The 56,898-nt window shown below is 53.7% G+C and carries 52 protein-coding genes, 7 pseudogenes and 1 other annotated feature (1 of these 60 only partly in view); of the genes and pseudogenes, 27 read left to right on the top strand and 32 right to left on the bottom strand.

Annotation, left to right across the window (positions count from 1 at the left end; translation table 11 throughout):
* Positions 1-786, top strand: a pseudogene (locus tag ABM428_RS14710) (IS30 family transposase) (it extends 232 nt beyond the left edge of the window).
* A gap of 56 nt (positions 787-842) precedes the next feature.
* Here the strand turns inward: ABM428_RS14710 and ABM428_RS14705 are convergent.
* On the bottom strand, positions 843-1,079 hold the full coding sequence (locus ABM428_RS14705) for a hypothetical protein (protein WP_353628501.1): 237 nt from the start codon (positions 1,077-1,079) through the stop codon (positions 843-845).
* Between the two features lie 404 nt (positions 1,080-1,483).
* Between ABM428_RS14705 and ABM428_RS14700 the strand changes: the two genes are divergently transcribed.
* Complete coding sequence (locus tag ABM428_RS14700) at positions 1,484-3,232, top strand: hypothetical protein (RefSeq protein ID WP_353628500.1); 1,749 nt, start codon at positions 1,484-1,486, stop codon at positions 3,230-3,232.
* A gap of 139 nt (positions 3,233-3,371) precedes the next feature.
* Here ABM428_RS14700 and ABM428_RS14695 read toward each other — a convergent pair whose 3' ends face one another.
* From ABM428_RS14695 to ABM428_RS14680, 4 genes are all read right to left on the bottom strand, one after another.
* On the bottom strand, positions 3,372-4,079 hold the full coding sequence (locus ABM428_RS14695; RefSeq protein ID WP_353628499.1) for a hypothetical protein: 708 nt from the start codon (positions 4,077-4,079) through the stop codon (positions 3,372-3,374).
* Between the two features lie 80 nt (positions 4,080-4,159).
* Positions 4,160-5,248 carry a hypothetical protein gene (locus ABM428_RS14690; RefSeq protein WP_353628498.1) on the bottom strand — a complete coding sequence of 363 codons (1,089 nt, stop codon included), beginning with the start codon at positions 5,246-5,248 and terminating at the stop codon, positions 4,160-4,162.
* Positions 5,230-5,670 (bottom strand): hypothetical protein, encoded by a 441-nt coding sequence (locus tag ABM428_RS14685; RefSeq protein ID WP_353628497.1) that lies wholly within the window; start codon positions 5,668-5,670, stop codon positions 5,230-5,232. Before ABM428_RS14685 ends, ABM428_RS14690 begins: the two co-directional genes overlap by 19 nt.
* 113 nt (positions 5,671-5,783) lie before the next feature.
* Positions 5,784-6,482 (bottom strand): hypothetical protein, encoded by a 699-nt coding sequence (locus ABM428_RS14680; protein WP_353628496.1) that lies wholly within the window; start codon positions 6,480-6,482, stop codon positions 5,784-5,786.
* A 23-nt stretch (positions 6,483-6,505) separates the two neighbouring features.
* Here ABM428_RS14680 and ABM428_RS14675 point away from each other — a divergent pair, with 23 nt between their 5' ends.
* Positions 6,506-7,447, top strand: a complete 942-nt coding sequence (locus tag ABM428_RS14675) for a hypothetical protein (RefSeq protein WP_353628495.1) — start codon at positions 6,506-6,508, stop codon at positions 7,445-7,447.
* A 229-nt stretch (positions 7,448-7,676) separates the two neighbouring features.
* Here the strand turns inward: ABM428_RS14675 and ABM428_RS14670 are convergent, their stop codons facing one another.
* Together ABM428_RS14670 and ABM428_RS14665 are read right to left on the bottom strand one after the other, a co-directional pair.
* Positions 7,677-8,267, bottom strand: a complete 591-nt coding sequence (locus ABM428_RS14670; protein WP_353628494.1) for a transposase — start codon at positions 8,265-8,267, stop codon at positions 7,677-7,679.
* A 1-nt stretch (position 8,268) separates the two neighbouring features.
* On the bottom strand, positions 8,269-8,472 hold the full coding sequence (locus tag ABM428_RS14665; RefSeq protein ID WP_348199392.1) for a transposase: 204 nt from the start codon (positions 8,470-8,472) through the stop codon (positions 8,269-8,271).
* A 17-nt stretch (positions 8,473-8,489) separates the two neighbouring features.
* Here ABM428_RS14665 and ABM428_RS14660 point away from each other — a divergent pair.
* Positions 8,490-9,190, top strand: a pseudogene (locus ABM428_RS14660) (IS6 family transposase).
* 54 nt (positions 9,191-9,244) lie between these two features.
* Positions 9,245-9,586 (top strand): annotated as a pseudogene (locus ABM428_RS14655) (transposase); the annotation flags it as partial.
* Between the two features lie 441 nt (positions 9,587-10,027).
* Here ABM428_RS14655 and ABM428_RS14650 read toward each other — a convergent pair.
* The 4 genes from ABM428_RS14650 to ABM428_RS14635 form a co-directional block, all read right to left on the bottom strand.
* Positions 10,028-10,558 carry a hypothetical protein gene (locus tag ABM428_RS14650; RefSeq protein ID WP_353628493.1) on the bottom strand — a complete coding sequence of 177 codons (531 nt, stop codon included), beginning with the start codon at positions 10,556-10,558 and terminating at the stop codon, positions 10,028-10,030.
* Position 10,559: 1 nt separating this feature from the next.
* Complete coding sequence (locus tag ABM428_RS14645) at positions 10,560-11,000, bottom strand: SMI1/KNR4 family protein (RefSeq protein WP_353628492.1); 441 nt, start codon at positions 10,998-11,000, stop codon at positions 10,560-10,562.
* Positions 10,997-11,368 (bottom strand): hypothetical protein, encoded by a 372-nt coding sequence (locus tag ABM428_RS14640; protein ID WP_353628491.1) that lies wholly within the window; start codon positions 11,366-11,368, stop codon positions 10,997-10,999. The genes ABM428_RS14645 and ABM428_RS14640 overlap by 4 nt, the downstream gene beginning before the upstream one ends.
* A gap of 525 nt (positions 11,369-11,893) precedes the next feature.
* A complete protein-coding gene (locus tag ABM428_RS14635; protein ID WP_353628490.1) occupies positions 11,894-12,610 on the bottom strand; it encodes an IclR family transcriptional regulator in 717 nt (238 codons plus the stop codon).
* Between the two features lie 144 nt (positions 12,611-12,754).
* Here ABM428_RS14635 and ABM428_RS14630 point away from each other — a divergent pair, with 144 nt between their 5' ends.
* Positions 12,755-13,576, top strand: coding sequence for an antibiotic biosynthesis monooxygenase (locus ABM428_RS14630; protein ID WP_353628489.1), 822 nt, complete (start codon positions 12,755-12,757; stop codon positions 13,574-13,576).
* Between the two features lie 12 nt (positions 13,577-13,588).
* A complete protein-coding gene (locus ABM428_RS14625; RefSeq protein WP_353628488.1) occupies positions 13,589-13,939 on the top strand; it encodes an EthD domain-containing protein in 351 nt (116 codons plus the stop codon).
* 396 nt (positions 13,940-14,335) lie between these two features.
* Here the strand turns inward: ABM428_RS14625 and ABM428_RS14620 are convergent, their stop codons facing one another.
* A complete protein-coding gene (locus tag ABM428_RS14620; protein WP_353628487.1) occupies positions 14,336-15,178 on the bottom strand; it encodes a hypothetical protein in 843 nt (280 codons plus the stop codon).
* A gap of 156 nt (positions 15,179-15,334) precedes the next feature.
* On the opposite strand from ABM428_RS14620, the pseudogene ABM428_RS14615 reads away from it, so the two are divergent.
* The 3 pseudogenes from ABM428_RS14615 to ABM428_RS14605 all read left to right on the top strand — a co-directional run.
* Positions 15,335-15,664: pseudogene (locus ABM428_RS14615) on the top strand (transposase); the annotation flags it as partial.
* Positions 15,665-15,904: 240 nt separating this feature from the next.
* Positions 15,905-17,313, top strand: a pseudogene (locus tag ABM428_RS14610) (IS110 family transposase).
* A gap of 5 nt (positions 17,314-17,318) precedes the next feature.
* Positions 17,319-17,744: pseudogene (locus tag ABM428_RS14605) on the top strand (IS5 family transposase); the annotation flags it as partial.
* Positions 17,745-18,139: 395 nt separating this feature from the next.
* On the opposite strand, the gene ABM428_RS14600 reads toward ABM428_RS14605, so the two are convergent.
* Positions 18,140-19,063 (bottom strand): alpha/beta hydrolase-fold protein, encoded by a 924-nt coding sequence (locus ABM428_RS14600; RefSeq protein ID WP_353628486.1) that lies wholly within the window; start codon positions 19,061-19,063, stop codon positions 18,140-18,142.
* A 428-nt stretch (positions 19,064-19,491) separates the two neighbouring features.
* On the opposite strand from ABM428_RS14600, the gene ABM428_RS14595 reads away from it, so the two are divergent.
* Positions 19,492-21,036 carry a hypothetical protein gene (locus tag ABM428_RS14595; RefSeq protein ID WP_353628485.1) on the top strand — a complete coding sequence of 515 codons (1,545 nt, stop codon included), beginning with the start codon at positions 19,492-19,494 and terminating at the stop codon, positions 21,034-21,036.
* A gap of 25 nt (positions 21,037-21,061) precedes the next feature.
* On the opposite strand, the gene ABM428_RS14590 is transcribed toward ABM428_RS14595, so the two are convergent.
* Complete coding sequence (locus ABM428_RS14590) at positions 21,062-22,798, bottom strand: ATP-binding protein (RefSeq protein ID WP_353628484.1); 1,737 nt, start codon at positions 22,796-22,798, stop codon at positions 21,062-21,064.
* Between the two features lie 31 nt (positions 22,799-22,829).
* A complete protein-coding gene (locus ABM428_RS14585) occupies positions 22,830-23,372 on the bottom strand; it encodes a heme NO-binding domain-containing protein (RefSeq protein WP_353628483.1) in 543 nt (180 codons plus the stop codon).
* Positions 23,373-23,666: 294 nt separating this feature from the next.
* Here ABM428_RS14585 and ABM428_RS14580 point away from each other — a divergent pair, with 294 nt between their 5' ends.
* The 10 genes from ABM428_RS14580 (at position 23,667) to galU (ending at position 34,129) form a co-directional block, all read left to right on the top strand.
* Positions 23,667-24,842: a SpoIIE family protein phosphatase gene (locus ABM428_RS14580; RefSeq protein ID WP_353628482.1), complete on the top strand. Its 1,176-nt coding sequence runs from the start codon at positions 23,667-23,669 to the stop codon at positions 24,840-24,842.
* Between the two features lie 2 nt (positions 24,843-24,844).
* Entirely contained in the window at positions 24,845-25,189 is a 345-nt protein-coding gene (locus ABM428_RS14575; protein WP_353628481.1) for an STAS domain-containing protein, read from the top strand.
* A gap of 17 nt (positions 25,190-25,206) precedes the next feature.
* Positions 25,207-25,641: an ATP-binding protein gene (locus tag ABM428_RS14570; RefSeq protein ID WP_353628480.1), complete on the top strand. Its 435-nt coding sequence runs from the start codon at positions 25,207-25,209 to the stop codon at positions 25,639-25,641.
* An 8-nt stretch (positions 25,642-25,649) separates the two neighbouring features.
* Positions 25,650-27,410: a DUF3131 domain-containing protein gene (locus ABM428_RS14565; protein ID WP_353628479.1), complete on the top strand. Its 1,761-nt coding sequence runs from the start codon at positions 25,650-25,652 to the stop codon at positions 27,408-27,410.
* Positions 27,407-28,558: an acyltransferase gene (locus ABM428_RS14560; RefSeq protein ID WP_353628478.1), complete on the top strand. Its 1,152-nt coding sequence runs from the start codon at positions 27,407-27,409 to the stop codon at positions 28,556-28,558. Before ABM428_RS14565 ends, ABM428_RS14560 begins: the two co-directional genes overlap by 4 nt.
* Before the next feature lies 1 nt (position 28,559).
* Positions 28,560-30,386, top strand: a complete 1,827-nt coding sequence (locus tag ABM428_RS14555) for a cellulose synthase catalytic subunit (RefSeq protein ID WP_353628477.1) — start codon at positions 28,560-28,562, stop codon at positions 30,384-30,386.
* A complete protein-coding gene (locus ABM428_RS14550; protein ID WP_353628476.1) occupies positions 30,383-31,735 on the top strand; it encodes a DUF3131 domain-containing protein in 1,353 nt (450 codons plus the stop codon). The genes ABM428_RS14555 and ABM428_RS14550 overlap by 4 nt, the downstream gene beginning before the upstream one ends.
* Positions 31,736-31,989: 254 nt before the next feature.
* A complete protein-coding gene (locus tag ABM428_RS14545) occupies positions 31,990-32,412 on the top strand; it encodes a peptidoglycan-binding domain-containing protein (protein ID WP_353628475.1) in 423 nt (140 codons plus the stop codon).
* A 140-nt stretch (positions 32,413-32,552) separates the two neighbouring features.
* Positions 32,553-32,822, top strand: coding sequence for a hypothetical protein (locus tag ABM428_RS14540; RefSeq protein WP_353628474.1), 270 nt, complete (start codon positions 32,553-32,555; stop codon positions 32,820-32,822).
* Positions 32,823-33,184: 362 nt separating this feature from the next.
* A complete protein-coding gene (gene galU / locus ABM428_RS14535) occupies positions 33,185-34,129 on the top strand; it encodes a UTP--glucose-1-phosphate uridylyltransferase GalU (RefSeq protein ID WP_353628473.1) in 945 nt (314 codons plus the stop codon).
* Between the two features lie 72 nt (positions 34,130-34,201).
* Here the strand turns inward: galU and ABM428_RS14530 are convergent, their stop codons facing one another.
* From ABM428_RS14530 to ABM428_RS14515, 4 genes are all read right to left on the bottom strand, one after another.
* Positions 34,202-34,837: a response regulator transcription factor gene (locus tag ABM428_RS14530; protein ID WP_353628472.1), complete on the bottom strand. Its 636-nt coding sequence runs from the start codon at positions 34,835-34,837 to the stop codon at positions 34,202-34,204.
* Positions 34,838-35,528: 691 nt separating this feature from the next.
* The gene (locus tag ABM428_RS14525) at positions 35,529-37,115 is read right to left on the bottom strand and encodes a choice-of-anchor L domain-containing protein (RefSeq protein ID WP_353628471.1); all 1,587 of its coding nucleotides are present in this window, start codon (positions 37,113-37,115) and stop codon (positions 35,529-35,531) included.
* 265 nt (positions 37,116-37,380) lie between these two features.
* Positions 37,381-38,745 carry an ATP-binding protein gene (locus ABM428_RS14520; protein WP_353628470.1) on the bottom strand — a complete coding sequence of 455 codons (1,365 nt, stop codon included), beginning with the start codon at positions 38,743-38,745 and terminating at the stop codon, positions 37,381-37,383.
* Entirely contained in the window at positions 38,742-39,215 is a 474-nt protein-coding gene (locus ABM428_RS14515) for a hypothetical protein (protein ID WP_353628469.1), read from the bottom strand. The genes ABM428_RS14520 and ABM428_RS14515 overlap by 4 nt, the downstream gene beginning before the upstream one ends.
* Positions 39,216-39,549: 334 nt before the next feature.
* On the opposite strand from ABM428_RS14515, the pseudogene ABM428_RS14510 reads away from it, so the two are divergent.
* Positions 39,550-39,837 (top strand): annotated as a pseudogene (locus tag ABM428_RS14510) (IS3 family transposase); the annotation flags it as partial.
* Positions 39,838-40,342: 505 nt separating this feature from the next.
* On the opposite strand, the gene ABM428_RS14505 reads toward ABM428_RS14510, so the two are convergent.
* On the bottom strand, positions 40,343-40,696 hold the full coding sequence (locus ABM428_RS14505; protein ID WP_353628468.1) for a response regulator: 354 nt from the start codon (positions 40,694-40,696) through the stop codon (positions 40,343-40,345).
* 326 nt (positions 40,697-41,022) lie between these two features.
* Here ABM428_RS14505 and ABM428_RS14500 point away from each other — a divergent pair, with 326 nt between their 5' ends.
* Positions 41,023-41,502, top strand: coding sequence for a CIA30 family protein (locus tag ABM428_RS14500; protein WP_353628467.1), 480 nt, complete (start codon positions 41,023-41,025; stop codon positions 41,500-41,502).
* A 209-nt stretch (positions 41,503-41,711) separates the two neighbouring features.
* On the opposite strand, the gene ABM428_RS14495 is transcribed toward ABM428_RS14500, so the two are convergent.
* From ABM428_RS14495 to ABM428_RS14485, 3 genes are all read right to left on the bottom strand, one after another.
* Positions 41,712-42,983: a Y-family DNA polymerase gene (locus ABM428_RS14495; protein WP_353628466.1), complete on the bottom strand. Its 1,272-nt coding sequence runs from the start codon at positions 42,981-42,983 to the stop codon at positions 41,712-41,714.
* Positions 42,980-43,414, bottom strand: a complete 435-nt coding sequence (locus ABM428_RS14490; protein WP_353628465.1) for a S24 family peptidase — start codon at positions 43,412-43,414, stop codon at positions 42,980-42,982. The genes ABM428_RS14495 and ABM428_RS14490 overlap by 4 nt, the downstream gene beginning before the upstream one ends.
* A gap of 176 nt (positions 43,415-43,590) precedes the next feature.
* Positions 43,591-44,313, bottom strand: a complete 723-nt coding sequence (locus tag ABM428_RS14485; protein ID WP_353628464.1) for a hypothetical protein — start codon at positions 44,311-44,313, stop codon at positions 43,591-43,593.
* A 381-nt stretch (positions 44,314-44,694) separates the two neighbouring features.
* Between ABM428_RS14485 and ABM428_RS14480 the strand changes: the two genes are divergently transcribed.
* Entirely contained in the window at positions 44,695-45,018 is a 324-nt protein-coding gene (locus tag ABM428_RS14480) for a DUF2813 domain-containing protein (RefSeq protein WP_353628463.1), read from the top strand.
* 7 nt (positions 45,019-45,025) lie between these two features.
* Here ABM428_RS14480 and ABM428_RS14475 read toward each other — a convergent pair.
* Positions 45,026-46,260, bottom strand: a protein-coding gene (locus ABM428_RS14475; protein ID WP_353628253.1) for an IS3 family transposase whose coding sequence is annotated in 2 segments (ribosomal slippage) — positions 45,026-45,966 and positions 45,966-46,260 — 1,236 coding nt in all. Because the reading frame shifts where the segments join, the coding sequence is not laid out codon by codon here.
* Positions 45,857-45,973 (bottom strand) — a sequence feature (AL1L pseudoknot). (Overlaps the previous gene by 117 nt.)
* Positions 46,261-46,579: 319 nt before the next feature.
* Positions 46,580-46,966, bottom strand: coding sequence for a hypothetical protein (locus ABM428_RS14470; RefSeq protein WP_353628462.1), 387 nt, complete (start codon positions 46,964-46,966; stop codon positions 46,580-46,582).
* 451 nt (positions 46,967-47,417) lie between these two features.
* Here ABM428_RS14470 and ABM428_RS14465 point away from each other — a divergent pair, with 451 nt between their 5' ends.
* The gene (locus ABM428_RS14465; protein ID WP_353628557.1) at positions 47,418-47,762 is read left to right on the top strand and encodes a cytochrome c; all 345 of its coding nucleotides are present in this window, start codon (positions 47,418-47,420) and stop codon (positions 47,760-47,762) included.
* A 387-nt stretch (positions 47,763-48,149) separates the two neighbouring features.
* Positions 48,150-48,710, top strand: coding sequence for a hypothetical protein (locus ABM428_RS14460; protein ID WP_353628461.1), 561 nt, complete (start codon positions 48,150-48,152; stop codon positions 48,708-48,710).
* Between the two features lie 234 nt (positions 48,711-48,944).
* Here the strand turns inward: ABM428_RS14460 and ABM428_RS14455 are convergent, their stop codons facing one another.
* From ABM428_RS14455 to ABM428_RS14445, 3 genes are all read right to left on the bottom strand, one after another.
* On the bottom strand, positions 48,945-49,769 hold the full coding sequence (locus ABM428_RS14455; protein ID WP_353628460.1) for an aldo/keto reductase: 825 nt from the start codon (positions 49,767-49,769) through the stop codon (positions 48,945-48,947).
* Positions 49,766-50,737 (bottom strand): TIGR03571 family LLM class oxidoreductase, encoded by a 972-nt coding sequence (locus ABM428_RS14450; protein ID WP_353628459.1) that lies wholly within the window; start codon positions 50,735-50,737, stop codon positions 49,766-49,768. Before ABM428_RS14450 ends, ABM428_RS14455 begins: the two co-directional genes overlap by 4 nt.
* A gap of 63 nt (positions 50,738-50,800) precedes the next feature.
* Positions 50,801-51,982: an MFS transporter gene (locus tag ABM428_RS14445; protein WP_353628458.1), complete on the bottom strand. Its 1,182-nt coding sequence runs from the start codon at positions 51,980-51,982 to the stop codon at positions 50,801-50,803.
* A gap of 84 nt (positions 51,983-52,066) precedes the next feature.
* On the opposite strand from ABM428_RS14445, the gene ABM428_RS14440 reads away from it, so the two are divergent.
* Positions 52,067-52,963 (top strand): LysR substrate-binding domain-containing protein, encoded by an 897-nt coding sequence (locus ABM428_RS14440; RefSeq protein ID WP_353628457.1) that lies wholly within the window; start codon positions 52,067-52,069, stop codon positions 52,961-52,963.
* 181 nt (positions 52,964-53,144) lie between these two features.
* On the opposite strand, the gene ABM428_RS14435 is transcribed toward ABM428_RS14440, so the two are convergent.
* From ABM428_RS14435 to ABM428_RS14420, 4 genes are all read right to left on the bottom strand, one after another.
* Complete coding sequence (locus ABM428_RS14435; protein ID WP_353628455.1) at positions 53,145-53,777, bottom strand: tyrosine-type recombinase/integrase; 633 nt, start codon at positions 53,775-53,777, stop codon at positions 53,145-53,147.
* Between the two features lie 304 nt (positions 53,778-54,081).
* Positions 54,082-55,158, bottom strand: coding sequence for a ribosome small subunit-dependent GTPase A (gene rsgA / locus ABM428_RS14430; protein WP_353628454.1), 1,077 nt, complete (start codon positions 55,156-55,158; stop codon positions 54,082-54,084).
* Positions 55,159-55,162: 4 nt separating this feature from the next.
* The gene (locus ABM428_RS14425) at positions 55,163-55,702 is read right to left on the bottom strand and encodes an N-acetyltransferase (RefSeq protein ID WP_353628453.1); all 540 of its coding nucleotides are present in this window, start codon (positions 55,700-55,702) and stop codon (positions 55,163-55,165) included.
* 29 nt (positions 55,703-55,731) lie between these two features.
* The gene (locus tag ABM428_RS14420) at positions 55,732-56,898 is read right to left on the bottom strand and encodes a MerR family transcriptional regulator (RefSeq protein WP_353628452.1); all 1,167 of its coding nucleotides are present in this window, start codon (positions 56,896-56,898) and stop codon (positions 55,732-55,734) included.

Here is a 56,898-nt window from a genome sequence, read left to right as displayed (position 1 = left end):
ATCGTAAGTTGATCAGACACCCCGAGGTGAAGGCTGCTGTTGAAAGCCGATTGAAGGCTGGCTGGTCAGCAGAACAGATTGCGGGCCGCATGCGGTTGGAGCGCCATCTGATCCGCGTGATTCACGAAACGATCTATCGTTTCGCCTATTCCAAATATGGCCTCGACGCGCAGTTCTATCTACACCTGCACGAACAGCGAAGACGTCGTCGGCCACGTGGTTCCCGCAGGCACAACCGGGCCCATATCTTCAACATACAAAGCTTGGCTAACAGGCCTGAACGCATTTCTGAACGCGTCGAGTTCGGTCACCGGGAATGCGATTTGATGACGTTCCGCAAAGAGCATGGGAAGGTCAACGTGACGTCACTGGTGGAGCGGGTCAGCCGCTATGCCGTCTTGATGCGCAACGAAGACCGCCAGTCCAAGCCGATCATGGAACCCCTGATAAACGGGTTGGTTCCCCTGCCCGCCGACGCGCGCCAGTCTATCACTTTTGATCGCGGCACCGAGTTATCGGCCTGGAAGCATCTCAAAGCCGGTCTGGGCGCGGTTCCGTGGTTCTGTGACCCGCAAGCGCCCTATCAGAAAGGCACTGTTGAGAACACGAACAACAGGCTGCTTCGATACCTGCCCAGATCAACCGCACCGGCGGCGCTGACAAAATCAATATTTGAGGTCGATTTGCCACCGCCTCGACGCAACGCCGTGCAAGTGCCTAGACTATCGGACGCCTGCTGAGGTCTTTAAAAGCAAGCTGATAGAAATCCGGAACCGCTTGGAATAAAACGGCACATCAGAAATTGCGCTTCAATGTGAGCTCACAACAACTGTTCAAGGGTTTTACGACTTCAACGCGGAGGCCACGGCGATCGCCAGCGCGCCTGCAAGGAAACCACCGGCCAAAAGAACTGGTAGCCCCTCGTCCAAGAAATGCTCCACCAGCAGCACAACACCAAACAGTAGCACGAATATCACAGCAGCGACTGTGCCATCGAAGGTGTCTTCTTCGGACTCGTCGCCTTCTGATTTCGGCTTCGTTGGACTTTCCCACGGTGGTTCGCCGCCTGGTACGTACATGCGTTAGCCTCCTGTCTGCCGGTATGACCGTGGCGATTAGAACTGTTAAAATTAGATAAACTGTAGTGACGAGGATGGGTGCTTGCAAGAATTTGCTCAATTCTGTGGAGGAAGTTCTCGGCGCGCCAGTTTAACATGTCTGGAAGAGGGCGGTTTGGGTTGGCTCGGTGCTCAATATTAGCCCGTTTTGCAAACGCGACGACAGTCACGCAACTGCGTAGAGACCGGCTTGTAAAAGTGGACGATGATTACATGAAAATTGTTCCACTATGGGGCAGCGGGCTACTATAATTAGGACGACAATGGAGACGCGTCACCTAGCACAATTTTTTTGAACGTTTGAATTTGTACGGCAGGCTTTACGGCCAGGATAACAGATAACCGATAACAGAGGATATTGCTCAATGAGCGACATAAACGAAGATATTCTTCGCGCTGCCGTTGCCGCCACTTCCCAGCTTAAAGATCCCAAAGAGCGGCGGCGAGCTATTCGTTTCGATCTTTCTAACCGTGGTTTCTCGAAACCGGATATTGTCGCCGCAGATTCTGCTATTCGAGACGCAATTTCAAATGGGTCTTTCGTGCAGGGGAAATCGTCAAACGAACCAAGTGAGCCGAAAGGGAATGATTCAGGGAGCGCCTTAAAGAATTCTTCGCTCCCCGCTAGGGATGTTCCCGCAGATGTTCTGGAGAGAATTGCGGCCTCGGCGCAGGGTAACACTCCGATGCGTCGCCGCCGACAGATCAAGACCGCGCTTAAAAGTGAAGGCTATAGCGACGCTGCAATAGAAAATGTTGACGCAAGCATAATGGAATTCGCGGGTCTGAAGCTTACCTTTCAGGACGCGCAAAGTGAAAGCGACAGCGAAACTTCCCCGGGCAGAGCGGGGGGTGAAAAGGCAACTAGGAAAACAACGAACAATCCCGACGTGCGCCCCGTCGACCAACCCGATGACACTGTTAGGTTGCGCACCGAAGCTGAAATTAAAAACGAATCTCGGGTAGCTCATAAGCCTGAATTTTGGGATAGTGGTCAGGCCATTATAACTAGCACAGAGCGCAAAACGACGCGTGTTGGATCGTTTGCCACCTTTGTTTTCCCCCTTGCTCTTGCAGCTTGTGCTTTCGCAGTATTCGGGATGGACACTTCACTGCACGACATATCCAAGATCGTCACAGGCGACACACCAGATCGTGCGTCTGCGGCTGTCGAGCCCGAGGCGGCGGCTTCGAAAAGCTCCCGGCCAAGTCCTGAATTTTTGGCCGATGGTGCCGAATTCGAGCGTATTTATGACTCGCTCAATGCGCTAAAAATCACAACGGCAAATTGCGCTAGAGTTGAGGAGATCCCCTTGGGCGGCAGCCGAGCGGATTTTGAATATTTTGACGCGGGCCTCAAATCCTGGAGGAGTTGCCTGAATTCTGCCCTTGCCGAGGTCGAACATGAGCGGGCCCGGATTGAGCTTCTTGTTGTGAAGATGACCGCATTGTTTGAACGACATCACCACAAACTTGATACCGAACTTGCTAGCGATATCCGTATCGGAATCTCGGAGGTCACAAAGCGCTTACAAAGTAACATATCCAAAGCACGTCAAATTCACGTCCAAGACAAAGGGAAATGGGCTGAGGTTCTCGACCGACGCAATGCGGAAATAGAGCGGATATCAAATGAGAATAGAGCGCGGGCCGAACAAGCGCGCGCGCAGCGCAAGCGGGAGAAAATCGAACAATACAACCGCAACTTAATTGCGAGCGGAAGGGTACCAGAACGATCTAACGCCCATGATAGCTTCGCCAGCACCCAGTCGGATTTTTCAACGCCGCCGACCTCGTTTGAGCAATCCTCAGCAAATCAGCCAATCTACGTTCCAGGTATTGGTGCCCAAACAAATGATACAGGTTTTAGGTTAACTATGACCGCTGCATGCCCCATAGGACATGTGAGACTTTCGGGGGGCGAATGCCAGAACAGGGCTGTTTCCCGGGCAGAAAGACTCGCTTTTGAAGCCGAACAGCGCGCCCGTGCCGCGCGCGATCAAGCTATTTTTGACCGTATGGAAGCAGAGCGAGCTGCCAAAATCTCGGGTATGCCCAACTATCGAGCAAGTCCGAACACAAGTTGTGGGAACAGTTGCGTTAGCGTCAAGTAGCACGAACGTTTCGGCGTCGGCCTGTTTTCGTTGTCCCAGTAAGTCTAGAGTGATTGAGGGCTGGACATACCCAGCCGGCTGGCTGCGCACCGTTTTTAATAGTGCCAATGGCGGCGCAAAGCGAAACAGGGCCGCTACATCAGCCCGGCCATTGCGCGGCCGGCTCCAGCACTGTGACAATGCCTTCTGTGATCGCTGTGAGGTGCCCATGATCCAGTGCCATAACAAAGTCTTGGGGCGAAAGTGGCACGACGACGGAGAGTTCCTGGCCCAGTCCATAATCCTTTACAGCGTAGTCAAGGTTTTCCAGAAGCTCGGCCTGTTCGGCAACAGTCCCGGTGACCAGTAAAGAGTGATCTGTCAGGTTATGAATGTGAAATGTCGCCTCGTGGAGATGTCCGCGAAACCGACAGGGCTTAATCACGTCAGCTAATCGACTTAAGGACCGGCGTATCGGTTCGGGGAAGTCCTGCAAGTCGGCGTTTTCCGATCTGTCGAGTGGAAATACGACCTCGCTTTGCGCCTGTTCGCGATGAAGAGTGACCAGCATCCGCGGCGCCTTGGCGTCCGTCAGCGCGTGACGGAGATCGGATCGTGTCATCAGGCCCGGAAATTTGTGCTGGTACGTTCCTGAATGACGGACGTGGATAAGGCTTGCATCATCAGCAGGGGTTTCGACGACGCTGTCTTCGGCAGTCTCGTCACTAAGACGGCACATTCTACCTTGGGCCCATAAACCAGCGACGATGGTCGCCAGTGTGACAAGGGCAAGCGCCTGCAATCCGCTGCCGAAGTAAACGAGCCCCCCGAGGAATACGATATAGACAACGAATGCCAGTACAATCAAAGGACGTTTCAGATGCGGGTCGTTTGGTTGTTTCCACATGTCAAAATAGAAAATCGGAACGGGGCACTAATCAACCCCACCTATTCGCAATGCGCCAATACCGCATTGATCGCGTGGCGGTCTGTTCCAAGCAGTTGATGTGACGTATAAACTGCGCCGAAGGACCTGGGCATATCCAAGCGGGTTGCAATCCGCGTCGCGTTCTCGAGTGCCGCGATCAGCGTCTCGTCGGCGCGTCCGTGCCATGTCTTGGTGCCTTTGGGGGTGAACATATCTTCGACTGGAATGTGGAAGCTTCTAACTTGGTCATTGTGATCTGTGATATCTATTGTCATCCCGTCAAGCTGAGACATGTGACCAGCCGCGTGGCTGGCAGTGTCATCGTTGCCAATCGCGACCCATATTTCGCCCCCGCCCGCCCGGGCGCAGATCACCCCCATTCCAGTTCCCGTATCGAAAGGTCGTGTGGTGCCAACGCGCTGCGTATATGCAGCAATACCCGTCTGCCTCGCGGACAACCCGAAAGGGCTGAAACCGTCAGAGGTGATGATCCGGAACTTTTTGGATTGGGTGCGCGATAAAGACAGAGGCGCGGCCCCCGTATGGGTTGCGACGGCGGCGTATAGGCGCACATCCACATCCATAGCGATCAGATAGGTCACGAAGTCAGCCCCCACCTGCGGGGAAGCTATGTTCTTGATCTCTGCTCCGGCGCGCGTTTCTTCGCCTTGAAACCCGAGAAAGGCCTGATCGGAAAAGCGCCGTGCCTGGCCACCCAGAAAGGCGAGTGCGCATGCATCGAAACAGCGCCCCGGGGCAATTTTTCTGCCGGAATGTTCGACCCGCCCGACCTCTGTCTCGAACCCGTGGTCACGAATGATCTGACCAAGCGCCATTCCCGCGCGCGGATCCGCGCCATCACCGTCAAGCAATATGATATAGCCGTCTGGCTGTTCGCGGTTAAGCCATGCGACAAAGCGAGACGGCGTTTCTGCAGTGATCTCCCCGCTGATGACGATGACATGGCGAGCCAGATCATGCCCGAACGCGTGGTTTGCGAAACTTTGCGCGGGTACTGCATTTGGCCAAAGGCCCAGTACCATGGCCGCGTGTGCGACGGCAAGGAAAGCGAGACGGCGGATGCGATGATTTACACGATAGCTGGCCAAGGATCCGCCCCCGAGTAAAGCCGCCACACCGCCTGTGCCGCTGTTTCGGGCCGACAGTTTTCAGGCGCGTGTGTCGGATCAAAAAGATCATGCGCGCAGTCCCATTGCGGCCCCTTGTCCATCCGAGGCAGATCTAGCAACGCCAGCGCATGATCTTGCACAAGAGATGAAAGCTCGGGCGCATAGAGCGGGAAGCCCGGGTCAAAAACCTGTACGGTTGAGCCTTCCAAACCGCAGCACAGATCCGAATGGGTCAGGGATTTTTCGGCTATTTGGCGGCGGACCATTTCGGTATCAAGCGGGTCCCCGTCCGGCCCAAGCACCTGCGCAATGGGTTGACGGACACAGAACATGTTAAATGCAATCCCCGGTGCGCCTTGTTCCAGCCATTCAGCCAATACGGCTAGGCGTTTCTTGTTCATAAGCTATCATGTCCCAAGGGCAGGCAGGCGTCTGTGCACAAGTTGTAAGTCATCATCGGCTCTGGGTGCATATTGGTATGGTCCGTGCGCATAAATTCAATTCGCATCCCGTTCTAATTTGCCGTTACAAGAAGCCCTAGCCGGTATTTCCCGTCCTGCTCTTTATCAAAGCGAAGGCGGTATTCATTCGCGACAAAGACCAGATCTTCTGATCTTGCATATACAGTGCCCGTGTGCCGTGTGCGCAGCTCAAGCCATCCGTCTTGCCGGTGCGTCAGGCATGACAAGTCGACGCAAAGCAAGGTATCGGTGGTGCGCACCCGAGAGCGCGGCGGACCGCCATCCTTTGCAAGTTGCACTAAGCCAGAAGACACTCTGACCAGATAATATGTATTGATATCATGATCTTCGATTTTGGCGAAATACGGAAATAAATAGCTTTCGTCTTCGACACGCGTTCCGCCATGCTGTGTCAGAAGATCGAACACCCGCAAGAACCGGTGATAGGGCTGACGCAACGGATCTTCCCACAAGGATAGAAAGATCGCATGGGCATCTTCTGTCCCGTAGCTGGTGACAATGTCCTCCGATATCCATGAAAGCAGAGCCTGTCGGTCACCGTCTTGTGCGGCGCGGCGGATTGCATTGATGGATTGGGTCACGCCGGGGGGTACTGCATCAGGGGCACTTTGCGTGAAAGAACCTGTGTCGAGCGTTGGCAAGGGCCGGGCGGTATCTATGCGCGCTTGGCAGCCGACACAAAGGCAGCCGAGCAACAGCAGTACAATAAGTTTGATCGGTTTGAGCAACATCAGTATTCTCATAGATGTTAAGTATGAACGGCTTTGGATCAGGTCGCGTGTATCATAGGGTCACAGCGTGGCGGTTAAAATTACTACATCTGGATTTTAACCACCACGACCTGCCCTTCAAGGATCATGTTCCAAAAGGGGGCATGGCAGATAAGATCGGCATCCAAGGGCCAAACCCGCCAGAATATCGGGCTTTGGCACTACTACAGGGGGCGCTCAATTTGGCAGGATGCAAGACATTGAAACGATCTGGGCGTTTCTTCGCCGCAGTATTATATGTTGCAATATGCGCGGCGGGGCCCGTTGCGGCGGAACAGCTTTCCCCTCAGTCTCCCACCGCCGCCGCCAGCCAAGAAAACCTCTTGGGTTGGCAGGCTTTATTGTGTGGCACCGAAAGCCTTTCTTCGCCCCATTCAGTGATGCCGGATCACGAGACGCTCGCCTATGAACTTGCCTTCAGCGCGGATCTTGATTCACATCCGGCCAGCGCCTTGCAGCGGTTGCTAGATCAAGGCGTTCACGTTGCATTCGAGCCGACGCTTAACGACGCGTTTGACCCCCGCAACCAAGCGCATCTCGACGCAGCGATAGCAGCACTGGCCCGACTGTCTTCCGCACTCTCTCGTCAGGATATTCGCGTGGTAGGGGCAAAGGGAAAGCTATTTCTGGGTTTTCCCACAGGTGATTTGGCGAAAACATCGCTTGTGTGGAAAAACCGCTCTACTTTGCCCCCGCTTGCCCTGAGGGGAGATCACCCCCAAGGGCGAAGCATAGCATGTAAAGAAACAAAGCCCCCTTCAAGCGGAACAACGACCACCGCTTCCCAGCCAAACCCCGTCGCCGTTTGCACGTCGACGAAAGGGTGTCAAAAGTCACCGGAAGAAATGCTGATACCCGTCTTGCCGATCTGGATCGTCTTTGATCGTGCGTCCAAAACGCCTGAGCGACTGGTCATAAATGGATGAATGGCGCAGCTCATAGCGCCGGCGGCAGGAGAAATCAGGTCTCTTTTCGTCCAATCACCCAATAAATTCCGTTAAGATGCGCGACGCAACTGGGGTGTTCTACATCGAAGTTGTGAGATCGGCACCGTCAGCCGCAGCGTCGGCCACAAAAAGGCCGTCTGAACTATTAAGAGTGTGCGAGGTGATTTTCACGCCGAGGCCGGTGACCATAGCGCAAAGGTAAGGTTGATCAACAGCACCACGTGCGCCGTCTTTGGATAGTGTCCCAAGGAATGGTGTAACTTTGTTCTTCGGCCATTGCTTGGCCGCAGTTACAGGGCGGCGATTGTCGCCGGGTCCATGGGGTAGTGTCGCAAATGGCGGCGACGGTTTCTAGTATCATATAGCGCCGCGTGATCGCCCACTCATCATTTTGCTCCAGCATCAGGGCTCCGACCAGTCGGGTGACTGCGGCCTCGTTTGAAAAGATGCCGACAACGTTAGTCCTGTGCTTAATCTCCTTGTTGAGGCGTTCAAGTGGGTTTGTGCCGCGGATCTTGACCCAATGCTCGCGGGGAAAGATCTTGTAGGCCAAAAGGTCATCCTCAGCCCGGCGCATCAAATCCGTGAGCTTTGGATGGCTCGTGTCAAACGCGTCGATAAGCTTGGCCAAGTGCTCTTTTGACGCGGCCAGCGAGTCCTGGTCGAAGGCGGTTCTGAGTGCCGCGTTAACGATTGGCCTGTCCTTCTTGCCGACGCAAGCAAGTGCGTTACACATGAAGTGAACGCGGCCGCGCTGGACGGTCGCACCGAGCACATATGCCGCGGCGGCCTTCAGCACCTTATGATCGTCCACTGCCCGGCAGGCGCAGCATGCTGCCGAGAGGGGCGATGATCAGGCGGGTGCCGCGCAGCCCGCGATCAGCCAGAGAACGCAGAAATTCGTCCCAGAAGACTTCGTCTTCACTGGGCTGGACAGCGATACCCAGAACATCGAGGCGGGTGATGTCCCGTAAACTCGGGGTCGGTTGTCGGTGTGCCGACATCAGCGGAATCGAAGTGCATGACCCAACCCTCGATCAGCTACAAACGCCACCGCTTCCCGCCCGAGATCATCGCTCACGCGGTCTGGCTGTACGTCCGTTTCAATCTGAGCCTGCGCGAGGTCGAGGAGATGATGTTGGAACGTGGCATTGACGTTTCCTACGAAACGATCCGCCGCTGGACCCGCAAGTTCTGACCGCTGATTGCGCGCAGCTTACGCCGCCGACAGGCCCGCCCCGGCGATGTTTGGCATCTGGATGAAGTCATGGTGAAGATCGCGGGCCGGTCGTTTTGGCTCTGGCGTGCCGGCGATCAGGACGGTGTTGTTTGTATGAAATCCTCCAGCCCCGGCGGGACAAGCGCGCGACAAAGCGGCTCTTGGTCAGGCTGATGAAACGTTGGGGCTTCGTGCCCAGACGGATCATCACAGACAAGCTTCGCTCCTACGGCGCAGCGTAGCGAGATGTCGCCCCCGGGCTTGATCATTGGTCCCACGAAGGGCTCAACAACCGCGCTGAGAACAGCCATTTGCCGTTGAGGAAAAGAGAACGGACGATGCAGCGTTTCCGATCACCAGGGGGATTGCAACGCTTCGTCTCCATGCACACCGCAACCCGCGATTCCTTCTCCGTCCCAGCCCGCCGCTGCGCAGCACTTATGATCCGTTACCACCGACTGGAAGCATTCGAGGCATGGAAAATCGCGGCCAACGTCGCTTGATGTGAAATCGGCACGCCAACCTGAAGACTGGTTGAGTTAATGTGACAACACCGCTCCACGCGCTATCGCGCCCAGAAAGAAGTCTGCCAGGTCTGCCCGTCAGAGCAAAAATGCTGCCCCAACGCTGAGGCGCGCAAGATCACCCGCGAGGAGCACGAAGACGCCCGTCAGGTTGCCAGAGATTTGGCCAAAACTGAAGAATATCACATTGCTATGAAGCTCAGAAAAAAGGTCGAAATGCTCTTTGCCCACCTCAAACGCATTCTCGGGCTGGGACGACTGCGATTACGCGGCCCATGCGGTGCAAATGATGAATTCCTCCTCGCCGCCACCGCACAAAACCTCCGCAAACTGGCTAGGATTTTCCCTGCACCGCAGCAAACGCGCAAAGCCTGATAGGAAAGACGCTCGCGCGCACTTCAAAGCGCAGCTTTCTGTGCATGCAACACGCTGTTTTTACACAGAATGGGCGGAGAGCAGTCCTTCGCCGCGGCTGCGCATTATAGTTCTGTTTCATGAAGAGCGGACGTTCGATAGCACATCGAATTCTGTTAAGCAGCGGAAGGCGGCAATTGAGCCTGCTAACCGCACTGGTCGCAGAAGAATTCTCAGTTGCAACACTGGCGCAGTTCTCGCGCCCAGCCGTTAGTCGACCTGCGCTGCAAGGGCAGAGCATGGGCGGTCTCAAGTCGTTTTGGACCTGACCATTGCAATTATTCATTTGTTAGAGCCAGTGCTGGTCCTGATCAGAAATGCCGGTCGATCGCTGTATTCGTAGCCAACAGCAGCGCTGTGTGCAAACTGGCCGACAGTGCCATCGGCACCGAGGAAACCTGTTTAACCTATCCGTAGATCTGCCTCTGCCGGAGCTTTAGTATCGAAGGTCAATCGCCGTCCAGTAAGGAGTTGAGCGAACGCCTCAGCACCCACTTTAGACCCTTCCACGTTGCGAAAAGTTCGGCGCATGTGCCGGAATAGCGTGGCCTCGAGCTTTCGGGCCTCCAGTGCTGACCCGTGCAAAAAAAATTGCGAGCGAAGCAGGGTGCCATCGGGATGTTCGCCGAAAAGTTGCATGACGACAGCTGAAGACAGCTCTCTTGGGCGGAGCGAATACCGCTTTCCGGTGAAATGCTCATGAGCTGCAGCCTGAACCTCCGTGCCGGGAGACACCAAGAAAAGGTCGTGCACGAAATGGCCAGAAAACAGACGCAGGACATCGGGTATCTCGCGCGCTTGGTGGTAAACCCGGACCTCGGGTGACTGAATGTCGAAGTGAGACAGATAAACGAAGGTCTCTTCCGCCTCCACCAGATCCATCAGCGAATGGAAATCGGCGGGGGTCGCATAGAAATATGTGTTCCTACGCATGTCAGTCTGCCGTCAAGCCGGCAAGGAAGGCATCGAAGCTGGGTGCGATGACGTACAGGCCGTCGTCGAAGGGAACTTCGTGATCGCTGAAGAACACCTTTCCGTGGTTCGGCCCCTTCAGCGCAAGAATGATTGGGTTACCGAAAGCATCTCCGCCAATGCTCAGATACCAAGGGTGGAGGTCTTCGCCGTATTTTGAATTATAATCCCAGAGATCGTTGTAGTCGTGCTCGGAATTGACTGCATACAGATAATGCAGGACGGTCGACGTCTCTCGCCCGTTCTCCAAGAATTTAATAACTCTATTGCCGGGCATCTGGCCGTTACGCATGGCAAGCCAGTCGCGGTAGGCTTCGGGGAGCCTGGCATCGAGCACACGTTCCAGCAGATCAAGGGTGTCGGGGGCGAGGCTGGATGGTGTCAGTTTGCGAGGTTTTCTCATTTTTTCGCGTCCCGGCTGAAACAGTTGTAAAGGTTATGCTGCGTCTCGCCCCGGTCGGATTTGATCCGCGTCTGCTCTCCGGAAGGTGCGGCAGAAGACGGGATAAAGCTGCCCTTTTCCTCGCCATTCTCGAGAAATCTGATGTAATCGAGCACTGCAAGAACTCCGAAGACCCCGGTATGTACGACCTCTTCCACCAGTTCGCGGCTCTCGTCACTCATCTCGTCCCGCCAGCCGGCTCGTGCTTTACTCTCGGCAGAGACCCCACGGCCTGCGGGATGTTGTTGTGCATGCCCGAGGATGCCGCCTGACGTCCTGGCTATGGACTGAGCAAGCTGCTTGGTGAACATTTCCTTGTCTATCGCCATTTGTCAGATCTCGAAGTCTTCCATTAGGCTGACTTTCGCGACATTCTTAAAGGTGTCAAGATACCCACTCATGCGAGCCATCTGCTTCAAACAAGGGGCTTGTAGGCATGTTTGTTCTGAAACGCGCCGATCACCTATAGAGCTATTCAGCGCTGGCTCTGAGCCGACAGGCTCGCGCCGGCGGGTGCCGCCACCTTGTCTTTTTATAACCGATTTCTGGCTTATTTTCCGAACGCCTTCGCAGAAGCGGGGCAGTTCGAGTTCTCGAATGAAACGGCGCGAAGGATCGCGTAAACAACGTCGACGTAAGCCGCAGCACCGTTTTGGCGGGCTACCGCAGATTCCGTTGAAAAACTATTAGCTGCAACTGAAAACTTCTAAATTGTGGGATGCTGTTCTCCGATGAGCTAATAGGGACCCGGGGTGACGCTGAAATTTCCATAGTTTGAAAACTTTTCTGCCGAATTCGTCTTCGGCGCGCTGCAGGAGCAGTTTTTCAACACAATCCGCCCTTTGCATCATGTATCAGCCCCGACACGGGCCAGCCGAGTTTGATGCAAGTTCGCGCATGATTTGCGCCATTTCGTCCAGCCGCGTGGCAGTCAGGCGGCTGGACGGTCCGGCGAGACCGAAGCCGGCGCGGACCTCGCCATCATCGTGCCAAGGGACAGCAACGCAATTGAGGCCGGGGCACCAGTTCTCGCAATCAAGGGCGTGGCCGCGTGCCGATATGGCCTCTATCTCAGCCACGATCCCCTGACCGATGCGGGGCGTGTGGAGCTCGAACATCCGGCGGCGTAGGGCGGGAAGAAATGCCAGGAAGAGAAGACCGATGGCCGAGCCCGCCATCGGTTGGCGCTCCCCGCGCTGGCTCGAGGCGCGTAGCGTGCGCGGGCTCTCGATTGCGTCGAGAAAGTAGACCTCGTCACCAGAGGGTACGGCGAGGAATACAGTTTCACTGGTTCGGGCTGCCATCTCTTCCAGAACGGGGCGCAACCGGCTGCGCAGGGCATCGTCATCACCCACCACACGGGCGAGGTTCAGGATCCGATCCCCAAGATGATAGCGCATGTCGCCCGTGCGACGTCGGATGTAACCGGCATCCTGAAGGGTTCTGAGGATATTGTGTGCGGTCGTTGTCTTCAGGCCCGCTCCTGCGGCGACCTCTCCAAGAGAGGCAGCACCGCCTGCGTGGGCGATAGTTTCGAGCATCTCGAGGGCCCGTGTCACAGACTGGATCATAGGGGCAAAATTTCCACATCACTGAAGTTTTGAAAAAATATAGCCGGAACATTCACTTGTTCCAGTTTCCCAAGGAACGGATCGCGTCAGGGACGGGTTGGCTCGGTGACTGCCACAGCGCAGCATCCTAAGACGGAGATGATCATGACACGCACGATGATTGCAAGGGCAACGCCCAAGGTGGGCGAGTCCGAAAGGCTGGCGGCACTCGTGGAAACGCTCGCCCAACAGGTGCGCCGCGAGGCGGGGAACATCCGCTTCGAGGCTTTCAGCGAAAGTGGCGGTGTAGTGGTGATGCTTGAAGAATACCGCGACGACGCGGCCTTTGAAGCGCATCTGGCCCAGCCCCACACCAAGGAGTTCAACGCGGCCCTCGCGGAGGTCGCCACCGGAGGCGCATCGTCCGTGACCGACCTTGTCAACTTTGCCGGCGTAAAGGTCTCGGCCCCGCAGATTCGGGCTGTGGATCATGCGGGTCTTACGGTACCAGATATCGAGGCCGCGACCCGTTTCCTGTCTGACGCTTTCGGGGCGGTAACGCTTTACGACGTGCTGCCGGAGGACGGGCCCGACATGGAAGGCGAAGGTCCCCAGGAAGAACTCGGCCTGTCCCCGGATACGCGGATCACCCACATGCGCCTCGTGCGGATCGGGAATGGGCCGTGCCTCGAGCTCTTTCGCATGGAAGGTGGGGCACAGTCCGATCCTGCGCGCCTTCAGGATCTGGGTCTCTCGCATCTTGGTCTTTACGTCGACGACATTGATGCGGCTTGCGTCGCTTTCACGGCCGCCGGCGGTACGCTCCTGAAGGGCCCGCATCCGCTTGCAAACAACGAGGACAACGACGGCAATGCGGGCATTTATGGCCGCGCCCCTTGGGGCACCTTGTTTGAGCTGCTGACCTATCCGGGCGGCATCGACCTACCCACGGCTTCCCCGGCTCCCCGCTGGACCCCTCACCCCTGAAGGATCAAAACCATGATTAAGATGACAATGTTGCTCAAGCGCAATCCGGATATCGACCACACCACCTTTGTGCGGCACCATCGCGAAACGCACGGCCCGCTGTTCCGCTCGATCCCGGAAGCCGAAACACACGTCCTGCGATACATCCAGACCCATCCGGCTGATGGCGACTTCCCCGTTCCACAGGCCGACTTCGATGGCACCGCCGAAATCTGGTTCGACAGCCCAGAAGGTATAAAAGCCGTGCTCGGGTCAGAAACCTATGAACGGACGGTCTTCCCCGACGAAAAAACCTTCCTCGACCATGAGAACACGCTGATCCTTGTGGGTGAGCAAACCGAGATTATCGAGCAGAAGGCATAGGCGGAGAATTGGCAGGACGTCTCGGGGAGTGAGGGTGCGAAAACGTCCGCTCAGTCTGCTCTACGAAACCTGAGAAGATGCGGCGAACGGCGAGAATGTCCCGCATAGCAGGCCTTCATAGTACGGAGCGCGCCACATAACCCTCGCAATCGGAGCTAAAGTCCGCAAAGACCCCTTACTTCATGATTTTTACAACGGGACCAATGTTGGTGAAACGCCAACCAATTGAAGCCCATAGAAAGAAGTTAAGGCCTTATTTTTAATGAGTCTTTTTCGACCCGTAACCAAAAACGGCGGTTTGAGTGTACTTTTGCAAACCAATTATCGCCCACTGAAAAACAGTGTTGAACAAAAAAACCGCCCCAAAGGGCGGCTAAATCGTTTAAAGTTCGAGGTTTAGATATCTGCGATCCTGTAGAATTCCGCGTTTGCATCAGCAGGATTCCAAACTGGAAAAACCCCTCTCGCTTGTAAGTTGGTTCGTAGTCGATTTGGATCGCCACCCCAGTAGCCTTCTATCGAAGATAACTTTCGATAGCGCTCTTTGAAACGCGTCACACTATCTTGGTCGACAAGATTACGCATGACTCCCATATGACGGACGCGACCACTGACCTTTAATGGCGTCTCGCCTTTACCCTCTTCAGCAATTAACAAAAATTCAACCGTTTCAGCGCTCACACCGAGAGCCTTAGATGTAGCTGAAACGGTCATACCGCCGTCGCCCGTTCTCGCGCCGAGCTTGTAGGCAACTTCCTGGACGCTGATTAATACGGAGTTGAACTTCAGTTTTTCAGAAAGCAACTCGACATGTTCAACCTGGGCTTGCAGCACCAGCGAAAGCACTTCCATCGATGAAACATTGAGTGCCTTTGCAACGTGGCCGATATCATTCATGCCTTTGCTTGGCACTCGAATTTCCTCCCCAAACCGCCGCATTTCAACAATGAGCTGGTCAAGGTCGTCGACATCGACACCTTTATAGCGCGCTGTACGGTTTTCACCGTCTTCAACGACAGTTCTTAAGAAGCCTTTTTCCAGTAGCAAAGCGACCTGAGGCCGCGTGCAGCCGATGCGCTCTGGAATCTTGGCGACTGGAATTGCGCGCTTCAACTTGGCAATAAGTTCTTCTGCTGGCTCCGCCTCAACAGTTCTCCGACTATCTGCTTGATATACATCTTTGGGCAACATACCCGACTGTGACAAAATATTGGCTACGGTTTTCGGGTGTACCCCCATTGATGTGGCTAGGGAGGCAACGGTATGCCGCCTTTGTTTTTCAACAACCCGTCCAAATAGTACAGCTCCGGGTTTGATCGGATAATGATCTAGGGTCAGGACCCATTGATTTCAGACGCGCCGGATGATTCACGGCTCCGAAAACGGAGCGATGACATGTCTGATCTTTTCTGGTTGTCCGACGCACAGATGGCGCGTCTTGAGCCCTATTTCCCGAAGTCCCATGGCAAGCCACGGGTCGATGACCGCAGAGTGTTGAGTGGAATTATTTTCATCAACCGCAATGGGTTGCGCTGGCGGGATGCCCCCAAGGATTACGGCCCCCACAAGACGCTTTACAACCGTTGGAAGCGGTGGAGTGACAAGGGCATCTTCGCGCAGATGATGGTCGGACTGGCTGCAGAGCACGGCGAAAAGAAGACCGTGATGATCGACGCGACTTACCTCAAAGCACACCGAACAGCGACCAGCATGGGCATTAAAAAACCGTTCAGGGTTGGGGCCCGCCTGTGCGCGGTAGAAACAGCCTGTGCTATCGTTGCTCTATGAAGGGCAGCGGCCGTTCGCTTATTGGTGGTCTGTCTTGGGTCAGAACCCCGTTAAAAAACGTGGTCCATGGGTTGATGCGAACTTGAGAGTGGTGACGCTGTTTTGCAGTGATCCCGGTTAGGAAGATGACAGATCTGCATAGCCCATGCCCTTCTGTAGCCAACAGGAGGACAGACAATGGCAAAGCAAAAGACCTGCAAGGCCCCAGCAATTGAGACTGTGAACGTCGGAGCTGCGGCAGTTGATATCGGTTCGCGTGAACACATGGCGGCCGTCAATCCAGATGTGACAGATACGCCAGTGCGTGCCTTCGGCACCTTCACCCATGACCTGCATGACCTTGCGGATTGGTTCAAATCGCACGGGGTGACCAGCGGCGCGATGGAATCTACGGGTGTCTACTGGATCCCAGCATATGAGATACTCGAGCAGCATGGCTTCGAGGTCGTCTTGGTGAATGCGCGCTACGCCAAGAATGTACCGGGCCGCAAGACAGACGTCAGCGATGCGAGTTGGCTGCGGCAGTTACATTCCTATGGGCTCTTGCGCGGCAGCTTTAGACCATCGGCACAGATCGCGACGTTACGCGCGTATCTGCGCCAACGAGAACGGCTGGTGGAATATGCAGCCGCGCACATCCATTGACCGGCAGGGTATCGCATAGCGATGTCCCGAGAGGGGAACACATGCAGAAGGCACTGATGGAGATGAACGTCCAGCTGCATCATGTCGTCTCTGATATCACCGGCGTGACAGGGATGAAGATCATCCGTGCGATTGTTGCGGGCGAACGGGATTTGGACGTGTTAGCCGCGTATCGCGACGTGCGTTGCAAAGCTTCAACAGAGACAATCAAAGCCGCGCTCAATGGCAATGATCGCGCCGAACACATCTTCGGGCTGACCCAGTCGCTCGAACTCTATGACTTCTATCAGGCCAAGATGCTGGAATGTGATCGTCACCTCGAGGCGACGCTGGCGGCATTAGGGGCCGTTACGGAACATGACCCAAGTGAGTTGCCGCGCGCGCGCACTAAAACCAAGCAGGTCAGCACCCCGTCGTTCGATGTTCGGGCAGCGTTGTTCGGCGTCCTCGGCGTTGATCTGACCCAAATCCACGGGATGGGCCCGTCTCTGTCACTCAAATTGGTTGGCGAATGTGGCACTGACCTGCGCGCATGGCCGAGCGCCAAACACTTCACGTCGTGGCTCTGCCTGGCACCGGGGAACAAGATATCTGGCGGTAAGGTGTTGTCATCTCGAACGCGGCGATCATCCAGCCGCGCTGCAGCCCTATTGCGTTTGGCTGCGGTCACGATCGGGCGCAGCGATACCGCTCTTGGGGCTTTCTACCGGAGATTGGCGGCACGCGCAGGTAAAGCCAAAGCAGTCACGGCCACCGCGCGTAAGATTGCCGTCCTGTTCTACAACACCCTCCGACACGGCATGACATACAAAGATCCCGGCGCATCCCATTATGAGGAACGATACCGCAATCGCGTGCTTGGCAATCTCAAACGTCGAGCCAAGTCATTCGGGTATGATTTGCAAGAATTGCCACTAGAGGCCGACATGGCTGTTTCTTAGGAAGGGGGCGTGGACGCCTGATCGGTCGCACCAAGGGCGGCATGAACACCAAGCTGCACGCCGTCTGCGATAGCCAAGGCCGACCGCTCAATCTGTTCGTCACCGCCGGTCAGGTCAGCGATTACATCGGAGCGCGGGCGCTGCTCAGCAGCTTGCCCAAGGTCGAATGGCTTCTTGGCGACCGAGGCTACGACGCTGACTGGTTCAGAGAAGGGTTGAAAGACAAGGGGATACGCGCCTGCATCCCGGGCCGCAAGCAGCGTAAAACGCCCGTGAAATATGACAAGCGTCGCTACAAACGCCGCAACCGCATCGAGATCATGTTCGGAAGGCTCAAGGACTGGCGGCGTGTCGCAACCCGATACGACAGATGTCCAAAGGTGTTCTTGTCTGCCATCGCTCTGGCCGCAACTGTCATGTTCTGGCTATGAAACGAGAACGAGTCCTGACCCTAGGACTGAAACTCAGCCTCTAAGTCATCGCGGAAAACTCCACCCATAAAGTAAATCAATCTACCTTCGCGCGAAAGTTTGAGATCCGGAAATCCTACGGCTTAGAGTGATACCTCTGCGTGCCTCACGACATCAAAGCCACTACGTGTACAGGACAATCCAATATTATGTTCGCGCTCCTTGCCAAGAAGGGCCGGAAGCTGGAGTCAGGCTGCCAGCTACTAAACGCGCTTCATCCTACCTGCTAAGCTTCCAGCGTTCCATGGACGTTTCTTAAAGTGCCAAACGGCGTTCAACTACGACACTCATCTGTGAGCCGGCCATTCAGGATTTTGTTGAAATCGCTATATTGAGATTAACCCTAAGCGCGTGTGCTACTCACCATAGCCCCTCGTGAAAACAGCATTGATGTGAAAGATTGCCTCTTCGAGTGATTGTCTCCAGAAATTCCAATCATGACTACCTTCGCTAACCAAAAATCTGTGTTTGATGCCAGCCTCTCGCAAAGTCATATGTAATTCGGCCGCGCCCTGAAAAAACGGATCATCTGCTCCCGTATTAAAATAGAAGCGCGGGATACGACCAAAGTTGCTTTTGTCCACAGTAGACACGAGCACTGAGGGGGAGATGGCTTGCCAACTCGAATTCAGCCGATCTTCGCCGCTTAGACTAGGTCCCAACACTCCCGCGTACCGGCTTTCATAGGCTTCGGGAGACAGCGCAAGAACCTGATCCTTCGTGCGAAACGCAACACTCAGGGCCGCGCTTCCAGCAAAGTCATAGGGTTTTTTTAAATTATAGAGAGTGGATGCTACACCGCCCATGGAGATACCAAGGACCGCGCGCGCATTTCCGGTACCGAGGGCTCGATGTCGCTTCTCGACCGCAGGGATAAAATCCTCGAAGAACATCGTTTCCCAATTCAACACGCCATCATGGTCGTTTAGGAAATATGTCGCGACATCGTTGGCTTCGTTTCTACGACCATCGGGTGCCACCGCAATGAATGGCCGGATAGCTCCCTCTGCAATCAAACGATCTAATAACTGGTCGAGACCGGCGAGCGTAAACCAGTCGCTTGGCTGCCCACTTCCACCCCCATGTAAAAGGTAAAGCACAGGGTAAGAGCGGTTGTCCGTTTCGTACCCCGGGGGAAGATACAGCGCGTAATTTACAGGCCGAGCAAAATTTTCACTCCCAACCGCGTTCTCAAATCGCACTTCAGATATCGCAACAGTCGCCATTAGCGAGAGAAGGATACTGTGACAGATCGAACTGACGGCCTTTTGTACATTCATGCGTGCGACATCCTATCAGGTCATCCTTTACAGTATGGGAGATTATTTCTCTTCCATCAGCCATGCTAAATTCTATATGGAAAAGTGGCAGCATGATGGACGTCAGACAAATAAAAACGCATCACCTCAAGTACCGTGATCTATTAGCTATAACTAGTAACTCTCGCTAAACACGTCTTTGAGCCATGATTGATCTTTGGTAAGTTGCGCTGGTGTTCGCCGCCCACCATCCTCCAAAACAAAAATACCCGTGCGATCGGAAAGAACTCGAATACTGTTAAAGGCAAAGTAGCATGCCAGTCGATAAGTCAGAAACAGTGACGCCCGGTGCATCGCAACGCGGTCAAAGCTTGTTTCATCGAGTATCGTTTTCGAGCCTATGGAATGGCGGTGCATTCGTTTGCTCAATCTCTTTGGGATGTGCAACTATGATCCAAGCGCAGCCACTGGCTGAAAGCACGGCTTCCGAACTATCGACCGGCCCCGTGAATAGTGTCACCACTATTAATACCACGGATCCTGCCATTCCTTCGGCACGGGAAGTCGTTCAAGACCTGCCAAGCGCGCTGCATTTATCGCGCCACCAACGCGGCGAGATCAATGGGCTGCGCTACGTTCTTTTTCCAGATGGAAGCGGAAAGATTATGCAAGCAGAGCAACTGAGCAGTGCCCTGTTTCGTTTGTCGTGTAAGAAGGGCGTCGCTTGCACCGTCTATGGCGCGGATGGCGACACGTTTGTGGTTCCCGCCATTGATGGCCCGCGGCCTGTGATGCCTCCGGCTCCGTCGGGTGAGGCGTTAGCGCAGTACCTATCCGAGTGGATCCTGGCCGGAACCGGAACTCCCCTTTCAGAGCCTCTCCTCCCCCCGCCGCCACGGATAGATGAAAGGCCCTTAGCCACGGCGCAAAGCTCTGAACCTACAGAGTCCGCCAACGGCACTGCTATTCCTAGGCAGGAAACGGCGGTAGCAGCCGCAGCACCGCGAGATCAGAACGTCCCTGAAACCGTGGTGTCAGAGACAGAAGTCGTGCCGGTCACTCCTGTGGAAAGAATAGAGGAGGTGGATGCCCAACTCGTCGTACCGTTGGAGCAACCCGCTCATCTACCGTGCACAATCGAGGATCCGGATGTGGATTGCAGCGAGCCGCAGCTGGAGAAATTGAACGCGATAAAAGCGGTCCGAACCACGACAAAGCGGGTCAAAATGGCATCTTCATCCGTGGCAAGACAGGCCTCGCCTCGGAGGGCCGTTGTCGTCAATCAGAGGTCAAATCCGTCTCTCACACCGCCGGTTAAGGAAACTATCTTCGAACGGATCAATCTTGCCTGTTCTGTTACCGGAAGTGTAACGCTCCGCTACAAGCACCACGACACAGGCGCGAAGCGATTTGGCAAACCACGCGCCAGTTTGTCTTGTGGGGCGAAGTTGACCGAAAAACTCTCACTACGTGCGTCTGCGATTGGATATGCTGACAACAACGAAAAGTCGCCTTCCGATGCAGAGTTCACGTATGCTCTATCTTATAAGGCCACTGAAAAGATCACGCTGAGTTACTCAAACTATTCCGGCCGCTTCGACGGTACCAACGCCTCATTTTTTGACTCACTCATATCTGGGGCGCTTCGCGCCAGCTATAGCTTGCCGAAAATTAAACTACCGAATGAGAAGGTCATAGGCTGCTCCACAAGCGTCAACTTGCTGGACCTTGAGTATGGCTCCCTAAACTTGTTCTGCAGCTACGCCGTAACAGACCGGCTGCGCATCAGCGGGACGGCCTACGCCTATCTGCCCGGAAAACAAGACCCCTGGGATCCGGACTTTGCTTACGGGATAAGCTACAAGATCCGCGACGATTGGAGCGTGACCTACAGCAATTATGCAAACAATCGCTTTTTCTGGAACCAAAGTCAAAATTCTGGTGAGGGTATTTGGGGCGGAACTATCTCTGTAGCCTACAAATTTAATTTTTAACTTTTACTGTGAAATGTATGATGTATCATGCGAGTGCCCGAAGATCCGCGAGTTCATTTCGAATATTATTAACGCAATTTCGCGGATTTCCGTTACCCAAAGGCGTTTCCTCAAGAAGTTTTGCCCACTCGGCGATGTTGTTGAATCCCAGCATCAGCGAAGAACCCTTGATTGAGTGAGCTTCAGCTTTCACCGTATTTGCATCGCCCTCTTCAAACGCAGTTTCTAAACGCTCGAAACGCCTAGAACAATCGTCCACATACTTGTGGGCGAGCTGGATCAATTTCTCTTCGGTAAAAAGCTCTCGAATTTCACTCAAGCTGCGATCGGACATCCGGTCAAGTATCGAAGCACTTTGCACGTTAGTGCCCAAAGCTCCCTCCGCCACCAAACTTGCTTGTTCGTCTGAGCTAGGTGTTTGCCCGCATAACGCGATCTCTAGCGCGAATTTAAGTTCTAGGAACGGAATAGGCTTAGATAAGATAGTCTCGATTCCCACTACTTTGGCTTCTTCTTCAATAGCATCCATCAGGTGCGCTGTGAGTGCGATGATTGGAGGATAACTGAACGCACCCCATTTCTCACGAATACGCTGCGTGGCCTCTAGTCCGTCCATTTCAGGCATGGCGACGTCCATTAGTACTAGATCGTACTTTTTGGGATCAAACATTTTCACTGCAACGCGACCATTTTCTGCAAGGTCACTTACAAGGTTTAAACGATCAGCGTAGGCTAGCAAAAGTTTTTGATTGACTATGTTATCTTCGGCAATAAGCACCCGCTTCCCGTCGAGAGCGTTACCATTGGGCTGATCCCGCCTCTCCGTGTCAGAAGCGACATTGGTAATTTCACCGGTTTCGACAGGAAGCTCGAACCAAAACGTAGATCCAACGCCGACCTCGCTATTCAAACCAACCGCACCACCTGAGCCCTCAATAATTCGTTTACAGATGGCTAGGCCGAGGCCCGTACCCTGAGCCGCGGCGGTCAAAGAGTTGGATACCTGTGAAAAGTCATTAAACAAATCGAGTTTGGCAGTATCCGAAATGCCAATACCCGAATCTTCCACTTCAACTCGAAGTAGACATCCTTTCGGATGCTTTGATGCCGAGGCACGAATATGGATCGGCCCTTCGGTGGAATACCGCAAAGCGTTAGAAACCAAGTTTGAGATGACTTGCCGGATGCGCGTTGCGTCCCCGAAAAATATCTTGGGTACGTCGTGGGTAACCTCGATCTTCAGGTTGCGGTGTCGGGTCGTTTCATTGCTCCCCGCAAGCACGCATACGCTCTCAATCAACGCACGAATATCAACGTTTTCTCTCTCAAGAATAAATACACCAGCTTCCATCTTTGAAAAATCGAGAACATCATTGACGATCCTTCCCAAACTGATGCCCGCCGTGGACGCAAGCCTAAGGAGTTCTTTCTTTTCAGGATCTGTTTCGTCCATCTCCAACAGATCAATCATGCCCAGCATACCGCCAAGCGGCGTCCGTATCTCATGGCTCATCGTGGCTAGAAATCTGCTTTTTGCTTTTCCTGCAAGTTCGGCCTGTTTCAGCGCTTCTTCCAACTCTTCAGTGCGCACCCGCACCGCTTCTTCTAACTCCGATGAATAGGCACTAAGCTTTTCATTCGCCAAAAATAGTTCACGACTTTTCTGCTCCAACAGGTTTTCCGCTTCAGCGCGGGCCGCCTGCTCGCGCTGATAGCGCCGCCGAGAAACTGTAGTATTGATAGATGAGACTTCATTTGGCATTTCAAAAACTTACCTCAAACGATACCAATGGTTATCCATTCAAACGAATATCGAAGTTCGTAGCATTTGCTGGATGCGGGGCGGGGCTACGTGCAACCTCTGCCGTTTGGCCGTAAAGTTCCAAGCAAGCTTCGACCATACCATGGCAAAATTCGACCAATGGACGTGGAGAAGAATAGGTAAGCACTAGGTGGTCATCGCTTATGCGATCCGTGGAAAACGCCGGAAGCTCGGCACTAGGGTATAATTTTTTAACCTCGACGTGAATTTCGCCGTCGACAGCTTCAAGAAGCGAGAAGCTATCGGCCTTGCCCTCAAACGATCCGCCGAAGTTTTCGACGAAGTGTTTCATCATCCAGTGCCCAAACATGCGCTGTAGCTTTTCCGAGCTAATACCCGATAACTCGCTGAATGCAGTCACAATTTTGATAAGTTCTGAGCAAGGATAATTTCCTACCGTGGTAAACGCGCCGCCGTTGTCGAGATTTGCGTTATCTAACGCAATATCTACGACATCCTCGCCAAACGCATCTTCGGCCATTTTGATTAGTTCAACAAAAATAGTACCCTTCATATCGCCCCACTTTCATAAATGTTAACCTTCCCTCTTCAACAAGATGGTTATGGCGGAACCCACATATATCAGACCATTCATTTCCACCCTTCCAGAAGACAGTGTCAGTCTCTTTGGACCCGAGCCTGTTAACCTATACCCTTTGTTTACCTATCAGAGGAGCCCACCTGAAAATTGTCAAAATCAAGGTATTTTCACAATTTTTCACAATATCCCGCCAATCAAATGACAAAGTTCGGCTATTAAGTAGGAATCAGCAGGTAGACGTTATAAACTGAGGTTAGCAAACGCGGGATGGTAGAACGGCTGAAAATCATCGTTGCAGAGGATAATGCAGTTCAACGGCTATACCTCTCAAAACTGATCGAGAGTTTAGGGTATGAGGCAATTCCCGTCGACGATGGTCGTGCTGCGATCCAGCAACTAGTTGAAGCGAAAATACAAATTGTCATCAGCGATTATCAGATGCCCAATATGGACGGCATTCAGCTGACCCAAGCAGTGCGCGCGCTTGAATTGGACCATTACGTTTACATTATTATGATTACCGGTAGCGAGAACGAAGAACTTCGATCCAAGGCGCTAGACGCCGGGGTCGATGATTTTCTTGCTAAAACACGCAGCCCCATGAGGCTGAATGCCCGTATCCGTGCGGCGACGCGATTGATTCAACACGCGGATGAGCTTGCCGAACGGACAAGGATTCTTAAGGAATCCAACGACCGTATTCAGGCAGACCTGCGCGCCGCCGCCGCAGCGCAGCGCCGGCTTTTACCTGATTTTAAGGAAGAGATGTCTGGCTTCGACATTTCCTCGGCTTTCGTGCCCTCATCCTTTGTTTCGGGCGATATGTTTGGCTGCTTTCCTTTAAACGACGATACGCTCGGTTTCTACATGATAGACGTATCCGGCCACGGCGTTCACGCATCGCTTCTTTCGGTTGCACTGGGTTATCTCATCACGCCAGAATTTTTTCGAACATTTGCGCTGCGAGAAGGCCAGCCCCCTGATCCGGCAGCATTGGTCGCCAATCTGAACGACCGCTTCTTCAGCCCGGAGAACGACGAATATTTCACCATGTTCTGCGGCGTTATCGACACGGCAAGCGGCGAGTTGACCTATTGTCAGGCCGCCTACCCATCGCCCTGTTACGTTGATGGATCCGGTGCCGTAGACATGGTGGGCGACGGCGGCTTTCCCGTCGCGATGCTGCCGAGCCTGACCTACGAAAACAACACGATCCACCTTGCCAAAGGATGCACATTGGTCGTCTGCTCCGACGCGGTGACTGAGGCCGAGAACGAGATGGGCACCTCCTTCGGACTTGATCGTCTCAAACGCATGGTCGCCACAATGCCATTCGTCGGCGCAAAGCAAATGCCTGAGACGATCGTCCAGTCATTGTCCGATTGGCGCGGCGGGAACACACTGGAAGACGACCTGACCGTTGTCGCTCTTAATAGGAACTGAGAATGATCTATACGACACAACATGACGATTCCATAACTGTCGTTCGCCCCGGCGTAGAGCGGCTGACAGCGCAGAACGCGACCGGGTTCAAAAACGAAGTCGTCGAACTGATTGATCAGGGCAACAGCCAAATCATTGTCGATTTTTCGCAGGTTTCCTTTCTGGATTCCTCTGGTTTGGGGGCACTGGTCGGGGTTTTGAAAAAAATTGGGCATCGTGGCGACTTGCTGGTTGCTGATCTTAACAGCGACGTGGAACAGATGTTCCGTATCTGCCGCATGGATCGGGTGCTTCCCATTCACCGAAACGTCGATGCAGCGCTCCAGTCGCTGCGAGAGCGCCAGTGAAGAGCCAGTGCTACACGATGTCCAACGCCCTTGAGGCTGTGGATCCGATGGTCCAGCGTTTAAGCGCTGCGGTCGGGCAATCATTATCTGATACGACACGGTTCAAATTTGAGCTTTGCATCTCGGAGGCGCTGAACAACATCGTGATCCATGCCCGTCCAATACCATCCGCGGCAGAGATCAATATTGAACTTACAGTACAGCCCGCAGCCATATCGATAGAGATATTCGACCCCGCCGGCGCAGAGCCATTCGATCTGCGCGAAAAGGCAACCGATCTGTCGCAAATTGACGAAATGTCCGAAGGCGGCCGTGGGCTTGGCCTAATTATGGAATTCGCGAATGAGGTCGAATACGGCCCATCCGGCAACGGCCGCAGGCTATTGTTAGCATTTCGGGATATTGAACCCGATAGTACCACCATGCCCCCCGCAGAAGGAGCGTGCGAATGAGGCACCCTATGTCATTAAAATTCGTAAATTGCATTGCAGCAGCTTTTGTCGCCTTGGCCACCGCGCCGCTGGTTCAGGCCCAAGACACGTCAGAAGCCAAGCCCCAGGCAGAAGCTAAGGCCAAGGCAGAAGCTAAGGCCGAAAAGGTCACGATCGGCAATATCATTGTCGAAGGAACACCTTACGACAGTATGACCATCCGCTCAACAGCGCCTTTGATCATCGATTTCAACGGTGATGGAAGTGCTCGAAATGAATGCAATCGCGGGGCGAGATTTGACAAGGAAAGACACTTTGGCCGCAACGGCCAGTTGACAGACCGCGAGTACGCGATGGCGCAGACCGCTTGGTCGTATTTTGAGAAGCGTTTTCAACCGGATACGGGACTGGTCAATGCCGTGGGTGCCTATCCTTCCACCACCCTATGGGACACGGCCTCTTATATCAGCGCCTTGGTTTCAGCCTATGAGCTTTGCGTAATCGACAAACGAGATTTTGACACCCGCGCAACCAAACTGCTCAATACGTTGCGCAATCTTGACCTGTACCAAGGTGAAGCCCCCAACAAGGTTTACAACGCCAAGACCGGCGAGAAAGTGAACTATGCAAACGAATCTGGCGAAGTCGGCATGTCTGCGCTTGATATTGGCCGGATGCTCGTTTGGCTTCGCATTTTGAAAGAACGCCACCCGCACCTGGCAAACAGTGTCGACAACGTTCCGATGCGGTGGAACTTCTGCAATCTTATCAATGAGGATGGCCGGATGTTCGGGTCATTCAAACGTGGTGACGGGTCCACACGCTATGTCCAGGAGGGGCGTTTAGGCTATGAAGAATACGCCGCAAAAGGCTTTGCGCTTTGGGGTTTCGATGTCGACCGCGCCCTATCGCCGGAACCGCTGTCCTATACCACGATCTATGACGTCAAAGTGCCTTTCGACGGTCGCGATCCCCGCATTTTCAAGAACCAGAACTACGTACTAACCGAAGGCTACATTCTGGACGGTCTGGAACTAGGGTGGGACATTCCCTCCGACACAGACGGTGACGGCGAAACTGCCAGCCACGGTTGGCGGGCGGAATTCGCCAACCGCATTTATCTGGTGCAACAGCGCCGGTTCGAACAGACAGGCATCGTGACCGCGCGATCCGAGCATCAGGTCAACGGCAAGCCTTACTTTGTGTATGACACGATCTTTGCCGATGGTTATCCGTGGAATACGCTTGATCCTACGGGAGAATACCAACCCGACCGCGCCGCCATCGCCGCCAAAGCCGCAATCGGCATGTGGGCGCTGTGGGAGACGGACTATACGGAACTTCTGTTCGAAACCGTTGCCGATCTGTCCGAGCCCGAATTAGGATTCTACGAAGGGCTCTATGAGAACGGCAATGGCTATATACCGCTTCAATCGTCGAACAACAACGGCATCATCCTCGCGGCTCTTTTGTACAAGGTCCAAGGGCCGATCCTGAAAAAGGTGAACAACAATACGCAGACCTGGGATATGGCGAATATCGGGACTGATTTGCGCGACAACAAATGCCACCCGAACAAGATGATCAAAGAGGTGCCTTGCTGTGCCTGCGCGAACCCCAACCGCGTCGATCCCGTGATACCCGTGGAGGAGTTCACCTATTGCCGCCCCGTTCTGACAGGCGGGGAAATCGGGGCGACCGAATGCCAGCCGACCGAACATAAGATGCCGCCACCCAAAGTGCGTAAAGTGCTACCGAAATCCTGCCCGATCCCCGCTGCTAACCCATGAACCAGAGCAGCAAAACAAGACTATTGTGGTTTGACGCAAACCGGGTTTTTGCGGCGATGGGCGTTGTGCTGATCCACTCCACCACGGATTTTTCGGGGCAGCCATTTGCCGATGCGGAACCTGCAGCGCGTCTTATTCCGGTGTTCTTGCGATCAATCGGCGAATTCTCGGGCTCCGAAATGTTCTTTATGTTTTCGCTTTTCCTGATGGCGATGCGGGTCGACAGGAAGATGCCAGGCTACGGAACGGCGATCGGGCAACAAGCCAAACGGCTGCTGGTGCCTTTTGCTTTTTGGACGCTCTTCTATGTGTTCTTCCGTTTGGCGAAGGCAGAGGCGTTTGGCTACACGCCCTATATCTGGGATCAGATCGCCGACCTGAAGAACTGGGCGGGCTATCTGATCTTGGGCAAGTCCCAGTACCACATGCACTTTTTGCCCACGCTATTTGCCCTCATCCTGTTCTATCCGGTGATGCGCGTCGCGATACGCTATCCCATGTTCGGCTTTGCCGTATTAGTGACCATAGGCGTCATGAACAGCGCGCAGGCATTTGTCTGGAGCACAGGGATCGATTCCTTCTACCGCGATTACATTGTTCGCGCGTTGAAAATATTCGGCTATGTCGGATACGGGCTGGCGGCCTTCGCGATTTATGGCTTGTGGAAGGATGGCATTCCCAGAGGCGAGTCTCGCCTGATCCGACGCGCCGCGTTCTATTTCGTTGGCCTCGCCTATATTGCCACCCTACCCTTCTTCGCCATCGCCTATGAAACCGGCGGCTGGGGCATCCGAAACAATTGGGATTATTACGGGCATTTTCTGATGCCGATCTTCGTGTTCTTTGTCTTTCTTGGCGGGCAGTTCTTGCCGTGGTCAAAGCAGTGGTCGTTCTTTGCGAGGTTCAGTTTCGGCGTCTACCTAGTTCATCCTTTTGTGATCGACCTCTTTGATATCTTCGTGTTCAAAACGGGCCTGTCCCAGATGACGCAACCGTGGATGCTTGTCCTGTCCCGCTACGCCTTCGCGCTGCCGCTGTCTTTCGCCGTAGCCTACGGGCTTTCCAAGGGGGCCTTGGTGGCTTGGACGATCGGCCTTGGCCCGCTGCCTTGGGAACGGGCCAAGGCCAAACCGTTGGCTGGTGCATAGAATGGACGATTATTTTCTCAAGTTCGAAGACCGCCTGCCGGAGCCGCCTCTACCCTACTCGCCACTGCGTGAAATGCTGTGGCAATTCCTTGCGACAATCGCCTTGGTTGTCGGGGGCTGGTACATCTGGTGGCGATGGGCCCACTCGCTGAACCCCGACGCCATGTGGTTTGCGCTACCCTTGGTGCTGGCCGAAACCTGTGCCTATTTCGGCATGTTGCTGTTCGTTTTCAATCTGTGGAAAGACGATCCGCTCAAGATCGAGAGCCCCCCGGCGGTGCTTTCAGATGTCGTTGATGGCCATCCCGAGGGGGATCGGCCAATCTCTGTCGATGTGATGTTTGCCACCTATGACGAAGACCCCGAACTGGTGAGGCTCGGGATCCTCGATGCGAAGCAAATGACCTACCCCCACCCGATCGACATACGCATCCACATTCTCGACGATGGTCGTCGCCCCGAAATGCGCGTAGTTACCGAAGCGGAAGGGGTAAACTACATCACCCGCAGCACGAACGAAGGTTTCAAAGCCGGCAATCTCCGCAACGCGATGGAGCAGACCTCGGGCGACTTCATGGTGATCTGCGACGCAGACACCCGCCCTTTCCCAACGTTTCTTGAACACACAATGGGCTATTTTAGAGACAAGAAGATGGCCTGGGTCCAAACGCCCCAATGGTTCTACGACCTGCCCGCCGGAGAGCATCTGACTGACAAGTTGCAACGCCGTTTCGGTCAGTTTGGCGGCAAGATCGGCCGCGCGATCGAGCGGACGGTTGGGCCTGTGGTTTACGGCGCGGATCCCTTCGTGAACGACCCCAAGATGTTCTACGATATCATCCTACGCCGTCGGAACTGGGTAAATGCCGCATTCTGTTGTGGCGCTGGTTCTATCCATCGCCGAGAGGCGGTGATGGAGGTTGCGCTGCGCAGCTTCGGCGATAAGGTCGAACAACGGTCTTTCGCGGTCGAAGAAAATATTACCGTCTCCAGCAAAGAGCGCGAAATTGCCCCCGATCTGATGGCAGCCATCCGCACGGAATCCGCCGCGACAGAGGTGTTGACGCCATATCGATTCCACGTCTCCGAAGACATCTATACTTCAATCGTCCTGCATTCGGATAGCGAGCGCGGCTGGAAGTCAAAGCAGCATCCGATGGTTGAAAGCAAAATGCTATCACCTCAAGATCTGCTGACATGGACCGTGCAACGCTTCAAATATGCTGGCGGTAGCTTGGATATTCTCAAGAACGACAATCCTCTGTTTCGCCGGGGCTTGTCGATTGGCCAACGGCTTATGTATGGCACCACGTTTTATTCCTATCTGGCACCGTTGTGGAACATCATCTTTCTCTTTGCCCCTGTCGTGTATCTTTTTACCGGCGCTTCGCCCGTTTCCGCATATTCGAATGAGTTTTTTTTCCGTCTGATCCCCTTTCTCGTCACGCTGGAGCTGGCAATAATGATCGGCACTTGGGGGATTGCGGGATATGCCGCTAAAAGCAGCTACCTCGCCTTTTTCCCATTGGGCATGAAAGCCCTGCTGGCCGTCGCCAAGGGCGAGAGGATTTCTTTCAAGGTCACCCCTAAAACTCGACAGACAGGCAATTTTCTTGAGCTTGTCCGCCCGCAGATGGCCGTGATCCTGTTTACCGTCCTTGGGGCACTCTGGGGCATCGGGGCACTGATTTATGGCGGCTCCGGGCATTCAGCGGGCGGTGTCGTGGCGAATATTCTGTGGGGACTTAACAATTGCCTCGCCATGGCCGGAATGATCCGCGCCGCCCTATGGCAACCCGAACAATCGCAAGAGGAGCTGAACGCATGAGCTTTCGTTCTAATCTGATAAAGGCGCGCAGCCATATTACATTCCTCGTGGCATTGGGCTTTGGCCTGGCCTTGGTTGTGTTTTTAGAAAACACCATCGATAAGCGCGCAACACGTGACCCAGAACTGATGGAGTCCTCCGCCGTGGAACAGCGCTCCCCCCTCGCCGCCTTTGAGGCCGTCACGCCATTGCCACTAGCGATGACGGGCGAAAGTAGCGAAAGCGACCTTGATTATGCGCGGATCGCTTGGCGCTACTTCGAGAATAACACGCATGAGACGACGGGGCTGGTGAATTCTGCAGACAAGTACCCATCGACAACGATGTGGGAAACGGGATCATACTTTATTGCCGTAATATCTGCTGAATTACTCGAAATAATTGACCCAGACGAAGCACAATCTCGACTATTGTTGGCTTTAGAAACGCTCAGCAATTTGCGTTTGTTCGACGACCTCTTACCCAACAAAGCCTATAACGTGCAGACAGCCGAACTTGTAGACTACGGCAATCGACCAGTCGAACGTGGCCTAGGCTGGTCGGCTTTGGACATTGCACGTATGGTCGGTGCCCTGGCTCAGGTTGAAAGTCGCTATCCCGAGCTAGCGCCGCAGGTAACTGCTGTGCTCGACAAATGGCACCTAATTCAGATGGTCGAAGGTGGGCAACTGATCGGCGGCAATATTGCGAACGATAAACTGCGTCGCGATCAAGAGGGACGCGTCGGCTATGAACAATATGCCGCTAAAGCCATGATGCTCTTCGGTTACGATATGGTAAACGCGTACGGTGTAGAAGATCATTTGATGGTGAAAGACGTACTAGGCCACCCCGTACCCGTTGATACTCGCTTGCACCGCAACGTCACCCCTGCCTTTACCGTCAGCGAGCCGTACATTTTCGATGGTCTAGAGTTCGGCTTTGATGATCGGTCCCATCGATTTGCAACGGCGATATACCATGCACAAGAGGCCCGCTTCATGGAAACCGGCATTCTGACCGCCGTAAGTGAGTCCCACCTAGATGAAGCACCTTATTTTGTATATTCATCAATATGGGGCGGAGGTGCGCCTTGGGCTGTAATGACGTTTAAAGGGGACCGCTTAGACAGCAAACGCACTGTTACTACGAAAGTATCTTTCGCAATGGACGCGTTGTTTGGCACCGAATATACGCGCAAACTTGTTTCTGCAATTGCCCCCACCGCGAACTATGAACGTGGATGGCCGGAAGGCATTTACGAAGTAGACGGATCAACAAACACATCAATTACGGCTAACACCAATGCGACTGTACTCGCAGCGCTTGCATTTAGACGTCATGGTCCGTTAATTCGCGTATCTCCATGAGAACGGACTTCGTAATTCTTATACTTTTCGGTGTCGTGATCTATGGGCGCGAAACCTTAGCGGCTCCCTGTATTTCTTCGACGTTCGATGTGCCACTCCCAGGCGCTGTTAACGTTATAGTGAACTACTCCGACGTCCCGTCCCCCCTTTTCCCTAGCGTATGGCAAGAAGGCTTAATAAATGGTCTACCCTATGCGATATTTTCGAACGGCGAAGGCTATCTAAAACCTAGTTTTTCATCGGAAGACTGGCACATGAGTTTTTCCTGTGGGAGGGGTTCTTGCACTACAACCTTGGTTGGCACCCCCCCCAAAGAAGCCGTGGAGCAGCTAGCAGAGTTGACCTCCTGCGTTTTGGGAAAAGCATCCCCAAGTAAAGGTATCTCGGAACGGAAATCTATCGCATCCCAAGAAAGTATTAACGAACCCATCAAGGAAGCTTCGGCTGACGATCAAGAAAAGTGCTTACTTAATGATGACCGGCACGATGTAGACGGTTTTCAACTGCAACGTTTACTTGTGGAGGCTGGTTCTGACCCAGGGCCGATAGATGGTAGTGTCGGCAAACAAACACGAAAAGCTCTTAAAGAAGTACTCGGAAATTCTGCAGTTGAAATGAATTTGGCCCAAGCCATCAATGCACTAAAACAAGTCAATTGCATCGAAGGTTTTAGATAACACGCTACCAGTTGTCAGAATGTAAATATATCATACGATACATATTGTCGAACTCAATACACCCTACAATAGAACTCGCATTCAATATGATCGAATTTGCACTATTGTAAGGTGAATACTGTACTGAAGGAGAACTAAGCATGGCTTGCTATCTCGTGGCTTACAATTCAGCGGTCGAAAACGCGCGGTTTAGTATTTCAAACGATATCAAGGCATACGGAGTTTGGGCAAAAATAGGAGATTCAGCATATATAATCTCAACAGATGCGGAGGTTACAGAGGTTTACGATAACCTATCGAAAAACTTAGACGCTGATGATAACTTCTATGTTATCAGCGTGAGCAAACCCTGTTGGGGGCAAGGTCCTGGTGCAGTCAACCAATGGCTCAGCGACAATCTTCCGAATTAGGTATGCTGTTCGAGATCAGAACGGACGCATATGAAGTCAACACTTCAAAATTTCATATGAGAACTCTTCTATTGATAGCGCCCATAAAAACGGTCTTACAGCAATAATTAGACAGGTATTTCATAGTATCCAACCTAAAGCAATCATCTGTAGAAGAATATAATGCGGCAATATGTAAGCCGCTATTGTCGGCTGAATTAGTTTTCGCAAACCTATCGCCTAGTGTTGCGGTTAGAACGTATTGGCTCCTGCCTTAAAAAAGCCTAACTCGCACACCATCCTTTCAGGAAGGACTTTGCTAAATTCCGGCACAAGGTTCAGGACCTAAAATGTGATCTAACAAAACCAGATAAGGACGCTCAATGGTTAAGAAAGTAACAAAAGCGATTTTTCCGGTGGCTGGTTTGGGAACTCGGTTTTTGCCCGCGACGAAATCTGTCCCCAAAGAGATCATGACCCTGGTTGATCGCCCGCTGGTGCAATACGCCATCGACGAGGCCCGCGCGGCGGGCATCAAGGAATTCATCTTTGTCACCTCCCGCGGCAAGGGCGCGCTGGAAGATTACTTTGACCACTCTCCCGTGCTGGAACAGGAACTGCGCTCCAAGGGCAAGACAGAGCTGATGGAGATCCTGAAAAGCACCAATATGGACAGCGGTGCCATCGCGTATATCCGCCAGCACAAAGCGCTTGGTCTGGGCCATGCGGTATGGTGCGCCCGTCGTCTGATCGGCAATGAACCCTTTGCGGTGATGCTGCCCGATGACGTGATTGCTGCCGACAAACCCTGCCTGCAGCAGATGATCGAAGCCTATAACGAGACCGGCGGCAACATGGTTGCGGCGATGGAAGTGAACCCTGAAAAATCCTCCTCCTACGGGATGCTGGACATCGGCGATGGCCAAACCGATGGCGAGCTGGTCAAGGTGAAGGGCATGGTCGAAAAGCCCAAAGCCGAAGACGCGCCGTCGAACCTTGCCGTAATCGGCCGCTATATCCTGTCGCCCAACGTGCTGAAAAACCTGAACCAGCTGAAGTCCGGCTCGGGCGGGGAAATCCAGCTGACCGACGCTATCGCAGCAGAGCTGACTCAAGGTAACGATGTCTATGGCTACCGCTTCAAGGGCCAGCGTTTCGACTGCGGTTCCAAGTCCGGTTTCCTGCAGGCGACGGTGTCCTTCGGACTGGCGCGTGAAGAGCTGCGCGATGATTTATTGAAATACTTAAAGTCAGAAATGGCTGAGCAGAGTACTCCGACAACGACCCGCCGAGAAACAAACGCGCCCTCTATAAAGAGTAGGTTTTAATTTGGCAACTATGTCGGAAACGATATTTTGACAACTTAAATTTAAATTTAAATTTGATGCGGGCAAACCTAGCTAAAACAGGCAGCTTTCAAATGCGCACAAAGCTGCCTGGGTACGGTTTTTAACTTCAAGCTTCCGATAAAGAGATTTCATATGGAACTTAACCGTAGGGACACTGATTGATAGCCGGCTCGCAATTACCTTATTGGATTGTCCTAGACAAAGCCCTTCCAGCATTTCTATCTCACGCGGCGTCAACATGTTCAAACGGGTTCTAACCAGCGAAAAGGTATCATTCACTCCATTATGTATATTAGGCTCAAGTTCCTCTGATGCCATATCTATCAGGCTTCGATAAAGGATGGCACTAGACATCTCATATGAAACTGATCCTATCGCTCCGTGAGCTTGAACGCGCTTCAAAAGTGCATCACTACTCTTCTCCAACAACACTACTACGCGTTGCCCTCCACACATGTTAGAGATCTTCCGTAAATTAGCAAAGTCATTCACCACAGAGAAACCTGAAGATGTACATCCCAATAAGACGAGATCGAAACTGTTATCCTTCTGAATTAAGCTATATGCCTCATTGGGGTGACCAGTCGTTATGACATCCACTGTTCCATTAACGCCCATGATCATTGCGATTGCGTCTCTTGTAAGACGGCTCTCGTGAACAAATAATAGGCGCATATCATCCTCCATTCAAAGCCATGCTATAGCTTAATGTTGACGATAATTTGTCCTTTGAACTGATTGATCTCTATTAGCGAAATTTCTTGCAGTACCTTTGACCTGCCCTCCCCCGGGGCTTTCACGTTCATAACGAGAGACTTCGGGCCGCACTTACCGATTCTGATCGTCGACTTGGGCAAGAACGCCGGGTGTGGATGCATTCATTCCCTGGCTCCTCTCTGAGTTATCCGATGAACGTTTACGTATGATCGTCTACGGATCGGCATCGACAAGTCGGCAGGCTCGATGCTGTGAGGTGCCATGACCCCAGTTTGCAATCAGTACTACCTCTCGCCTGATATTCGTCAGACATTGCGCTCGAACCAATGCTGCATCAATGGTTCACCATCAGGTCAGTCCGGTAAGCTATTTTTGCAAGACAATGTCCAAGTTACCGCTATTCAGCAGGCGTTAGGGCATTGCATTCTCATGGCCATCCGATTGCAGGCGTCGGACACTCGCATATCGCCGTTGTTCGTTTTGAAATTCAGAATGTCCTCGGTTCAGGCCTTGCTTGGGGCACACCTGCGAGGTAGTCATTTTTGGTTTGCTTTTGCTTGATCATACGATGAAATGGCCCTTTCGCATCTGTTTGCTCTTTCAAGAGGCCAAACAAACTCTACATCACAACAAGTGAGGTTTCTGAGGCAGGTCAAACCGGTTACACTCGCACGAACCTATCCTCCTTCGGTGTCGCCTTCAAAAGCCCAGCTTCATATCCTTTTAGGGTTGGTCGTGCCGACCGCATTCCTTTTAAATTATATTGCTCAACTACATCCTCCAACGCACTATTCAGCGCAGGGTCGAAACTTTCTCGAGTTTCCTTACCCGGATGGAAGCTTTCACTCAGAACCCCGTCCCCCAATATAATCTCATGGTTTTCAAATAATAAATGAAAGTACGTTATCTTTTGAGCAGATTCGGAACAGCAAATTGTATCTCCATTCACCAAGTTCTTAGCCGCAACGAAGACTTCATCGGAACCGTAGAGCAACATTGCGTTGGCATCTCGGATAAGGATACGATGCAACGGGGAAACAGACGTGTCCTTTTTCGCACCAAGTGTACCCTTACTGATTTTGATTGGTGCCTCATTAACTGCGACATAGCGCTCTGATCGCCCTACCCAGAGAAGTGCTTTGGGCCCGTTATCCAATGTTTCGACCAAATCACCCGGGGATAATGTATCAATCAGACGGTCGCCTTCTGGGGTAGAAATATAAGTACCCGGAGTGAAACATGGCGTAGTCGTAAGTGTAACAAAGCCAATGTCCGAATTGCCATTCTCATCCTGCACAGTGTAAGTGAATACGTTCTCTGCGGCTTCGATATTCGCTGTTGCAAGAACGATGCCGTTCTCTGATAATTCAATCATTTCTCCGGAGGGGAGAGTGATAGTATCACCTACTACAACAGGCTGTCCGTTGATGTGCGTAATTGTCAACAGCCCACCGCTTGCGCTTTGGTCGTTTGCAAGCACGTCAACGTCGACTTCTTGGCCGATACGAACTGAAATGTCGTCATCACCTGCGACAAGCGCCGTTTGAACAGAGTCACCTGCAATTAACAAATTACTGTCGTAAACACCGTCCCCGCCATCGGCAATGCCGATTTTTATTGTGTTATTGGCTCCGGCATTCACCGGGGCCTTCAGGGTAAGGGTTACTGTGAATCCATCCATCTCAGTGTTGTAGGTATCCTCTGATCTAGCGTTATCTAAATAGAGGTTTTCGTTCGAACCAGTGTTAATATTGTCAATTGAGATATCACCAGTGCCAACCGTCAATTCTGCCTGAACACCGTTCACCCATATACCGACTGCGTCATTAAATCCTGAATTCACATATTCTAAGTATTCCTCTGACGAAAACACAATTTGCATCGTCAAAATACTGCCTTGGGGAAGAAATTCCGCTTCAAAAACTGCAGCGTCATATGTTGCCTGTCCTGAGACAGAACTTAAATCGCTATCGCCACTTGTACCGTGGTTGGTAGACTTCCAATCTAAGGCATTAACATCACCGGTGGCGTTAGTGACATCGGCGGCATTCCCAGTAGATAAGATCACTCCCGTGTCAGAAGGAGTCAGCTCTGGTGAGGTCGAATCCCCATCTGAATAGATGCCCGATGCGCCAGCAGCACCAGTATAGCTCGCGGAAACGACAGTAATACCGTTCCCAAACATTGCTTCCGCCATATCATTGGCAGTAGCGCTTGTGTTTATCGGTAGCTTTGATGCAGTTGGCATACTAAATTCCTTCTGAAACTAGTGGTGTGAATTTTGTAAGGCAGAAAATCGAAGCGAACAAATATGCAAAAGTATAGTTTAGAAACATAATGGATACTCGCAATATCCACTCGTTCCATTAGCTCACCCCTGCAAACTTATAGACATTTCCACATCAGCTAAACGGCCTGCCGAACGACCTTGGTTGCATTGAACATTACTAAGTAAAGCTTAGAATCTAACCGTAGAAGCCCAACCATTTCTACGTAACAGGAAAATCGTTTTGCTAAGAAACAAGATCAATTTCCATCCAGAACGTTGATCCCTTTCCTTCAATAGATCGAAACCCGACATTGCCATCGAGTAGCTCCATCAGTTGCTTTGCGATACTCAACCCGAGACCGCTACTTTTTTTGGGGCCCGTAGTGCCGGGATTGACTTGCTGGAAGGCGTTAAAAATATCGTTCTGTGCTTCCACCGGAATTCCGATACCATTGTCTGACACTTCAACGAGCGCTTTATCACCCAGTCGCCTTAGCCTGACCTCAACCACATCTCCGGACTGAGTAAATTTTGCAGCGTTAGAAAGAAAATTATTTAAAACTTGAGATACACGCGAAGCGTCCGTATTTGCCAAAGTTTCGCCAGGCGGAATAAACACATCGTAACTCACCCCCCGTGAGACAGCGTAGGGTTGGCAACTTTCCACGGTGTCTCTAACAACTTGATTAAGGTCAATAGTCACTTTGTTAATAGAAACTTTTCCTTCGCTCAACGCTTGAGCATCCAAGATATCGTTTACAAGCGTGAGAAGGCGATCACCATTTCGCCGCGCAACATCTAGTAATTGGTGAACCGTTTTGTCGTCAATTATCGTGTCGACTTTAGCTTGGAGTAGCGCTAGGCCACCAATAATGGACGTGAGTGGCGTGCGTAATTCGTGACTCACTACGCTCATGAAATTCGACTTCATGCGTGATACAGAATTCGCTTCCTCTACAAGTATTTCCATTTCGCGCTCCCTCTTGCCAGATAGCCGCAACTCGACCATTAACAAAGATATAAAGATACCGAATATAGCTAGAATAGTCACGCCGAGGTAAGCGATCGTGTGCGAAAGAGAGAGCAAGCCACTTCGAAAGTCTGACAGGGAACTGGTTTTCGCTTGTGCTAAGTCTAATAAAAAGTTCCTAAGAGAAAAATCATAACCTTCGAGCTGATGCACTATCATCTCGGCTTTTCTCCTTCTCACTACATCGGACATGTCTTGAGTAGAAAATTCTAATATATGGCTTTCTAGTTCTTGAAACCTGCGATCAAGTGCATGAAGCACGCTTTTATCAACATCAAATTGTTCGACTATTTTTGCTAGTTTACCTTGTTGGAGGACATAAATCCGGCTCCACGCGATGTTAAACCGCAAAGCGACATCGCTCGTAGGCTTTATCCCCAACGCGGCATGGCTAAGCTCTCTCTCAAGACGAAGCATTTCAAACTGGAGTTGAGATCCTACCCATAGGGGGTCGCTTTGTTCTGCAGTTTGAATATTTTCAACCCTTTCACTAAGGTTCAGAATTACGCCAATTCCGAAAGCAACCGCTCCCACAAATAGTGCAAGAAGAGTGGATCGGATTAATTTTGCTCTTCTCACTCGACAGAAATCTCTTTGAGCTGCCAAACCAAGCGATCATTATATAAGTCGTTGCGAAGCTCCGGATTTTCATCCATAGGATATATTACCCAGACTGGCCCCTTTTCACGCACCGGCATTGTTTTGCCTTCTCGTAGAATTGCCAATATAACGTCATAATCGAAGGCGTCCGATGCAGGCACCGTTGATGTGAAATCGTTTAGAGCAATCATATTCAGTTTAGCATCCCGACCTATTCCGGATGCCTCTAAAACTGAACGCAGCAGTGGGCCTTGGAACGACGTCGGTTGGTCAACGTAATCGTTTGCTGTAAGCAACACTACTTGAGGAAGCGAGCTCAGCTCCTCGTGTGTAAATTTGGTAGACGCTTCCTGGTTTGTAACTGTCAGAATAACTTGAGAAAGAGCTAAATTAGGCATCATTGATAGGTAAGCAGCGATCGTAGCGCCAAAAACTTTGTAGTTAAGCATAAATATCTCCTTCTACTCGGTTAGTCGGAATTATCTTTGTCGAAAAATAGGGCAAATTTGCGGCGCTTAACCAGTTTCGCCTTGCATGTATGTCATATTTTGCGCTCTTCTGGGAAAAGCTAGCTTGGTTCTGCACGTTCAGACGCATAGAACTAAGCCCGCTTTGTCGTTCTCTGCGCGCTGGAAATCACTGCGATAGGGTAATCGCCCCTAAAATTACTGGTGTTCAAAAGTAAAATTTCTCGGCAAGATGGTCTTTCGGCTATGATTTGCAAAAATTATTACCCGAGGCCGACATGGCTGTTTCTCAGGAAGCAACGCACTTTTTCGCGGGCCAAAAGTCATGAGGTTTATGTTCAATGAAGAACACGTGGGGGCGTTCGATACGGCTTGTCTTTTCTAGGAGATGAACTTTAGCCCACGCGGGTTGCGGGCGTTCCGCAGCGGACCTGACAGCCGTAGGCAGCGATCTTATAAGGTCACGTTCGCACACATCAACGATCAATCTCAGCTTAACCTTTGCTTTTATGGCAGACCTCGCATGACTGAGGGGTCGAAAGAAATTGGCCTGGATATCGGTCACAGCCGTGGCGGCCGATTGATGCACCTGAACTTCATATCCAGTAAACATCACGGTTTGCGCCAATTCCCGACGTGTGCCGGGGGAGGTTCAGCTGGTAGCAGGATGCAGGACCCGTTCCAGCCAAATCTTTGCATTCGCAGAGATGTTTGTGCTTGATTGCTCTAGGAGCGGACGGAGCTGGATTACAATGGCCGTATCACTGCAGGCTAAGTTCGACTTAAGCCAATCATGCACAGTATTTGGATCTATATCGAGTTCTAACCCCCATAGGTGCTCGCCGATCCTGACAGCGTCTAATTTTTCCATCATCGCGTCTAGGTCTCTCGAAATTCTCAAATGCTTAACGTCAAAACTCACAAGGAAAGCGGCCAACCCGATACCTCCTGCCTATAAAAATGCAGTTACAGCAGCAGTGAACGGCTTTTGTGGAACTAATGGAAGCAAAACTTTCTCAGGACATGACTTCCCCAAAGTTCAACATGACCCTGACGATCTACGATGCATACCAACCGGACTAAGTGAGTGTGCTAACGCTCTTGCAAATTCACTTAATTTCAGATCCAAGCTCAATCGGGTCGAACGGCTTTACAATCACTTCGAGCGCCCCAGCATCTAGAAATGCTTCGTTTTGATTCCCATCAACTCTAGCAGTGACAAAAATAGCAGATATTTCTGCATATCCCTCAATCTGCTTAGTTGCTTTTAACGTATCTATGCCGCTTATGTTTGGCATCATCATATCGAGCAATACAAGGTCCGGACCAAATACCTCCACCGCCTGTATAGCTTCACTCCCAGAGGCAAAGCTCATGAGCTCGAGATCGCCCGCTACGTCCAAAGAAAGCCCAACCAACTCACGTATGTCGTCGTCATCCTCGACGTGGATCACCTTAATCATTGCAGCCCCCCTGAACTCCCGAGGTTCGGATACCATTGCCAGTTTTAGAGACGGTTGTCGGCCTGTCACATAAATTCGTCCAGCGGCGTTGTTGGCACACGACAGAGTTAGGTCGCGCGTGTGATACTGAAGCTCGATTACATGATATGTCCCACATTGCTTGGTTAGTCATTGATACGGCAATGAACCTAATAACTAATGTGAAACGTGACTTAGCTTCGCTGCATCCCGCAAATACATTGCTAGCAAATAGGCAGGTTGCTGCGAGGCGCTCTATTGAGCGGGAGCGTCTATCTGGCCCCATGGAAATCAGGTAGATAATAGCCATGATCCAACTTGCGCCTAAATGGGAATTCGTGTCAGACAACGTCATGGGCGGTGTATCGAGCGGTTCCGTCGCAGAAGAATTCGTTGGCGGCCACCACGCCACAGTTCTTCGCGGCACACTCTCGCTTGAGAACAACGGTGGCTTTATCCAGATGGCGCTTGACCTTCACGAAGGTGGTGCAGATGTGGACGTGAGCGCATGGGACGGCATTGAGATGGACGTATACGGTGATGGTGGCACCTACGATGTCCGGCTTCGCACGGCTCAACTAACCAGACCTTGGCAATCTTTTCGGGCCGATTTTGTGGGCGAACCACACTGGCGAAAGATCAAAACTCCTTTTTCTTCACTGGTATCGCATCGGGTTGACGCAGCCTTCGACCCAACTTGCCTTAGACGGATTGGAATACTGGCTATAGGACGCGAACGAGATGCCTGTATTGCAGTATCAAACATCGGGTTTTACTCGGCGAACTAAGCAAAGTTTCTGGGTGCCGCTCTACAGTACGAAAATCGTATTCCAGCGCGCCGCATTACACATCTGTTTTGTTTGAGTTTCCGGCGAGATGCTGGCACGACGTCTTATCAACATTGGTGTACATCTTGGCCTCAAACACGACGCTCATCATCAGATCCAGCCTTCGACGGTGCAAGAACAGCCGAACAGTTTGGACTGTATTGCCTCCCCTATCTCACCACCGGCAGGTCTTCCATTCGCGTGGTATAGCGCGGGCTTCGATGATCTGCGCGCAATCGCCACATCTGGTTCTTACCTTCGCTGGCAAGGACCACCGTCTTCTTCCCGAACCTATCGTTCACGTCATCCAAAGCCTTCATCAATGCGCGTGATTTCGGTCGCGCTTGATCGAAGAGCGTTTGAGGACGATCTTCGAACCGCACCAGGTCATTCAGAATGATACCAGCCTTTGTGAAGCCAAAGTTTCTGGCGTCCGACTTTGGCCATCCGGCTTCCGCACAGCGTCGTGCGGCTTCAACAAGGTCGAAGGTATCCGACGACATCGGGGTCATTCGAGTTGTTCTGGATGCTGTATACTGAGGACGATCTGGCCGGTGCTTATTGGTGTGGAAAAACACAGTCAGCGTACCAGCGACTAAGCCGTGCTGGCGTAGCTTTTCAGCGCCCCGTGATGCGTGCGCGGTGATCGCCTGGAACAGCGTGTCGAAGTCTGTCATCGGAGTGCCTGCTGATCGTGTTACGGCCATACCTTTGCGCTGTGGCTCTACGTCTTCAAAGGCGAGACAGGCCTCACCCTGTAGCTCCAATACGATCCTCTCCAGCACCACGGTGCCGACAGCCCTTGCCTGCCGGATTGGCAGATCACGAAGATCAGCTGCCGTGTGTACACCCAAGGCTTTCAACTTGTCGGTGGTCTTTCGACCAACGCCCCAGATGTCCCCGACTGGCACGCGTGGCAGCAGCCAGTTTGCGAGGCTCTCGTCCATCATATCCAAAACCCCAGCAAAGATGGGGTTCTTCTTGGCGATATCGTTCGCACACTTCGCAAGAGTCTTGGTTGGGGCGACGCCGATGCGGACAGGCACTCCTACCCGCCTAAGGACTGCTGCACGCAGCGCCATGGCATGTGCCGTGCGATCCTTGAACCCGACAAAGTCGAGGAAGCATTCATCGATGGAATAGATCTCGACGTTTGGCGTAAAGTCTTCGTAGACCTCAACCACCCGACGAGAGATGTCGCCATAGAGTGTGTAGTTCGAGCTGAAGACGCGGATACCATGGGCATCAACCTTATCGCGGATGTGATGCAGCGGAGTGCCCATCTTGATCCCCAAGGCCTTGGCTTCGTCGCTGCGCGCTATGGCGCAACCATCGTTGTTGGATAGTACGATCACCGGGACGTTCTTAAGAGTCGGATCGAATATTCGCTCAGCGCTCACATAGAAGTTCGCACTGTCGCTGATGGCAACAGGCCGCTTCATGCCAAGTCGTAACGCCGGACAACACCTGCGATAACGCCCCAGATTTCACTATCCTCTGTAAGTTCGACGTCGGGGAACCGTTCTTGGCTATTCGCGGGCGCGAGGTAGTATCTGTCACCACGCTTACGCAGGATCTTTGCTGTGACAGCACCATCTACCACGGCCAGCACGGCTCGCCCAATGCGGCGCTTGCCAGCACGGTCTACAGCGATGATATCACCATCACGTATCCCAGCGTCCCAGAGGCAGTCCCCTTCTACGCGCCACCAAAATGTGGATGAAGGATGTCTAACGACCCATGCCATAGGGTCGATCTCATCTTCGAGATCGTCTCCAGCTGGCGAAGGAAAACCCGCGCTGACTGGTGTGCTGACAATTCGAACAGATTGCGAAGGCATGTAGACGGGTTCATCAACTGGGTAAACTGGCATGGGAATCCTAACTGTTCACTATTCGTTCTCAATCTGCGATTCACCTGCCCGATGTCAAGTTTGGTTTGGGGTAATGCGGAAAGGACACTGGCGTCAGAACGAACCTAGTTTGCAAACTCGACGATGGAGGATAGCGCCCTGAGCCCCTGCCGTGCTTACAGAAGGTGAAGAGTGACTCACTGCAAGGGTACCGATTGAAGCATATCGTCAGTGTCCAACTTCAAAACACTGCGCCAGAGCGGGCTTTTAAACACATGGACAGCGCGCATTTCCGGGCCTTGGTCTTGGGTCGACATCAGAAGCCCGGCCCATTCAAGCGGACGCAAAACGCAGGCCTTGAAGGCATAAGCGTCTCGCCTTGCAGCAGAGCGGTCACTCTCCGGTTCCCCATAGAACTTTTGGTACAAGGCAACATCGCTGATGCCGTGATCGGCCTCTACGTTGATCACATTCATCCAAACATCCCAATTCCCGAAGGGTTGGTCATCAAAGCGCGCATAAGAGGTGTGATCTATCTGGTGTATGAAATACGGAATCAATTCGGCGAACAAGCGCCCAGGGGATTGGGCCAACTCTTTACCACGCTTGGTGAGCCGGAACTCGTCTTTGAAGTGGCGACCAAGACGTAATTCGATCATCAGGAAGTGCAGCACTTCGAGCGGCGCGAAGTCGGCTTCGTTGAACACCTTATGATAACGGAACACCTCATCCGCATCTTCTCCTGGCCAGTCAAAATTCTGTACAGCCCAATGAACGAAGGTACGCTTGAACGCCTTGTTTTTGGTGATCCCCATCGATCCGTGTTCCTGCGTATATTTTAAGGTCAGAAGAGCTGCCCGTAGCAGCGGTGACTGTAAAAGGTCGGGATGGTCGTCAGCGAGGGTTTGGTATTCGATCATAACCGAAAGGTGTCATACACCGAACCGCAGCGCCATGATATTCGCGGAAGCCGAATGCATAGAGAGCAATATAAAACGGGTTTATTAGTAGCGAAACATAGTTGTGTACGCCCCAGCAGTTCGGGGCATGCAGAACGGAGTTTATTGCTTTTGTCTAAAAACCGATAGAAACAGTTAGCCTTAAACTTCGATATACGAGATGGGCGGAAACCGGAAGTTCGCTGCACGTGCAAAGATCGAGCTGTAGCGCAGCAAAAGCAGCCGTTCACAGCTTCAATCGTTCCAACCAGCGCAAATGGCATTTTCAACTGGCACTGCCCCCTGTATCCTCGCCCTAAGCGTGTATTTATCTCGTCATTTTGGCCGAAACAGGAATTCTAATTGTATATTCAGCGTCTCAAGATTTCAGGCCTGCGTGGGGTGCAGAACGCAGACATTCCTTTTGGAAAACATTCCGTTCTTGTGGGGCCGAACAACAACGGCAAGACAACGATTATTGAGGCTCTTGCTTTACTGCTCGGAAGAGACCGATTGGTTCGGCGCTTGACTGAACATGACTTTCATAAAAGCAGACCCATCGAGACATCTCGAATCCTAATCATAGCTACCGTCACAGGATTTCCAGAGAATGATCCGCAGCATAGCCCATCTTGGTTTGCGATTGGTCACGGAGTGAATCGCCCCGGTTTTACCGGAGACCTGTAGCTTCATTTTACGCGACCATATCGAGCACATCGTGCTGTGCATAGAAGTTCTGTTCAGCCTCCGCTGGCGGGATGTTTCCGATGGGACCAAGTAGACGCCGGTTGTTGAACCAATCGACCCAGCCAAGGGTGGCCAGTTCCAGATCCTGCATGTTGCGCCACGGTCCTTGGCGATGGACCAGCTCTGTTTTGTAGAGACCGTTAATTGTCTCAGCGAGGGCGTTATCATAGGAATCCCCGACGCTGCCGACCGACGGTTCGATGCCAGCCTCAGCCAAACGCTCGGTGTAACGAATGGACAAATATTGACCGCCGCGATCCGAATGGTGAACCAACCCACTTTTCTGGACCGGCCGTCGATCATGCAGGGCCTGCTCCAAAGCATCGAGAACAAAGTCCGTTTTGGCGGATCGCGAGACCCGCCACCCCACGATGCGATCAGCAAACGTATCGATGACGAAGGCCACATAGACAAAGCCCTGCCATGTCGACACGTAGGTGAAGTCGCTGACCCAGAGAAGGTTAGGGGCTGGTGCTCGGAACACGCGGTTCACCTTATCACGCGGACAAGGCGCTGACGTGTCAGGGACGGTTGTTTTGACGACCTTGCCCCGCACAGCCCCACGGATGCCAATCTGTTTCATCAACCGTTGCACCGTGCATCTTGCAACCTCAAAGCCCTCACGTTTCAACTGATGCCAGGCCTTGCGCACCCCGTAGACCTGATAATTCTCATCCCAGACGCGTTTGATCTCCGAGCGCAGCTCTGTATCCCGCTGATACCGGGCAGAAGCTTTGGAAGGGTCCGCTCGGCACGCAAGTTGGTGATAGAATGTTGACGGTGCGATCGGCAGCACCCTGCAGATCGACTCGACACCGTAAACAACGCGCTGATCCTCAATGAAGGCGATCATCGCTTCAGTGGGCGGTCGAGTTCCGCCTGCGCAAAATAAGCTGACGCCTTACGCAGTATCTCGTTGGCCTGACGCAATTCCCTGTTCTCTCGTTCGAGAGTCTTGATCCGGTCGCGTTCCTCGGTTGTCACGCCATCACGCATGCCGCTATCCTTCTCGGCCTGCTTGACCCATCCGCTCAAGGTCTGGGGAATACAGCCGATCTTGGGTGCAATGGCCGCAATCGCGCCCGCCTGCGTTTCGTATGAGCCTTGATGCTCGAAGACCATCCGGACCGCACGCGCGCGAACCTCAGGTGAATAGCGATTTGCCATTTTGCTTTTTGTCATAACCATCATCCTTACTTAAGTTGATGGTCTCCGACAAACTCGGGGCGATTCAAACGAATGCCTCGTATGGGCCGTTCGTGTAGGTGCTCCCCTTCAGTAAGGAAGGGCGGAAACCAGACATTCGCTGCGATTGCGAAGTGTTGGTCCACTATTGGACAATAGCAGCCATTCGGCAGGGTAATCCCCCCTTTTATCTGGGCTCAACCGAAGAATTCACGCGGCTGTGTATCTACATCAACTACCTCCAAGTTAGCCCGACTTGTCGCCCGCTACCTCAGGTCAGTTCTCGGATCCAATCATCCGCTAACAAATCAAACGGTTAGTTTTCGACCAAGCTAACGAATTGTATCCTTTGTGAAACCAACTGCACCTTGCAGCTCCAGCTCGAGGCAAGAAGAGCTCCGAAGATGTTATGGCTGTTTACTTTTGCGTCAGCTGTGATCTCATTTCCGTAGCTCGTGATCTTCCAGACAAAATCTGAATCACCAATACTTGTTTCTTCTGTGGATCTTCTTGAGCCAGAAAGGCTGTTCAAAATCTTCTCCTCGCACACTTCTTTAGTCTGCTCCTGAAGCTTAGGCGAAGCTGAAACTGGAGATCGGTCTGGAAAGCTTTTCACCACCCAAACGCCCAGTCCGCTGAAGATAGCAAACACGACTAAAATCAACGACGCTTCGACGGGGAATTTAAACTTGCCGATTTGCAATTTATTGCCCTTTTGATGGGAGCATAAGAACACATGCTACCAAGTGTTGTGGAAACACCCCGCGTCAACCTTTGATTAGATAGTGCGAAACTTAGCCGCGGCCTGCCTGAAGCCCCAAAAGCGTGCAAGCTTCGCGCAAGCAGATTATGGCTGTGGCAGCTGTTGCCATCGCTATGGGCCGTGTGCTCTTGAAGGGGCTCGCCGGTCCGCGCGGCTTCTTCGTCATCTCGATCTCCACATCGTCGAGATGAACCAGAAATCCTCCTATACTCAATTATCTCAAATCTGTCCGAGGAGCGCTGACCTCAGACCGGACAGAGAAGTGATTGACTTAACAACAGGGCATAACGATGGTCAGTCACAAATTAGGGGGCTCTTTTAATGCGAATCCGTCTCTCAACAATCGCCGGTTTTTTTCTGCGTTCTTTTATCAGGTTGTTCAGAAGGCTCTATCAAGGGGTCTGAAGAAATTCGTGAAGGGCAACTAATTTTTGCAAAAGAATGCTCTGCTTGCCATGGTGTGCGTGGCAAAGGCGCAGGGTCTCCATCACTGGCCATGGGGGTCGTAGCGCCTGACTTAACAGGGATCAAGCAACGCAATGGCGGGTACTTCCCTCGGGAATTTGTTAGTCGCTTCATCATGGGCCGTCTCGAAAAAGAAGATCCCTTTTCTGCAATGCCCGATTTTTCGACGGTCGGGCTTCGCCATGTTTACCCGAATGGGGGCGCAGATGGAGAGGTACTGGAAACCGATTTTGCAAATTTGCTCGACTACCTCGAAGCGATACAGGAGTAGGTAGGAAGGAATTCGCGCTAACCAGTGGCAGATGCTCTCGCCCGAGCGGTGAAGCCGCTGGAATATATTTTAAAGGTCATAGAATGACATCTACACAGTGAGCGAGATACGGATCTTTTAAGTAATTGTACTGGGTTTGGTACGATCTGGCTAAAGTAGCGGCACAATGTGAGGTCCAATCCACGAAGATCGCATCCGAACAAATGGTGGCGATGAGCCCTATTCGCCAATAACGCGGGGCAGTTGCGAATAGGGTCGATATGCTTTGATAAGGCAACTTTAAACTATTTAATAAATGATTTTGCGAGAAAAATAACTCCGTACCCCATTTGCCTGTCCGACGTCATCTTTGATTGACACAGACCGTAACATTGTTGGGAGGATTTGATGATCCGATCCGCTGTTTCTTCATTGGTTATTGGATTTCTGGCGGTCAGTGCTCAAGCTGAAGATGCCCGAAGCGAACTTGCTCGCCAGATTGAGGAAGCGTCAGTCACATCAAACCAGCCATACTTAGATACAGGTGTAAGTTTCGGATGGCAGTTATATCCTCCTCTAATATACCGTCGTGAAATGCAAATTAGTGATTGCGATGTCACAGCGCTAACTTTCAAAATCAGCGACGAGAATTCTGCGGAAGGGCCGTTTATCGAAATTACATTCGACCTCAATCGCACGAGGATCCCTGATCCGTCTGTGCCGATTGGTGATGAGTATGCCTTCATGACTGGTAGCGGAGATGAGCCAAACGGCTCGGCGATGTTCGAGATGCACTTTTTGCCCCCCTATGAACCGATAATCTGGTCAAAAACATCTGAAGCAGAGTTTGAGCAGCCAGCTGTGTTTATTCGGTTTTTGATGGAGCCTATCGTAGATGAGAAACAGCCCCGCCGCTTACTTTCACTTTTGAATAAGTACCAAGCTGCATATTGCACATTCTCGGGTTAGTTTCTTTGGATAGAAGGTCACTTCAGAATTTCGCCTCTAACCGCAACTGAATCGAATGTCAGCCTGTTGGACAGACTGATTATAACGCCGACAAAAATGCTGCGATATGCACGAATGGCCGCTTTGACGGTCTGCTCCGCAGCAACTTGATTGTATAGTCAAGGTCTGATTCGGGCCGAAAGCTGAAGTCGACGGGTATAGGTCCTGCAGGGTTTCTGCAGGACCAGTGACTAATCAATTCCAAGCTGGAGCGAGCGTTTCCGGGCTGACCAAGCGACCTTCGGCTGAACCAAGAGCATCAATGCTGGCGATCTCTTCTGCGCTCAACACGATTTCCGCTGCACCAAGATTGTCAGCAAGCCGGTTCTTGTTACCGGTCCTGGGCAACGCGATGCTCATCGGGCCCGTCAGGACCCAGGCCAATGCAATCTGGGCCGGGCTTGCATTATGCACGGCGGCAATCTCGCGCAGCATGGCGTTCTCCATGACCTTCCCTTGCGCCAGTGGCGAGTAAGCCTCAACCGGAATGCCCTTGCTGGCGAGGTGAGCGATCATCCGTGTTTGGTCAATAAGCGGATGCAGTTCGATCTGGTTGGCGGCCAATGGCGTGTTCAACGCAGCCTGTGCTTGATCGACCATATCAATGGTAAAATTCGACACGCCTCCATGGCGGACCTTCCCCGCAGAGATCAGATCATTCAATGCGCCAATTGTCTCGGCAATCGGGACTTCCTTTGAGGGCCAGTGCAGGAGTAGCAGGTCGACATAGTCGGTCCCCAGCCGCTTCAATGACGCGTCCGCAGCAGCGATAAAGGCTTCTGGCGAGAAGTGCTCAGGCAGGATTTTGGTGGTCAGGAATACATCATCGCGGCGGACATCGGCGCGGCGCAAACCTTTGCCGACTTGCTCTTCGTTTTCATAGGCCTGCGCCGTATCAATATGGCGGAACCCTTCTGAAAGCGCCGCGGCCACCATGTCGGCCACGGTATCTTGCTCAAGTTGAAAGGTGCCTAACCCCAAGGACGGAATTTGGGCGGGGCCGATAAGGGTGATACTCATAGTGTTGTTTCCTTTTTATTTTGCTCGGTGAACTCAGGGATGACGTGCTCGGCCAACTCGGCCAAAACGTCTTCGATTTCGCGCTGTGACTGGCGCAGGTTAAAGGCGATGTGGGCGACTCCTGCAGCGTGCAGGGAACGAACGTGAGTGGTTAGAGCATTGCGACCGATACGGCCCCCGAACTGGATCGGTCCGAAGGACGCATCGGGATCAGGGGCAAGATCCAGGTGCATCGCGGTCAGGACTGGCGCTGGGTGTAGGCCAGTATCAGTGCGCGCCTGACGCCACATCGACAGGCGGCGCTCGGCCTGATCGGGAGGGCCCGGATAGGTGAACCAGCCGTCCAATGTGCGGGCGATCCATTGCAGGCTTTGCTGGCCCATCCCGGCCATGACCATCGGGATACCGTCTGGCACATAGGGGCGCACAGTGGCGGGGCCTTGTGGTCCTTGCAGCGCGTCACCTGACCAGAGGGTGCGTATCTGGTCGACGCGATCGCGCAGGGTGGCTCCGCGGGCCTCATAGTCGAGACCTATAAGAGGGCATTCCACCGGACGGTCCCCGGACGCGATGCCAAGGATAAACCGCCCGCCCGACAGATGGTGCAGGCTGGCCGTCATCTTGGCCAGGAGGATCGGATCCCGAAGCGGCAGGACGACACCCGCAGTGCCAAGTGCAATACGCCGCGTGCGGCCTGCAAGAAAACCGAGATAGGGGAACGGATCGAAGACCTGTCCCGCATCCCCAAAGCTTGGATCGTGAACTGGCACGTCCCGCAGCCAGACCGCATCAAAGCCAAGGCTTTCGGCCAGCTCTACTCCCGTGGCAGGGTTTGAGATGTCTGGCACACCAAAGGGGCGCCCCTCGATACGGGCACGGCGTTGACCGGCTTCAGACCAATCGCGGTCCAGTGGCAATTCAATGCCAAAAGTAATGCGGTCTTTGTAAATCAGATTGAGGACAGACATGCTATGAACCTCCAGTTCAACGATTTGCCCCGCCGTACTAAGGATGCGGCGAGGCAAGTTAGGTTATTCAGCAGCAACTGCTTGGGACGATGTTGTGTTTAGGCGGCCGGACAGGCGCACCAAAACGATCCCGACCACCACCACACCAGCGGCGATGTAAGGCGCGGCGGCAAGGCCGATGCCTTCCACCACAAGTCCACCAGCCCACGCGCCGCCGGCAATGCCAAGGTTGAACGCACCGATGTTCAAACCGGACGCCACATCCACCGCACCGGGGGATACTTCGCGCGCAATTTGCACGACATAGGATTGCAGAGGCGGCACGTTGGCAAAGGCAAAGCCGCCCCAGAAGGCCGCAACCGCGATGGCTGCAATTGGGTGTGTAAGGAAGACACCAAGCGCGACCAGTGATATCGCAAGGCCAGCAAAGATCACCGTCAGGGACGGCACTGCACCAATACGGTCAGCCAGTTTACCGCCGGCGATGTTCCCAACGGCGACAGATGCACCATAGAGCAGCAGCACAAGGCTAACCGCGCCGGCAGACAGACCCGTGACTTCGTTCAGCATCGGCGCGAGGAAGGTAAAGGCGATGAAGTTGCCGCCATAGCCGACGGCCGTGATCAGATAGACCAGCAAAAGGCGCGGCGAAGTCAGCACCTGCAACTGCGCCTTGATCCCTGCCGAGGCAGCTTTGGTCAGATTGGCGGGCACCAAGATGGCAGAAGCGATGAACCCGATCACGCCAAGCGCGACGACGCCAAGGAAAGTCGACTGCCAGCCGAAGTTCTGGCCGATAAACGTCCCCAAAGGCACACCCGTCACAAGGGCGACGGTCAAACCAAGGAACACCAGCGCAATGGCCGAGCTTTCCTTTTCAGGCTCCACCAGATCGGTGGCGATCGTCGAGGCGATGGCAAAGAAAACACCGTGGGCGAGACCGGTGATAAAGCGCGCAGCGACAAGGCTGCCGTAATCCGGTGCAAAGGCGGCATAAGCATTGCCCAGAGTGAACAGTGCCAGCAAGAGCAGCAACAAAGTCTTGCGCGGCACTCGGTCTGCCATGGCGGTCAGCACTGGCGCGCCGATGGTCACGCCAAGCGCATAGAGGCTAACCAACAGGCCAGCGGAGGGGATAGAAACGCCAAGATCGGCGGCGATGGTGGGAAGCAAGCCGACGATAACGAACTCGGTCGTTCCGACGGCGAAAGCGCTGATGGTCAGCGCCCAAAGGGCAAGGGGCATCGGTTTTCTCCAATAAACTTGATGTCGACGCCACATATGCCTGTCGTTATCTATTGCGAGAACAGGCAAGTTTGGAATGGATCATTGCAGAAATTGCACGAATTGCTGCGCATGGGGGATTTGGCTGCCTTTGTCGGGATCGTCGATGATGGGGGCTTTGCTGAATCCGCGCGGCGCAGAGGGGTATCGGCCTCAACACTCAGCCGGTCAGTGACGCGGCTGGAAGAGCAGCTGAAGGTCACACTCCTGCGTCGGACTACGCGGTCCATCGAGATCACCCGCGAAGGCGCTGCCGTTCTGGCCGAGGCGCGTGAGATTTTAGATCGCAGCGAAACCCTGCAAGAGATCGCAACAAGTGGACAGGCCCCCGCCGGACCACTGCGTGTAAATGCGCCTGTGCCTTACGTCCTGCATGTTCTTGCCCCGCGGTTGGCCGAGTTTCACGCGGAATACCCCGGCATCCAGCTTTCGATCGACATGACAGATGCGCTGGTGGACCTTATCGGCAGTCACGCGGACGTTGCCATTCGACTGGGCCAGTTGCCTGATAGCGACATGTTGCACCGCCCCTTGGGGCGCACGGCTTGGAAATTAGTGGCTGCGCCGGAATACCTTGATCGGAACGGCTGGCCGAAAACACCAACCGACCTTGCAAAGCTGGAGCAAGTGCGCTTCGCGGCACCAGATCATATCAACACGCTGCGCTTTGCCGGCCTATCCACTCCTGTGACGGTGCCACCCTCGGTGACCGCAGGCAATGGAGAGGCCGTGCGCCAGATGGTATTAGGCGGTCTGGGCATCGCGCGTTTTTCCGATTTCATGATCGCAGATGACATCGATGCTGGCCGATTGGTTGAGCTGTTTCCGGGCCAGCTTGACGCCGCTCCGCTGGATATCTCAGCCCTCTACCTTACTCGTGTCTCGGGGTTGCGAAGGTTGGGTGTTTTTCTGGATTGGTTGGCGACCATTGGTGTGGGCTGAATTATTCCCAAGTGCTTTCAGTATGCATAACGATGACGAGCAATGCCTGGCCGCAAAGAGTTATTCTCAGTGAGTCTTATATCGGCATGTTTTAGATGTCCGCTAATTAGGCGCTGGACTGCAGCGGCGCAGTGCTATGCGAACGGCTGGGAAGGGCCGTCTGTGGCGACGGCCCAGCGGTTTAGATTTCGATAGCTTCGGCGATCACCAGCGCATCTTCAAGCTCGACGCCGAGGTACCTGACAGTGCTGTCCATCTTGGTGTGACCCAACAGCAGTTGGACCGCCCTTAGGTTGCCTGTTTTCTTGTAAATCTGCGTGACTTTCGTTCGCCGCATCGAGTGCGTGCCATAGGCGCTTGCCTCCAGACCAATGGATGTCACCCAGTCACGCACAATGCGCGCGTACTGGCGGGTAGAGATGTGAAGCCGTTCGTGAAAACGCCCAGGCCAGAGGTATTCGGATCCGACCATCAGCGGCTCCCGCATCCATCTTGCCGGCGATGCACGGGTGCCTTCGGAGATTTCGAAGCGCACAGGTTTCTGCGTATTGCTCTGAAGAACCGACGCGCGTTCCTTGATTTGGCCGGATGCCATAACATCGACCACCCTCATTTTCACCAGATCGCAGCCGCGGAGCTTGCTGTCGATGGCAAGATTGAAGAGGGCCAGATCACGGTGGTTCTCGGCCAATTCCAGCCGCACCCTGATCGCCCAGACGTGTTTGGACTTGAGCGGCCTTTTCTGGCCGACGATCCGGCCTTTGTTCCAGGCTGGGCGTAAGGCGCGGATGGCCGGCAAGTTTGATGTTTCCATGATGCATCCTCCGATCCACCACGCCCTCCCACATCGACAACCCGACGTTGACAAGACATCATACCATATGATGCTGCGCCGCATCCGAGGTCGGCTTTGAGCCCATTCTGTTGAAAAACTCTTTGCCGCAACTGCAAATTTTGGGAATGTGGGAAACCGTTCTCCGAGGAGCGGACTGCGCTCCTTGACGCCTTCAAAATTAGAGTAATTCGAAATTCTGTTCTTCCAATCTGACCCCCACCCGCTGTCTGAGGGTTTTTCAACACAATCCGCCCAAAGCGGACCGGATCGGCAGCGGTCGGAGTTATCGCTTTCGATCCGATTTTGCCTTCATTGCGCTGCGGACGAGCTTGCCGAAGGCGCGGTCCTTTTCGCGGCGTTCCGCGAGGCTGGCAGAGTTGAAAGCCTCCTCGGCTTGGAGCTTGCGCCAGCGGGCGAGCCGTTCAGGGTCGAGGCTGTCGTCTTCGATGGCGGCCAAGATGGCGCAGCCCGGCCCGGTCTCATGCCGACAGTCGGCGAAGCGACAGCGAGCGGCCAGCGCCTCGATATCCTCGAACACGTCGGCGATGCCGGTCGCGGCGTCGGTCAGTTGAAGCTCGCGCATGCCGGGCGTGTCGAGGACGAGGCAGCCGCCGGTGGTGGCGTGCAGTTCGCGTCGGGTCGTGGTGTGTCGACCCTTGGCGTCGTCCTCGCGGATGCCCTGGGTGGCGATGTCTTGCGTTCCAAGGAGTGCGTTGGTGAGGGTCGACTTTCCGACCCCGGAGGAGCCGAGGAAAACGATCGTCCGTCCCGATTTGCACCAGCTGGCCAGCGCCTTCGCCGGCTCTTCGCCACGGGCGTCGAGCGCCACGACTGGGACCCGCTCCGACACCTTCTGTGCCTCTTCGACATAGGGCGCGGGGTCTTCGGCGAGGTCCGCCTTGGTCAGCAAGATCACCGGCTCGATGCCAGCCTCGAAGGCCATTGCGACGTAGCGCTCCAGTCGCGCTACGTTGAAATCCTGGTTGCAGGAGGTGACGACGAAGACGGTGTCGATGTTCGCCGCGATCAGCTGCACCTCTCGGCCCGTGCCCGGCGCGCGGCGCCTAATCAGGCTCTTGCGTTCCAGCGGCCGGCTCGACCGGGGACGCGTGCGGTCCAGTAGCAGCCAGTCGCCCACAGTGGCGTCCGGTCCCGGCGGGATGGTCTCGTCGATCCCGTCGCCCGCCACCTGCAACCCGCTGCGATGCACGGCGACCACGCGCACCGGGGGCGTCTCGGTCAGCGCATCGACGTCGATCTGCTGCGCGAAGGCCGGGCCCCAGCCGAGGCGTTCCAGCGCCGTCGGTTCGCGCCGCGCCGGCGCAGCTCCCGGCAGGAAGGCGGAGTAGTCGCGGACCATCAGCCTACCAGAGAGCCGGATCGTCGAAGGCGGCGACGCAGCGAGCGGGGCCGCTGAGCGGCGTCAGCGGCGCCTCGGTCAGGGACTGAGCGATCCAGCCCTGCGGCTGGTTGAGCGGTTGCGGCGCGGGAAGATCGGCCTCCGAGACGGGCTTGAACCCCACTCGGCCGTAGAAGTCTGGATCGCCATAGGTCACGGCGATACCGACGCCCTCCTGCCGGAGCGCCTCAAGACCGTGAGCGATCAACCGCTGCCCTATCCCCTTGCCCTGATGCGCCGTTGCCACGGCCACGGGGGCCATCATGAAGACCGTGCGCGGATCGCCCGAGTAGGTGAGGCGCGTGAAGCAGATCCCGCCGAGGATCGCGCCGTCCTCCCAGGCGGTGAACACGCGCAGACCCTCGCGCGCAGTCTCTGCGATCAGGCGGCACACAAGGGCGCCGATCAGCGCGCCTTCCTCTGCGCCCTCTGAGGCCCTGAAGGTCGACGCGAAGAGTTCTGCAATCGATTCGGCGTGGGTGGTGTAATCCGTTGAATAGTTCATTTCTCGATCCTCTTTGGTGCCAGGCGGGGTCAGACCCGCTCCAGCACGAACATCTCATAGCCGAACTGCCCGCGCCCGGCCTCCAGCACCGCGATCTCGCGGCGCAGGTCTTCAAGAACACGGGCTCCCTCGAGACGCGGCTCGAGGGCGTCGAGCCGCGCGGCGAGCGGGCGGTAGTAGGTGTCCATCGCCTCATGCCCCATGTCGAAATGGCCGAGGACGCGGTAGCGCGCGCGCCTGGCCTGCGCAACGCGCGTCGCAGGTGTCGCCATCGCGGGGTAACCCGCGGCCCAGAAGGCGCGGACCTCGTCGTCGGGTTTGCCGGTCCGCCACACCATGTCGGAGAACACGAGAACGCCGCCGGGGCGCAGAAGCGCCCGCCAGTCCGCAAGCGCCTTTTCCACGCCGAGGATATAGGCGCTGCCCTCGGACCAGATCACGTCCCAGGGACGCTCGGGGGCCGGAATTGCGGCCATGTCGACGTTCTGCACCTCGATCCGATCATTGAGGCTGCGCGCCGCGATCCGCGACCTGAGCTTGTTGAGCGCGACCTCGGCGGTGTCGGTGGCTGTGATCCGCGACGTGGTCGCCTCAGCCAGCGTCATCGTCGCCATGCCGGGGCCGCAGCCGATCTCAAGGAGCGTCTCGGGTGCGAACGGCACCAGTGCCAGCGCCCTGCGTGTCGCTTCAGTCATTCCCGGGCCCCACCAGTCGAGGTCGGCGAACACGTCCATGAACCCGGCCATGTAGGCGTCATGGGCGTTCATGTCCTTGGAAACGAGCGCAACCAGCCCCGCCTCAGCGCTGGAAAACCCCTGTGATATGAGCCAGGCCCTGTGCAGATCGGGCGCGACGCGCTCGACCTCCTCATGCCAGCCCTTCAGGCTCGATTGTCCGAGCAGAGCCGCCAAAAGGTCGCGCGACCGCGTTTTCTCGGTGAGCTCGGCGTCCAGCACTGCCAAGCGCTGGCCCAGCATGTCGCGGTCGAGCTTGCCGTCGAGGCAGGCATGGCATTCCTGCAAACTCAGCCCGCCCGCCTGAAGCTTCTGCATTAGCCGAAGGCGCTGCCGGTCGACGTCAGTGTAGACACGATAGCCGTTCGCCTGTCGCTTTCCCTTCAGCAGGCCGAGCTTCTCGTAGTAAAGCAGCGTCGCGCGCGACAGGCCCACGCTCTCCGCCAGTTCTGAAATCCGCAC

Origin of the sequence: Sulfitobacter sp. TCYB15 (assembly GCF_040435955.1) — a bacterium.
Classification (GTDB): domain Bacteria; phylum Pseudomonadota; class Alphaproteobacteria; order Rhodobacterales; family Rhodobacteraceae; genus Sulfitobacter; species Sulfitobacter pontiacus.
This window is presented reverse-complemented; position numbering and strand designations above follow the sequence as displayed.

What these genes read in the sequence shown, in the direction of transcription:
- ABM428_RS14450 (WP_353628459.1), bottom strand. Translation starts at nt 50,737, where the DNA reads ATGTCTGTCCTCAATCTGATTTACAAAGACCGCATTACTTTTGGCATT.
- ABM428_RS14630 (WP_353628489.1), top strand. Translation starts at nt 12,755, where the DNA reads ATGACACGCACGATGATTGCAAGGGCAACGCCCAAGGTGGGCGAGTCC.
- ABM428_RS14435 (WP_353628455.1), bottom strand. Translation starts at nt 53,777, where the DNA reads ATGGAAACATCAAACTTGCCGGCCATCCGCGCCTTACGCCCAGCCTGG.
- ABM428_RS14590 (WP_353628484.1), bottom strand. Translation starts at nt 22,798, where the DNA reads ATGCCAAATGAAGTCTCATCTATCAATACTACAGTTTCTCGGCGGCGC.
- ABM428_RS14685 (WP_353628497.1), bottom strand. Translation starts at nt 5,670, where the DNA reads ATGAACAAGAAACGCCTAGCCGTATTGGCTGAATGGCTGGAACAAGGC.
- ABM428_RS14525 (WP_353628471.1), bottom strand. Translation starts at nt 37,115, where the DNA reads ATGCCAACTGCATCAAAGCTACCGATAAACACAAGCGCTACTGCCAAT.
- ABM428_RS14505 (WP_353628468.1), bottom strand. Translation starts at nt 40,696, where the DNA reads ATGATTAAGGTGATCCACGTCGAGGATGACGACGACATACGTGAGTTG.
- galU (WP_353628473.1), top strand. Translation starts at nt 33,185, where the DNA reads ATGGTTAAGAAAGTAACAAAAGCGATTTTTCCGGTGGCTGGTTTGGGA.
- ABM428_RS14585 (WP_353628483.1), bottom strand. Translation starts at nt 23,372, where the DNA reads ATGAAGGGTACTATTTTTGTTGAACTAATCAAAATGGCCGAAGATGCG.
- ABM428_RS14600 (WP_353628486.1), bottom strand. Translation starts at nt 19,063, where the DNA reads ATGAATGTACAAAAGGCCGTCAGTTCGATCTGTCACAGTATCCTTCTC.
- ABM428_RS14645 (WP_353628492.1), bottom strand. Translation starts at nt 11,000, where the DNA reads ATGAGAAAACCTCGCAAACTGACACCATCCAGCCTCGCCCCCGACACC.
- ABM428_RS14445 (WP_353628458.1), bottom strand. Translation starts at nt 51,982, where the DNA reads ATGCCCCTTGCCCTTTGGGCGCTGACCATCAGCGCTTTCGCCGTCGGA.
- ABM428_RS14550 (WP_353628476.1), top strand. Translation starts at nt 30,383, where the DNA reads ATGAGCTTTCGTTCTAATCTGATAAAGGCGCGCAGCCATATTACATTC.
- ABM428_RS14425 (WP_353628453.1), bottom strand. Translation starts at nt 55,702, where the DNA reads ATGAACTATTCAACGGATTACACCACCCACGCCGAATCGATTGCAGAA.
- ABM428_RS14680 (WP_353628496.1), bottom strand. Translation starts at nt 6,482, where the DNA reads ATGTTGCTCAAACCGATCAAACTTATTGTACTGCTGTTGCTCGGCTGC.
- ABM428_RS14595 (WP_353628485.1), top strand. Translation starts at nt 19,492, where the DNA reads ATGATCCAAGCGCAGCCACTGGCTGAAAGCACGGCTTCCGAACTATCG.
- ABM428_RS14580 (WP_353628482.1), top strand. Translation starts at nt 23,667, where the DNA reads ATGGTAGAACGGCTGAAAATCATCGTTGCAGAGGATAATGCAGTTCAA.
- ABM428_RS14490 (WP_353628465.1), bottom strand. Translation starts at nt 43,414, where the DNA reads ATGCCAGTTTACCCAGTTGATGAACCCGTCTACATGCCTTCGCAATCT.
- ABM428_RS14650 (WP_353628493.1), bottom strand. Translation starts at nt 10,558, where the DNA reads ATGCGTAGGAACACATATTTCTATGCGACCCCCGCCGATTTCCATTCG.
- ABM428_RS14460 (WP_353628461.1), top strand. Translation starts at nt 48,150, where the DNA reads ATGATCCGATCCGCTGTTTCTTCATTGGTTATTGGATTTCTGGCGGTC.
- ABM428_RS14515 (WP_353628469.1), bottom strand. Translation starts at nt 39,215, where the DNA reads ATGCTTAACTACAAAGTTTTTGGCGCTACGATCGCTGCTTACCTATCA.
- ABM428_RS14500 (WP_353628467.1), top strand. Translation starts at nt 41,023, where the DNA reads ATGATCCAACTTGCGCCTAAATGGGAATTCGTGTCAGACAACGTCATG.
- ABM428_RS14640 (WP_353628491.1), bottom strand. Translation starts at nt 11,368, where the DNA reads ATGGCGATAGACAAGGAAATGTTCACCAAGCAGCTTGCTCAGTCCATA.
- ABM428_RS14555 (WP_353628477.1), top strand. Translation starts at nt 28,560, where the DNA reads ATGGACGATTATTTTCTCAAGTTCGAAGACCGCCTGCCGGAGCCGCCT.
- ABM428_RS14620 (WP_353628487.1), bottom strand. Translation starts at nt 15,178, where the DNA reads ATGGGGGTACACCCGAAAACCGTAGCCAATATTTTGTCACAGTCGGGT.
- ABM428_RS14540 (WP_353628474.1), top strand. Translation starts at nt 32,553, where the DNA reads ATGGCTTGCTATCTCGTGGCTTACAATTCAGCGGTCGAAAACGCGCGG.
- ABM428_RS14485 (WP_353628464.1), bottom strand. Translation starts at nt 44,313, where the DNA reads ATGATCGAATACCAAACCCTCGCTGACGACCATCCCGACCTTTTACAG.
- rsgA (WP_353628454.1), bottom strand. Translation starts at nt 55,158, where the DNA reads ATGGTCCGCGACTACTCCGCCTTCCTGCCGGGAGCTGCGCCGGCGCGG.
- ABM428_RS14665 (WP_348199392.1), bottom strand. Translation starts at nt 8,472, where the DNA reads ATGTCGGCACACCGACAACCGACCCCGAGTTTACGGGACATCACCCGC.
- ABM428_RS14565 (WP_353628479.1), top strand. Translation starts at nt 25,650, where the DNA reads ATGTCATTAAAATTCGTAAATTGCATTGCAGCAGCTTTTGTCGCCTTG.
- ABM428_RS14560 (WP_353628478.1), top strand. Translation starts at nt 27,407, where the DNA reads ATGAACCAGAGCAGCAAAACAAGACTATTGTGGTTTGACGCAAACCGG.
- ABM428_RS14575 (WP_353628481.1), top strand. Translation starts at nt 24,845, where the DNA reads ATGATCTATACGACACAACATGACGATTCCATAACTGTCGTTCGCCCC.
- ABM428_RS14570 (WP_353628480.1), top strand. Translation starts at nt 25,207, where the DNA reads ATGTCCAACGCCCTTGAGGCTGTGGATCCGATGGTCCAGCGTTTAAGC.
- ABM428_RS14700 (WP_353628500.1), top strand. Translation starts at nt 1,484, where the DNA reads ATGAGCGACATAAACGAAGATATTCTTCGCGCTGCCGTTGCCGCCACT.
- ABM428_RS14495 (WP_353628466.1), bottom strand. Translation starts at nt 42,983, where the DNA reads ATGAAGCGGCCTGTTGCCATCAGCGACAGTGCGAACTTCTATGTGAGC.
- ABM428_RS14545 (WP_353628475.1), top strand. Translation starts at nt 31,990, where the DNA reads ATGAGTTTTTCCTGTGGGAGGGGTTCTTGCACTACAACCTTGGTTGGC.
- ABM428_RS14530 (WP_353628472.1), bottom strand. Translation starts at nt 34,837, where the DNA reads ATGGAGGATGATATGCGCCTATTATTTGTTCACGAGAGCCGTCTTACA.
- ABM428_RS14625 (WP_353628488.1), top strand. Translation starts at nt 13,589, where the DNA reads ATGATTAAGATGACAATGTTGCTCAAGCGCAATCCGGATATCGACCAC.
- ABM428_RS14635 (WP_353628490.1), bottom strand. Translation starts at nt 12,610, where the DNA reads ATGATCCAGTCTGTGACACGGGCCCTCGAGATGCTCGAAACTATCGCC.
- ABM428_RS14455 (WP_353628460.1), bottom strand. Translation starts at nt 49,769, where the DNA reads ATGAGTATCACCCTTATCGGCCCCGCCCAAATTCCGTCCTTGGGGTTA.
- ABM428_RS14705 (WP_353628501.1), bottom strand. Translation starts at nt 1,079, where the DNA reads ATGTACGTACCAGGCGGCGAACCACCGTGGGAAAGTCCAACGAAGCCG.
- ABM428_RS14675 (WP_353628495.1), top strand. Translation starts at nt 6,506, where the DNA reads ATGAACGGCTTTGGATCAGGTCGCGTGTATCATAGGGTCACAGCGTGG.